This is a genomic window from Brevibacterium jeotgali (assembly GCF_900169175.1).
Lineage (GTDB): Bacteria > Actinomycetota > Actinomycetes > Actinomycetales > Brevibacteriaceae > Brevibacterium > Brevibacterium jeotgali.
This window is the reverse complement of sequence record NZ_FXZM01000014.1, coordinates 1-57,671: the sequence shown is the minus strand read 5'-3', so window position 1 is coordinate 57,671 and position 57,671 is coordinate 1. Positions and strand designations below refer to the sequence as shown.

Annotated in this window: 47 protein-coding genes (1 of these 47 running past the window's edge); 27 read left to right on the top strand and 20 right to left on the bottom strand. The window is 69.3% G+C overall.

Annotation, left to right across the window (positions count from 1 at the left end; translation table 11 throughout):
* Window positions 1-336, bottom strand: partial view of a DMT family transporter gene (locus BJEO58_RS12945; protein ID WP_101589891.1) — the 5' portion only. It extends 54 nt beyond the left edge of the window; the window shows 336 of its 390 coding nt (coding positions 1-336); the start codon lies at window positions 334-336; its stop codon lies beyond the left edge, outside the window.
* A 1-nt stretch (window position 337) separates the two neighbouring features.
* Window positions 338-673 (bottom strand): DMT family transporter, encoded by a 336-nt coding sequence (locus BJEO58_RS12940; protein WP_246076032.1) that lies wholly within the window; start codon window positions 671-673, stop codon window positions 338-340.
* A gap of 107 nt (window positions 674-780) precedes the next feature.
* Between BJEO58_RS12940 and BJEO58_RS12935 the strand changes: the two genes are divergently transcribed.
* A complete protein-coding gene (locus BJEO58_RS12935; RefSeq protein ID WP_101589890.1) occupies window positions 781-1,425 on the top strand; it encodes an MBL fold metallo-hydrolase in 645 nt (214 codons plus the stop codon).
* Between the two features lie 86 nt (window positions 1,426-1,511).
* Here BJEO58_RS12935 and BJEO58_RS12930 read toward each other — a convergent pair whose 3' ends face one another.
* Window positions 1,512-2,195, bottom strand: coding sequence for a hypothetical protein (locus BJEO58_RS12930; protein WP_144573856.1), 684 nt, complete (start codon window positions 2,193-2,195; stop codon window positions 1,512-1,514).
* A gap of 213 nt (window positions 2,196-2,408) precedes the next feature.
* Between BJEO58_RS12930 and BJEO58_RS12925 the strand changes: the two genes are divergently transcribed.
* The 7 genes from BJEO58_RS12925 (at window position 2,409) to BJEO58_RS12895 (ending at window position 14,527) form a co-directional block, all read left to right on the top strand.
* Window positions 2,409-4,256 carry an ABC transporter family substrate-binding protein gene (locus BJEO58_RS12925; RefSeq protein ID WP_101589888.1) on the top strand — a complete coding sequence of 616 codons (1,848 nt, stop codon included), beginning with the start codon at window positions 2,409-2,411 and terminating at the stop codon, window positions 4,254-4,256.
* A gap of 128 nt (window positions 4,257-4,384) precedes the next feature.
* A complete protein-coding gene (locus BJEO58_RS12920; RefSeq protein ID WP_101589887.1) occupies window positions 4,385-5,926 on the top strand; it encodes an ABC transporter permease in 1,542 nt (513 codons plus the stop codon).
* Entirely contained in the window at window positions 5,926-7,200 is a 1,275-nt protein-coding gene (locus BJEO58_RS12915; RefSeq protein WP_101589886.1) for an ABC transporter permease, read from the top strand. The genes BJEO58_RS12920 and BJEO58_RS12915 overlap by 1 nt, the downstream gene beginning before the upstream one ends.
* Entirely contained in the window at window positions 7,200-8,966 is a 1,767-nt protein-coding gene (locus tag BJEO58_RS12910; protein ID WP_101589885.1) for an ABC transporter ATP-binding protein, read from the top strand. The genes BJEO58_RS12915 and BJEO58_RS12910 overlap by 1 nt, the downstream gene beginning before the upstream one ends.
* Window positions 8,967-9,213: 247 nt before the next feature.
* A complete protein-coding gene (gene typA, locus BJEO58_RS12905; RefSeq protein ID WP_101589884.1) occupies window positions 9,214-11,124 on the top strand; it encodes a translational GTPase TypA in 1,911 nt (636 codons plus the stop codon).
* 19 nt (window positions 11,125-11,143) lie between these two features.
* Entirely contained in the window at window positions 11,144-12,691 is a 1,548-nt protein-coding gene (locus BJEO58_RS12900) for a PIG-L family deacetylase (protein ID WP_101589883.1), read from the top strand.
* 138 nt (window positions 12,692-12,829) lie between these two features.
* A complete protein-coding gene (locus tag BJEO58_RS12895) occupies window positions 12,830-14,527 on the top strand; it encodes a VanW family protein (protein WP_246076031.1) in 1,698 nt (565 codons plus the stop codon).
* 20 nt (window positions 14,528-14,547) lie between these two features.
* Here BJEO58_RS12895 and BJEO58_RS12890 read toward each other — a convergent pair whose 3' ends face one another.
* Complete coding sequence (locus tag BJEO58_RS12890; RefSeq protein WP_101589881.1) at window positions 14,548-15,597, bottom strand: GNAT family N-acetyltransferase; 1,050 nt, start codon at window positions 15,595-15,597, stop codon at window positions 14,548-14,550.
* A gap of 112 nt (window positions 15,598-15,709) precedes the next feature.
* Between BJEO58_RS12890 and fdxA the strand changes: the two genes are divergently transcribed.
* The 3 genes from fdxA (at window position 15,710) to BJEO58_RS12875 (ending at window position 18,596) form a co-directional block, all read left to right on the top strand.
* Window positions 15,710-16,033 carry a ferredoxin gene (gene fdxA / locus BJEO58_RS12885; protein ID WP_087008710.1) on the top strand — a complete coding sequence of 108 codons (324 nt, stop codon included), beginning with the start codon at window positions 15,710-15,712 and terminating at the stop codon, window positions 16,031-16,033.
* Window positions 16,034-16,043: 10 nt separating this feature from the next.
* Window positions 16,044-17,168, top strand: coding sequence for a succinyldiaminopimelate transaminase (dapC, locus tag BJEO58_RS12880; RefSeq protein WP_101589880.1), 1,125 nt, complete (start codon window positions 16,044-16,046; stop codon window positions 17,166-17,168).
* Window positions 17,169-17,309: 141 nt separating this feature from the next.
* The gene (locus BJEO58_RS12875; RefSeq protein WP_101589879.1) at window positions 17,310-18,596 is read left to right on the top strand and encodes a citrate synthase; all 1,287 of its coding nucleotides are present in this window, start codon (window positions 17,310-17,312) and stop codon (window positions 18,594-18,596) included.
* 191 nt (window positions 18,597-18,787) lie between these two features.
* Here BJEO58_RS12875 and BJEO58_RS12870 read toward each other — a convergent pair whose 3' ends face one another.
* Window positions 18,788-20,038 (bottom strand): DUF418 domain-containing protein, encoded by a 1,251-nt coding sequence (locus tag BJEO58_RS12870; RefSeq protein ID WP_246076030.1) that lies wholly within the window; start codon window positions 20,036-20,038, stop codon window positions 18,788-18,790.
* A 113-nt stretch (window positions 20,039-20,151) separates the two neighbouring features.
* Window positions 20,152-21,099, bottom strand: a complete 948-nt coding sequence (gene dapD, locus BJEO58_RS12865) for a 2,3,4,5-tetrahydropyridine-2,6-dicarboxylate N-succinyltransferase (RefSeq protein WP_101589878.1) — start codon at window positions 21,097-21,099, stop codon at window positions 20,152-20,154.
* A 44-nt stretch (window positions 21,100-21,143) separates the two neighbouring features.
* Here dapD and dapE point away from each other — a divergent pair, with 44 nt between their 5' ends.
* The 6 genes from dapE (at window position 21,144) to BJEO58_RS12835 (ending at window position 26,054) form a co-directional block, all read left to right on the top strand.
* Entirely contained in the window at window positions 21,144-22,307 is a 1,164-nt protein-coding gene (dapE, locus tag BJEO58_RS12860; RefSeq protein ID WP_101589877.1) for a succinyl-diaminopimelate desuccinylase, read from the top strand.
* Window positions 22,304-23,092 (top strand): LOG family protein, encoded by a 789-nt coding sequence (locus tag BJEO58_RS12855; protein ID WP_101589876.1) that lies wholly within the window; start codon window positions 22,304-22,306, stop codon window positions 23,090-23,092. The genes dapE and BJEO58_RS12855 overlap by 4 nt, the downstream gene beginning before the upstream one ends.
* Window positions 23,089-24,021, top strand: coding sequence for a dihydropteroate synthase (gene folP, locus BJEO58_RS12850; RefSeq protein WP_101589875.1), 933 nt, complete (start codon window positions 23,089-23,091; stop codon window positions 24,019-24,021). The genes BJEO58_RS12855 and folP overlap by 4 nt, the downstream gene beginning before the upstream one ends.
* A gap of 128 nt (window positions 24,022-24,149) precedes the next feature.
* Window positions 24,150-24,548, top strand: coding sequence for a DivIVA domain-containing protein (locus BJEO58_RS12845; RefSeq protein WP_101589874.1), 399 nt, complete (start codon window positions 24,150-24,152; stop codon window positions 24,546-24,548).
* Window positions 24,545-25,795 carry a hypothetical protein gene (locus BJEO58_RS12840; RefSeq protein WP_246076029.1) on the top strand — a complete coding sequence of 417 codons (1,251 nt, stop codon included), beginning with the start codon at window positions 24,545-24,547 and terminating at the stop codon, window positions 25,793-25,795. The genes BJEO58_RS12845 and BJEO58_RS12840 overlap by 4 nt, the downstream gene beginning before the upstream one ends.
* Before the next feature lie 88 nt (window positions 25,796-25,883).
* On the top strand, window positions 25,884-26,054 hold the full coding sequence (locus BJEO58_RS12835; RefSeq protein WP_087008589.1) for a DUF3117 domain-containing protein: 171 nt from the start codon (window positions 25,884-25,886) through the stop codon (window positions 26,052-26,054).
* A 98-nt stretch (window positions 26,055-26,152) separates the two neighbouring features.
* On the opposite strand, the gene BJEO58_RS12830 is transcribed toward BJEO58_RS12835, so the two are convergent.
* Both BJEO58_RS12830 and BJEO58_RS12825 read right to left on the bottom strand, forming a co-directional pair.
* On the bottom strand, window positions 26,153-26,785 hold the full coding sequence (locus BJEO58_RS12830) for an O-methyltransferase (RefSeq protein WP_101589910.1): 633 nt from the start codon (window positions 26,783-26,785) through the stop codon (window positions 26,153-26,155).
* Window positions 26,786-26,884: 99 nt separating this feature from the next.
* Complete coding sequence (locus tag BJEO58_RS12825; RefSeq protein ID WP_101589873.1) at window positions 26,885-27,244, bottom strand: MGMT family protein; 360 nt, start codon at window positions 27,242-27,244, stop codon at window positions 26,885-26,887.
* Between the two features lie 92 nt (window positions 27,245-27,336).
* Between BJEO58_RS12825 and BJEO58_RS12820 the strand changes: the two genes are divergently transcribed.
* Window positions 27,337-27,885 carry a twin-arginine translocase TatA/TatE family subunit gene (locus BJEO58_RS12820; protein WP_101589872.1) on the top strand — a complete coding sequence of 183 codons (549 nt, stop codon included), beginning with the start codon at window positions 27,337-27,339 and terminating at the stop codon, window positions 27,883-27,885.
* A gap of 129 nt (window positions 27,886-28,014) precedes the next feature.
* Here the strand turns inward: BJEO58_RS12820 and BJEO58_RS12815 are convergent, their stop codons facing one another.
* Genes BJEO58_RS12815 through BJEO58_RS12795 form a run of 5 tightly spaced genes read right to left on the bottom strand, consistent with a single transcriptional unit; the run spans window position 28,015 to window position 33,791 of the window.
* Complete coding sequence (locus tag BJEO58_RS12815) at window positions 28,015-29,175, bottom strand: Mrp/NBP35 family ATP-binding protein (protein WP_101589871.1); 1,161 nt, start codon at window positions 29,173-29,175, stop codon at window positions 28,015-28,017.
* A complete protein-coding gene (locus BJEO58_RS12810) occupies window positions 29,172-29,783 on the bottom strand; it encodes a DUF1003 domain-containing protein (RefSeq protein WP_101589870.1) in 612 nt (203 codons plus the stop codon). Before BJEO58_RS12810 ends, BJEO58_RS12815 begins: the two co-directional genes overlap by 4 nt.
* A complete protein-coding gene (locus BJEO58_RS12805; protein ID WP_101589869.1) occupies window positions 29,770-31,062 on the bottom strand; it encodes a magnesium transporter MgtE N-terminal domain-containing protein in 1,293 nt (430 codons plus the stop codon). The genes BJEO58_RS12810 and BJEO58_RS12805 overlap by 14 nt, the downstream gene beginning before the upstream one ends.
* A gap of 24 nt (window positions 31,063-31,086) precedes the next feature.
* Window positions 31,087-32,271, bottom strand: a complete 1,185-nt coding sequence (locus BJEO58_RS12800; RefSeq protein ID WP_101589868.1) for a P1 family peptidase — start codon at window positions 32,269-32,271, stop codon at window positions 31,087-31,089.
* Window positions 32,268-33,791, bottom strand: coding sequence for an aminopeptidase P family protein (locus BJEO58_RS12795; protein ID WP_101589867.1), 1,524 nt, complete (start codon window positions 33,789-33,791; stop codon window positions 32,268-32,270). Before BJEO58_RS12795 ends, BJEO58_RS12800 begins: the two co-directional genes overlap by 4 nt.
* 77 nt (window positions 33,792-33,868) lie before the next feature.
* Between BJEO58_RS12795 and BJEO58_RS12790 the strand changes: the two genes are divergently transcribed.
* Window positions 33,869-34,717, top strand: coding sequence for a PHP domain-containing protein (locus tag BJEO58_RS12790; RefSeq protein WP_101589866.1), 849 nt, complete (start codon window positions 33,869-33,871; stop codon window positions 34,715-34,717).
* Window positions 34,718-34,954: 237 nt separating this feature from the next.
* Here BJEO58_RS12790 and BJEO58_RS12785 read toward each other — a convergent pair whose 3' ends face one another.
* The 3 genes from BJEO58_RS12785 to BJEO58_RS12775 form a co-directional block, all read right to left on the bottom strand.
* Window positions 34,955-36,511: a DEAD/DEAH box helicase gene (locus tag BJEO58_RS12785; protein WP_101589865.1), complete on the bottom strand. Its 1,557-nt coding sequence runs from the start codon at window positions 36,509-36,511 to the stop codon at window positions 34,955-34,957.
* Between the two features lie 358 nt (window positions 36,512-36,869).
* Entirely contained in the window at window positions 36,870-37,094 is a 225-nt protein-coding gene (locus tag BJEO58_RS12780) for a DUF3107 domain-containing protein (RefSeq protein WP_101589864.1), read from the bottom strand.
* 41 nt (window positions 37,095-37,135) lie between these two features.
* A complete protein-coding gene (locus tag BJEO58_RS12775; protein ID WP_180951954.1) occupies window positions 37,136-37,792 on the bottom strand; it encodes a TetR/AcrR family transcriptional regulator in 657 nt (218 codons plus the stop codon).
* Between the two features lie 106 nt (window positions 37,793-37,898).
* Here BJEO58_RS12775 and BJEO58_RS12770 point away from each other — a divergent pair, with 106 nt between their 5' ends.
* Genes BJEO58_RS12770 through BJEO58_RS12760 form a run of 3 tightly spaced genes read left to right on the top strand, consistent with a single transcriptional unit; the run spans window position 37,899 to window position 45,778 of the window.
* Window positions 37,899-38,819: an exodeoxyribonuclease III gene (locus tag BJEO58_RS12770; protein WP_101589863.1), complete on the top strand. Its 921-nt coding sequence runs from the start codon at window positions 37,899-37,901 to the stop codon at window positions 38,817-38,819.
* 54 nt (window positions 38,820-38,873) lie between these two features.
* Window positions 38,874-42,140 (top strand): UrvD/REP family ATP-dependent DNA helicase, encoded by a 3,267-nt coding sequence (locus BJEO58_RS12765; RefSeq protein ID WP_101589862.1) that lies wholly within the window; start codon window positions 38,874-38,876, stop codon window positions 42,138-42,140.
* Window positions 42,137-45,778, top strand: coding sequence for an ATP-dependent helicase (locus tag BJEO58_RS12760; protein ID WP_144573855.1), 3,642 nt, complete (start codon window positions 42,137-42,139; stop codon window positions 45,776-45,778). Before BJEO58_RS12765 ends, BJEO58_RS12760 begins: the two co-directional genes overlap by 4 nt.
* Here BJEO58_RS12760 and BJEO58_RS12755 read toward each other — a convergent pair.
* Entirely contained in the window at window positions 45,763-47,058 is a 1,296-nt protein-coding gene (locus BJEO58_RS12755) for a phosphotransferase (RefSeq protein ID WP_101589860.1), read from the bottom strand. The genes BJEO58_RS12760 and BJEO58_RS12755 overlap by 16 nt on opposite strands.
* A gap of 80 nt (window positions 47,059-47,138) precedes the next feature.
* Between BJEO58_RS12755 and nudC the strand changes: the two genes are divergently transcribed.
* Together nudC and BJEO58_RS12745 are read left to right on the top strand one after the other, a co-directional pair.
* The gene (gene nudC, locus BJEO58_RS12750) at window positions 47,139-48,131 is read left to right on the top strand and encodes an NAD(+) diphosphatase (protein WP_101589859.1); all 993 of its coding nucleotides are present in this window, start codon (window positions 47,139-47,141) and stop codon (window positions 48,129-48,131) included.
* Complete coding sequence (locus tag BJEO58_RS12745; RefSeq protein WP_308297870.1) at window positions 48,095-50,182, top strand: ATP-dependent DNA helicase UvrD2; 2,088 nt, start codon at window positions 48,095-48,097, stop codon at window positions 50,180-50,182. The genes nudC and BJEO58_RS12745 overlap by 37 nt, the downstream gene beginning before the upstream one ends.
* Here the strand turns inward: BJEO58_RS12745 and BJEO58_RS12740 are convergent.
* Window positions 50,121-51,047 (bottom strand): hypothetical protein, encoded by a 927-nt coding sequence (locus BJEO58_RS12740; RefSeq protein WP_101589858.1) that lies wholly within the window; start codon window positions 51,045-51,047, stop codon window positions 50,121-50,123. The two genes, BJEO58_RS12745 and BJEO58_RS12740, sit on opposite strands and share 62 nt — an antisense overlap.
* Window positions 51,048-51,571: 524 nt before the next feature.
* On the opposite strand from BJEO58_RS12740, the gene BJEO58_RS12735 reads away from it, so the two are divergent.
* A complete protein-coding gene (locus tag BJEO58_RS12735; RefSeq protein WP_246076028.1) occupies window positions 51,572-52,117 on the top strand; it encodes a M48 metallopeptidase family protein in 546 nt (181 codons plus the stop codon).
* Window positions 52,118-52,130: 13 nt separating this feature from the next.
* Here BJEO58_RS12735 and BJEO58_RS12730 read toward each other — a convergent pair whose 3' ends face one another.
* Both BJEO58_RS12730 and BJEO58_RS12725 read right to left on the bottom strand, forming a co-directional pair.
* Entirely contained in the window at window positions 52,131-52,865 is a 735-nt protein-coding gene (locus BJEO58_RS12730) for an NUDIX domain-containing protein (protein WP_180951952.1), read from the bottom strand.
* Window positions 52,831-54,192 (bottom strand): zinc-dependent metalloprotease, encoded by a 1,362-nt coding sequence (locus tag BJEO58_RS12725; RefSeq protein ID WP_101589855.1) that lies wholly within the window; start codon window positions 54,190-54,192, stop codon window positions 52,831-52,833. Before BJEO58_RS12725 ends, BJEO58_RS12730 begins: the two co-directional genes overlap by 35 nt.
* A 199-nt stretch (window positions 54,193-54,391) precedes the next feature.
* Between BJEO58_RS12725 and BJEO58_RS12720 the strand changes: the two genes are divergently transcribed.
* The gene (locus BJEO58_RS12720) at window positions 54,392-55,558 is read left to right on the top strand and encodes a YlbL family protein (protein ID WP_101589854.1); all 1,167 of its coding nucleotides are present in this window, start codon (window positions 54,392-54,394) and stop codon (window positions 55,556-55,558) included.
* Between the two features lie 91 nt (window positions 55,559-55,649).
* The coding region (locus BJEO58_RS12715) for a UPF0182 family protein (protein ID WP_101589853.1) at window positions 55,650-57,671 on the top strand (2,022 nt) is incomplete at its 3' end.

Below are 57,671 nucleotides of genomic sequence, written 5' to 3'. Positions count from 1 at the left end.
CTCCGCGGCCTCCTCGCTCTCCTCGTGCTCCTTGCCCCGGCTCAGCTCCAGGCCGATGACGCCGACCATGATCAGCGTGAGGAAGAGGATCTTGGCCGGGCCGAAGGGCTCGCCCTGGATTCCCGACCAGATCGCGGTGACGGAGGCCCCCACTCCCACCCAGATGGCGTAGGCGGTCCCCATGGGGATGACCTTCATCGCCCGCTGCAGGCCCCAGACGGACCCGGTGAGACCCAGCAGGAAGACGATCGCATGGACCGGATCGAAGATGTCGGCGAGCGCATGGGCCCAGACGGCTTCGAGTGAGCCGGACAGGATGAGCAGGATCCAATGCATGTCAGCTCACCACCTGAAGGCCGACGACCCCGCTCAGCAGGATCGCCGCGAAGAGCGCGCGGACCCAGCTGAGTGACTCCTCGCGGCGGAAGATCGCGAAGGCGAGCGTCGTGACGGCGCCGATCCCCACCCAGACGGCGTACCCGCTGCCCACGGGAATGGTGCCGAGTGCGATGGAGAGGCCACCCATGGAGATGACCGTTCCCACGAGGAACAGGACGATGCGTCTGCGCATCCTCAGATGGTCGGCCGCGAGCGCGTAGGCCCACATGGTCTCGAAGGCGCCGGAGGCTATGAGCACGGCCCAGGCGACGGCGGAAGGAAGAACGAGGGACACGAGAAGCCTCCTGCGGCCGTCTTGTCGCGAGTGCGGGTACGGCTCCCTCGTCCGCCGGCGGGGTGCTCCGCCTGCACAGGACGGTAGCAAACACCTAGGGTGGTGGCATGGACATCTCGACGCGCGAGTTCTCAGGGTTCACCATTCGGTCCATCTCCGTCTCGGAGATGCAGAACAACGTCTACCTCGTCACCGCCGCAGGCTCCGACTCCCACGTGCTGGTCGACGCTGCGGATGATCTTCCCGCGATCCAGGAGCTCATCGCAGCCGCCGGCGGGGGAGAGGTCGCCGCGATCCTCACGACGCACCGGCACTGGGACCACGTCCGCGCGCTCAAGGGCGCCACCGAGGCCCTCACGGAACGCACGATCGCGGGTGCCGACGACGCAGAGGCGATCGCAGAGGAATCCGGTGCTCGCATCGGAGAGACGGTGGCCAACGAAGACGTCCTGGTCATCGGCGGTCTGTCCTTCGCCTGCATCGGACTGCGCGGCCATACCCCCGGCTCCATCGCGTTCGCGCTCACGGATGAGGACGGTCGGGACGTGATCCTCTCCGGCGACTCGCTGTTCCCCGGCGGGCCCGGCAAGACGTGGTCTGCAGAGGACTTCGACTCCCTCATGGACGACCTCGAGGAGCGCATCTTCAGCCGATTCGGTGACGAGACGCAGGTGCTGCCCGGTCATGGCGACGGGACGACGCTGGCTGCGGAGCGCCCACACCTCGCGGAGTGGCGCGCTCGCGGCTGGTGAGGCGTGCTCGTGGCTGGGAGGCCGCCGCCGAGGCTGCCGTGAGCCGCGCTCAGAGTGCCGCGCTCAGAGTCCTGTGCTGAACCAGCTCAGAGCGCTGTGCTGAACCACAGGCCCCACAGGGCCCACACCGCGGTGAGCCCGCAGAGGACGACCGGCAGGGCGCGGACCCGAGTGACGACGTCCGCGCTGCCGCCGGCTCTCGCCGGGGAGTCCGCCTGGAGCCAGATCCGCTGAGCAGCGTCGAGCCGCTCGATCTCCGAGGGCGTGCGCTCGTCGTCGGCATCGTGCGACATCCCGTCGTCGGCGCCGCGCGACAGTCGTTCGCGACGTGCGCGTCTGCCGGAGTCGGGCAGCGCCCACACGCCGATCCTCTGCCCGGAGTCCGTCTCCAGGGTGACGCCCAGACGGCGGTCGATGTCCACGATGCGCGAGAAGGGCACGTCGTAGGTCCGCAGGATGTTGACGACGAGCACCCCGTCCGGGCGCAGGGTCGCGCGGGGCCGCAGATAGCAGGCCCACGCCAGGACAGAGATGAACACCGGCAGACCCAGCATGCTCACTGCCGCGGTCGCCGGAACCTGCAGAACGATGAGGACGGCGACCACGACCGCGGCGCCGATCACGACCCATCCGATGGTTGCGGCACTGCTCGTCCGGAGGTCGACGCCGGTCCCACCGCTGCCGTCACTGCCGCTCTCACCTGGTCGTCCACTGCCCTGTCCGGGGTGTGAGGAATCCCGTCCCGAAGTGTGATCGCCGTCATGCTCCATGCGCCCGAGTGTATGGCCATACAGGCGTAGTTACGAATGAGTAACGATGGGCTGTGGGGTGTCTCTCCCTGTGTGCTGTGACACATCGGAGTCTTACAGTTCTATCAATTCATGCCCAGTGCATGATTCGCTCACGTGGCGTTGAGAAGGGGCCGCAAGGCCCCTTCGAGCCGCTCGGGCGATGACGAACCCTCATGACGATCGGGAGACGAAGTGAACAAGCGCTACTTGGGCATCGGTGCCGGCCTCGCAGCAGCGGCCATGGTGCTGTCCGCGTGCACACCACCCGGCGGCGACGGTGGAGGAGACGGCGAAGGCGAAGGCGGCGGCGAAGGCGGCAGCTCGGTCCTGAACGTCGGCTGGAACGAGGCGTTCCGGTCGATGAACACGGAGACCACCAATGGCAACGCCGTGGCCAACGCGATCGTCACGTACCTGATGAACGAGAACTTCAAGTACTACGACGACAACCTCGAGCTGCAGGACGGCAACCTCGGCACAGTCGAGCAGGTCTCCGAGGATCCGCTGCAGGTGAAGTACACGTTCGCGGATGACGCGACGTGGTCGGACGGCACTCCCGTGGACGCTGCGGACATCGTGCTGCACTGGGCCGCGAAGTCGCAGAAGTACAACACCGAATCCGCGGAGGACGTGGCGGAGGATCGCGATGACGAGGGCGAGGTCACGGAGCAGGACGAGGGCAGTGTCTTCTTCGACTCGGCGAGCCCCGGTTCGGCTCTGATCGAGGAGTTCCCGGAGATCTCCGAGGACGGCAGTGAAGTCACCTTCACCTACTCGAGGCCCTTCGCGGACTGGGAGATCGAGCTGGGCCTCGGTGCGGACGGCATCGGCCTGCCGGCGCACATCGTCGCGAAGCAGGCTCTGGGCGAAGAGGATCCCGCAGCGGCGAAGCAGGCGGTGCTGGACGCGTTCGAGGGAGAAGACTCCGAGGCGCTGTCCGAGATCGCGAACACCTGGAACACGGGCTTCAACTTCACCTCGATGCCCGAGGACGAAGACCTTCTCGTGCACACCGGTCCGTACAAGATGACGGATTTCGCAGAGGGCCAGTACCTCACGCTCGAGGCTGATGAGAACTACACCGGTCCGACCGAGGTCGGCGTCGATCAGGTGACGTACCGCATCAACGGTGATCCGATGGCCTCCGTGCAGGCGGTGGAGAACGGTGAGATGGACCTCATCCAGCCCCAGTCGACCTCGGATGTCCTGTCGGCGGCCGAAGAGCTCGAGGGCGTCACGGTCGAGACGGAGGACGGCGCGACCTACGAGCACGTCGATCTGATGTTCGACAACGGAGGTCCCTTCGATCCCGAGTCGTACGGTGGGGATGAGGAGACCGCCAAGCTGGTCCGCCAGGCGTTCCTGAAGACGGTCCCGCGCGAGCAGATCATCGACACCCTCATCACCCCGCTCAACCCTGAGGCGCAGATCCGCAACTCGTACACGATGGTCGCGGGCTCGCCCATGTACGACGGCATCGTCGAGGCCAACGGCATGGAGGAGCAGTACCCCGGCGCGGACGTCGAGGGAGCAGCAGAGCTGCTCGAGGAGGCGGGGGTCGATTCCCCGACCGTGCGGTTCCTCTACGACGACACGAACTCGCGCCGTGAGCAGCAGTTCACCCTCATCCAGGAGCAGGCTGAGGAGGCCGGCTTCGACATCGTCAACGAAGGCGACGTGAACTGGGGCTCGCGTATGGGCGACGGGACGTACGACGCGTCGCTCTTCGGCTGGCAGTCGACGACCACCGGTGTGACCGAGTCGGACGCGAACTTCCGCACCGACCAGCAGAACAACTTCGGCGGCTTCTCGAATGAGGAGGTCGACGGACTGTACGACGAGCTCCAGGTCGAGACGGATCCCGCGCAGCAGGAGGAGATCCTCGCAGAGGTCGAGGCGATCCTGGTCGAGGAGGCCTTCGGCGTGACGCTGTTCCAGCACCCGGAGCTCACGATCTACAGCGACCGTGTGCAGAACGTGTCGAGCACGACCGTGTCACCGACCATGTTCTGGAACTACTGGGATTGGCAGGTCAGCTGATCGCCTGACGGGTCCTCCCGTCAGGTTCTCGGACAGACCGATCCCGAGCGGACAGCTCCGACGGCGGGGGTGGTGCCTTCCAGCACCCCCGCCGTCGGAGTGCCCACCGAAGAGAACCGTGAAGTGAAATGATCAGATTCCTCCTCAGGCGGACTCTTTCGACCGCACTCGTCCTGCTGGTCGTCACCTTCGTCCTCTACCTGCTCCTGGACTACACGCTCGACTACTTCTTCGATCTGCGGCAGAGCACTGCGCCGAACATCGGTCAGCTGTACGAGGCTCGCGCACAGCTGCTGGACCTCGATACGCCGGCGGTGGTCAGGTACTTCCAATGGTTGGCGGGGGCATCCGGGTGCCTGGTCGGCATGTGCGATCTGGGCACTGCGTGGTACCTCGGTCAAGACGTGACGAGCCAGCTGCCCGGCGCGATCGTCAACACCATCAAGCTGGTCACGGCGGCCACGGTCTTCGCGATCGTGATCGGCGTCTTCATCGGCCTGGTGTCTGCGATCCGTCAGTACACGGGCTTCGACTACTTCATCACCTTCCTGAGCTTCCTCATGTACTCGCTGCCCGTGTTCTGGGTGGCGGTGCTGCTGAAGCAGTACGGTGCCATCGAGTTCAACAACTTCCTCGCCGATCCGACGGTGGGCTGGGGCACGATCATCACCGTGTCGCTGGTGTCCGGCCTCCTCTGGATGGGTGCGCTGGGCGGGAGCAGCCGACGGCGGATCCCCGTGTTCATCGGCGCAGCGGTGGTGACGTTCGCAGTCGTCTGGTTCATCCTCGCGACCGGCTGGCTCAACAGCCCGTCGCTCGGCATCGTCGGTGTCGGCCTCACCGGACTCGCGGCGGCCGTGGTCCTGACGTACCTGTCGACAGGGCTCGGGAATCGCAGGGCGCTGTGGACGTCGCTCACCGTCGCGGTGGTCGGCATCGGGCTGTACATGCCGCTCCAGAACCTCTTCTGGTACGTCGAGATGTCATGGCTGTGGATGCTCCTCCTGCTCGTCGTCGCCATCGGGATCGGCCTCGCCGTGGGCCTCGCCTTCCGCGGACGCGACCCGTGGGTGTCGGCACGCACCGGAGCGCTCGTGGCTGCGGTCATGAGCTTCTTCGTCTTCGTCGATCGGGTGTTCCAGGGGTGGGGCGAGTACAGCCGGCATCCGGCGATCAACGGCCGGCCGATCGCGACGATCGGTGCGGAGACACCCAACCTGGCCGGTGACTTCTGGGTGACCAACCTCGACTCGTTCACCCATCTCCTGCTGCCGTCGATCGCTCTCATCCTCATCTCCCTCGCGTCCTACACGCGGTACACGCGAGGGTCGATGCTCGAGGTGCTGGGCCAGGACTACATCCGCACGGCACGTGCCAAGGGGCTGCCGGAGCGCACGGTCGTGATGCGGCACGCACTGCGCAATGCGCTGCTCCCGCTCGCCTCCGTGGTCCCTGTGGACATCATCACGATGATCGGCGGCGCCGTCATCACGGAGACGATCTTCGGGTGGTCCGGAATGGGCAAGCTCTTCATCGATTCGATGAACCGCAATGAGCTCGACCCGATCATGGCCTACATCGTCATCACCGGACTGCTGGCAGTCGTGGCGAACCTCGTCGCAGACTTCCTCTACGCAGTCCTCGACCCACGGATCCGGGTGAATGCCTGATGAGCAACACACCACGCACCACAGGCCCCGGCGGCCAGAACGCACCGCGGGGCGGCCCGGAGACCGGGCCGACCGCAGAGACCGGACCGCCCGCAGAGACGGGGCCCGCCGCAGAGACCGGACCGATCTCGATCGAGGGCCGTGAGACGGAGGGGCTGAGCCAGGGCGCGATCGTCCGACGCAAGTTCTTCGGTCACAAGGGCGCCATGGCGGGTATGTTCGTCCTGGCCGCGATCGCCGTCTTCGCCTACTCCGCTCAGGGCTTCGGCCCGATCCCGGGATGGTGGATCCACAACCACACGAGTTCCGGCCCGATCATGAATCCCGCGGGGGCTCCCACCTGGTCGCTGGCCGACCCGTTCACCTTCGGTCAGCATCCGTTCGGCCAGGACGACATCGGTCGTGACAACTTCGCCCGGGTCATGAAGGGCGTCCAGATCTCACTCATGGTCATGGTGATCATCGGCATCGTCGCGCTGGTGCTCGGCACCGTGATCGGTGCCATCGCCGGCTACTACCGGGGCAGGCTCGACGCGTTCCTCATGCGCGTCACCGATGGCTTCATCATCCTGCCGACCATCGTGGTCGGCTCGATCCTCGGCAAGCTCGTGAGCGGACCCAACTTCTCACTGTTCGGCCTGTCGTCAGCCACCTACATGGCGCCTGCGCTCGCAGTCGTGCTGGGAGCGATCCTCTGGACGAGTCTCGCGCGACTGGTCCGCGGTGAGTTCCTCGCGCTGCGGGAGCGGGAGTTCGTCGATTCCGCACGGGTCGCGGGAGCCGGGGACTTCCGCATCATGGCCAAGCACATGCTGCCGAACACGATGGGTGTCATCATCGTGAACACCACGCTGCTCATGAGCCAGGCGATCGTGCTCGAAGCGGCACTGAGCTTCCTCGGGTTCGGCATCCGCGCGCCGCAGGTGTCCCTGGGGCAGCTCATCAACGAATACCAGTCGGCCTTCGCCTCACGTCCCTGGCTGTTCTGGTGGGCGGGCCTGTTCATCATCCTCATCGCGCTGTGCGTGAACTTCATCGGCGACGGACTGCGCGACGCGTTCGATCCGCGTATGAAGACCGTCCCGTCGCTGCGGAGGATGAACCGCGCCGACCGCCGTGCCGGCCGTGTCCCCGGCCGGCAGATGAGCGGCACGGGCCAGCAGGAGACCGGGACGACGACGGCCGAGGCGAAGCGGCCGGGCACCGATCACGAACCCGGCGCCGACGGCGACGGTGGAGACGACGGAGACGACGGAAAGGGGGCGAGTCACTGATGGAGACACCGCAGAAGGACGTGATCCTCTCCGTCCGCGACCTGGGAGTGCGCTTCTGGGTCAACGATGAATGGATGACAGCGGCCGAAGGACTGACGTACGACGTGCGCAAGGGCGAAGTGCTCGCGATCGTGGGCGAATCGGGCTCCGGCAAGTCCCAGTCGTCGATGTCGCTCATGGGACTGGTGCCCAAGAACGGCCGGGCGAGCGGATCCGCGCAGCTCGACGGACGAGAGCTCATCGGCATGCGCGACGAGCAGATGCAGAAGGTCCGTGGGAACGACATCTCCGTGATCTTCCAGGAGCCGATGACAGCGCTCAACCCCGTCTACACGGCGGGCTTCCAGATCTCCGAGACCCTGCGCGTGCACAACGTCATGGGACCGCGCGAGGCGAAGGACGAGGCCCTGCGGCTGCTGCGGCTGGTAGAGATGCCGGACCCGGAGGAGCGCTACGACTCGTTCCCGCACCAGCTGTCCGGCGGACAGCGACAGCGCGTCATGATCGCCCAGGCGCTCGCGTGCGAACCGCGTCTGCTCATCGCCGATGAGCCGACCACAGCGCTGGACGTGACGGTCCAGGCGGAGATCCTCAAGCTCATGCGGAACCTGCGGGAGAAGGTCGACGCCGGCATCATCCTCATCACGCACGACATGGGTGTGGTCGCGGACATGGCCGACCGGATCCTCGTCATGAAGCAGGGGCGCGTCGTCGAGGAGGGCAGCGCGACCCAGATCTTCACCGACCCGCAGCACGACTACACCAAGCAGCTGCTGGCCGCCGTCCCGCACCTGGGTTCGCGCTCCGAGGAGCGGGCGTTCGGATCCGGAGCTGAGAAGCGGGACGGCGTCGACGACCTCGCTGCGATCCCGCTCGAGTCGAACGACACGTACGAGCACCCGGGCGGTCGGATCCAGATCGACGATGCCGCCCTGAAGCTGGCCGGCGCCTCCATCGAATACCCTGCCGTCGGACGGAAGAAGGCGTTCCGCGCGGCCAGGTCGATCGACCTGCAGATCGCCCCGGGCGAGGTCGTGGGCCTCGTCGGGGAGTCCGGTTCGGGCAAGACGACGATCGGCCGTGCGTCGGTGGGGCTCATCCCCGTCGTCGAAGGCTCGCTGACCGTCGGCGGCGAGGAGATCGCGGGCAAGAGGGACAAGCACCTGCGCGGCGTCCGCAGGACTGTGGGATTCGTCTTCCAGGACCCGGGCTCGTCGCTCAATCCGCGGCTGCCGGTGGGGGAGTCGATCGGAGAGCCGATGTACCTCCACGAAGGCCTCAAGGGTCCCGCTCTCAGCAGCAGGGTCGAGGAGCTGCTGGATTCGGTGGAGCTGCCGAGGTCGATGCGCAACAGGTATCCGCACGAGTTCTCGGGCGGTCAGCGGCAGAGGATCGGCATCGCTCGGGCGCTCGCTCTCAAGCCGCGTCTGCTCATCGCGGATGAGCCGACCTCGGCGCTGGACGTGTCCGTGCAGGACAGGGTGCTCGCGCTCTTCCGGAACCTGCAGGAGGAGTACGGCTTCGCGTGCCTGTTCATCAGCCACGACCTCGCCGTCGTCGAAATGGTCGCGAGCCGCATCGCGGTCATGCGGCACGGCCACCTGCTGGAAGTCGGACCGTCGGCCGATGTCGTGGCGGCGCCGCGCCATCCGTACACGCAGAGGCTGCTGGCCGCCGTTCCGGTGCCGGACCCGGTCGAGCAGCGCCGCCGGCGCGAAGCGCGCGACGCGCTGCTCGTGTCCGGTTCGGAGGACCTCGTCGGCTGACGACGCAGCACACCACCGCCGAGGCCCGGGTCCGGGACCCAGATCCCAGTCCCCAGACTCCAGACCCAGACCCAGACCCAGACCCAGTCCCCACGCTCGCGCACCGATTCCGGCGCCCACGAACGTGCTCGTGAGCGCCTCTGCGCGGCCTGTTCCACGCCGCGCAGGGCACCGCAGGCGGGGTTGAGGCGCTGTGGCGCATATAATCGTCTTCGGCGCCCCCGCCACCGAACTCGAAAGCGAGCTTATGACGCTACACTCCTCCCGCCGTTCCGACCGCCGCAACGTCGCCATCGTCGCGCACGTCGACCACGGCAAGACGACTCTGGTCAACGCGATGCTCACTCAGGCCGGCGTGTTCGGCGACCACGGTGACGTCGTCGACCGCGTCATGGACTCCGGCGACCTGGAGAAGGAGAAGGGGATCACGATCCTCGCGAAGAACACCTCCATCTCCTATTCCGGCCCGTCGACGGACGAACCGATCATCATCAACGTCATCGACACCCCCGGCCACGCCGATTTCGGCGGCGAGGTGGAGCGCGGACTGTCGATGGTCGACGGCGTCGTCCTGCTCGTCGACTCGTCCGAGGGTCCGCTCCCGCAGACCCGCTTCGTGCTGCGCAAGGCACTGGCGGCCCAGAAGCCGGTCATCCTCGTCGTCAACAAGACGGACCGTGCCGATGCTCGCATCGAGCACGTGCTCGATGAGGCGCAGGACCTGCTGCTCGGACTGGCCTCCGACCTCGCGGAAGAGGTCGAGGACTTCGACGCGGACGTCGTCCTCGATGTGCCCGTCGTCTACGCCGCCGCGAAGGCAGGTCGTGCCTCGCTCGATCGCCCCGCTGACGGTTCCGCCCCGGACAACGAGGATCTCGAGCCCCTCTTCTCGACGATCCTCGAGCACATCCCCGCCCCCGCGTACAACGACGACGGCGTGCTCCAGGCCCACGTGACCAACCTCGACGCCTCCCCGTTCCTGGGCCGTCTCGCTCTGCTGCGCATCTACGGCGGCACCCTGCACAAGGGCCAGCAGGTCGCCTGGGTGCATTCGGACGGAGAGATCGCCACCGCGAAGGTCTCGGAGCTGCTGGAGACGAAGGGGCTCGAACGCGTGCCGGCGACCCATGCCTCGGCCGGCGACATCGTCGCGATCGCCGGCATCCCGGAGATCAGCATCGGTGACACGATCACGGACCTCGACGATCCTCGCCCCATGCCGGGCATCACGATCGACGACCCGGCGATCTCGATGACGATCGGCATCAACACCTCCCCGCTCGCCGGGCGGGAGAAGAACACGAAGGTCACGGCCCGCCAGGTGAAGGACCGTCTGGATCAGGAGCTGGTCGGAAACGTCTCGCTGCAGGTGCTCCCCACGGAGCGCCCCGACTCGTGGGAGGTCCAGGGCCGCGGAGAGCTCGCACTGGCGATCCTCGTCGAGCAGATGCGCCGCGAGGGCTTCGAGCTCACCGTCGGCAAGCCGCAGGTCGTCACCCGCATGGTGGACGGCAAGATGCACGAGCCGATCGAGCATATGACCATCGATGTGCCCGAAGAGCACCTGGGTGCCGTCACACAGCTCATGGCCTCCCGCAGGGGCACCATGGAGACCATGGCGAACCACGGCACCGGCTGGGTCCGGATGGAGTTCAAGGTCCCCGCGCGAGGCCTCATCGGCTTCCGCACGCGCTTCCTCACCGAAACGCGCGGCACCGGGATCGCCAACTCGCTGTCCGCGGGCACAGCACCGTGGGCGGGCTCGATCGAGTTCCGCACCTCCGGATCGCTCGTGGCAGACCGCGCAGGTGTCGTCACCCCGTTCGCGATGATCAACCTGCAGGAGCGCGGCGCGTTCTTCGTCCAGCCGACCTCCGAGGTGTACGAGGGCCAGATCGTCGGGGAGAACTCGCGCGCCGACGACATGGACGTGAACATCACGAAGGAGAAGAAGCTGACGAATATGCGTGCGGCATCGTCCGACACCTTCGAGAACCTCGTCCCGCCGCGCACGCTCACACTGGAGGAGAGCCTGGAGTTCGCGAACCAGGACGAGTGCGTCGAGGTCACCCCGGGCACCGTGCGGATCCGGAAGGTCATCCTGGACCAGAAGGAACGCCAGAAGTCTCAGTCGCGCTCGCGCAAGAACAATTCCTGAGGAGACGACCGACCACCCGATGGAAGCCACTGTCCTCTTCGTCCATGCCCATCCCGATGACGAATCGATCGCGACCGGCGGGACGATCGCCCACCTCGTGCGTGCGGGGGCCCGGGTCGTCGTGCTCACAGCGACCCGGGGCGAGGGCGGCGAGGTGATCGGCTCCGAGCTCGCCCACCTCGCCGGTGACAGGGGCGGCCTGGCCGCTCATCGCGAACGCGAGCTCGCCGCCGCGATGAGGGCCGTCGGAGTCACGGACCACTGCTTCCTCGGAAGCACCGATCCCGAGGCCCGGGCCGGCTTCCCGGTACGGCGCTTCGAGGACTCCGGGATGGTGTGGGGCGAGGACGGGCACGCCCACGCCCCGGCGTCCATGCCGGACGCCGCCCTCTGCGCCGCGGATCCGGATGAGGTGGCCCGCCGGATCGCCGCCGTCGTCGCGGAGCTGGACCCCCACCTCGTCATCACCTACGGCGCGGACGGCGGCTATGGCCACCCTGACCACCGCCGCAGCCACGACGCGAGCGTGAGGGCGCTGCGGATGGGTGGTGAGGACCGGTCCGTGCGGACCCGTCTGCTGACCCTCGCGAACCCGCCCGAAGCCGTCGCCCGCACCTTCGATCCGCAGGCACCCGGTTTCGACCTCACCGGTTTCACCCCCGCCGAGGCCCCCTCGACCATCGCGGACGGCGTCCCCGTGGCCGTGGCCCAGGACGTCGAGGACGACCTGGGCGCCAAAGCGATGGCGATGGCCGCGCACGCCACCCAGGTCACTGTCGCGGGCGAGTTCTTCGCCCTGTCGAACGGGATCGGTCAGCGCATCGGGACGACCGAGTACTTCGCGCTGTCGGACTTCGGCCGCAGCGCGGAGGCACCCGCACGAGCCCTTCCGGACGGCACGGTCGACGACGTGCTCCTGCTGGCTCCTGAACGGCCCGCCGGGCAGTCCGGCTCACGGATGCGCGTCGCGGGACCTGCGGGGGAGGACGGCGGCTTCGGCTGGGGGACAGCACCGGCCGCCACGGGTGCTGCGGCCGCAGCGGCAGCCGGAACCTCCGCAGCGGCGGCCAGTGCCGGGTCAGCGGGAACCGGTGCGGGCTCGACGGAGGCCCCCGGCGTCGCCGTGCAGGGGGAGCGGCGACGGGATCGCCGCCGCGGCGCGGACGCGAGCTGGACGGCGACACTCGGCGGCTGCCTCCATGCGCTGGTGGTGGGGATCGTAGTCGGAGTGCTGGGGTCGTTCCAGCACCTCAATGCGTTCGTCGTCACCGTCGCGGGGGCACCCGTCATCGTGCCGTGGGGGCTGGGGCTCGCGCTGCTGCTCATGATCCTCGCGCTGTGGCACGTGTCCGCGCTCTATCGCAGCACGATCGTCACCGTGGTGCTCGCCGCGGTCGTCTCCGCGTCGGCCTTCGCGTTCGCCCAGCCGCAGCTGTGGCCCGGCGCGGACCTCGTCGTGACCGGATCCCTCCGGTCGCTCGTCTGGCTCTTCGCGCCGATGGTGCTGGCGGCCGTCGTCGTGTTCATGGTCCCGTCGCGGTCCGCGAAGAAGGCATCACAGCCATAACCATCGCGTCTCAGTCTCACGGCGGACCCTGGTCGGGCGCCGGTGGTGTCCGTACTCTGTAGTACATTTCCTCGCGATCGTGGACGGAGCTGATTCCGTCGTACCACCGGGAAGGGCAGCGTGCGTCGTATGGCAGATGTGAGCACGAAGGACACGAAGAAGCCGTGGACACTCATCCTCGTGTCTGCGGCCGTCTTCGTGCTCGCAGCCGCCTACGTGGTGCTCGCCGCCTTCCAGTCCACCTCGACGCCGTCGGGGACCAGCACGATGGGGGTCGATATCGGCGGGATGTCCCGTGAGGATGCCGCCGCCGCACTCACGGAGGGGCTGGGGGATCGGCCGACGGCGCCCGTCGACGTGATCGCCGGTGATGCGACCGCGGAGTTCGACCCGGCTGCCGCGGGCATGGGCGTGGATGTCGAGGCGACGGTGGATTCGGCCGTCGGCTTCTCCCTGGATCCCCGTGTCGTGTGGCACCGGGTGTTCGGCGAGGAGGAGCTCGACCCCGTCCTCACGATCGAGGACGAGACCCTTGCGCCCATCGTCGAAGAGACCGCGGCGGATCTGTCGCGGAAGCCCATCGACGCGCAGCTCGGATACGACGAGGACGGCGCAGCGATCGTGACCCAGGGGGAGAACGGCACCGTCGTCGAAGCCGGCGTGCTGCGGTCGGCGCTGGAGGACCAGTGGCTGCGCACCGGGGACGGGGTGCTCGTCGACCCGGTCGACAAGGAGCCGCGCATCACGACGGAGGACGCCGAGCAGGTGCGCACCGACCTCGCGGAGCCCGCGGTGTCGGACGATGTCACGGTGAGCGCCCAGGAGCCGGAGGGCGACACCCATGATCTCACCGTGTCGCCGGAGATGATCGCGGCGACTCTCACATTCGACGGCGACGACGGTTCGCTCTCGCCGGTCTTCGACGGTGCGGCTCTGCGCGCAGCCGTGTTCGAGCAGAACCCGGAGGCGGGTGCCGACCCGAAGGACGCGAGCTTCGACGTGGACGGCGACGATCTGACCGTCATCCCCGCGGAATCCGGGCTGAGCGTCGACGAAGAGGACTTCGCCGACACCGTCGCGACTGCGATGACGGCGGATGACCGGAGCGGCACGATCGACATGGAAGAGGTCGAACCGGAGTTCACGACCGAGGACGCGGAGCAGGCGGACTTCTCCGACACGGTGTCGGACTTCTCGACGGCGTACGCGTCGGAACCCGCGCGGGACACGAACCTGCGGGTCTCGACGGAGGCGGTGAGCGGCACCGTGGTGCTGCCGGGAGAGCAGTTCTCCCTCAACGAGACGCTGGGTCAGCGCACCGCCGCGAGCGGCTACGAGCAGGCGGGCGTCATCGTGGACGGCCAGATGGCGGAGGACTTCGGCGGTGGGATCTCGCAGGTGTCGACGACCCTGTTCAACGCAGCGTTCTTCGCGGGCTTCGACCTGGATGAGCACCAGGCGCACTCCCGGTACATCTCCCGCTACCCGGAAGGCCGCGAGACGACGCTCGACTGGTCCTCGATCGACCTGAAGTTCACCAACAGCTCCGACACCCCGGTGATCCTCGACATGAGCCTGTCCGGCGGTGAGGTCCATGCCCGAATGCTCGGTGAGAAGGTCGTGGACGTCGAGGCCGACGCCTCCGGACGATTCGCCCAGACCTCGCCCGGCACCGTACGGGAATCGGGATCCGACTGCACCCCGCAGGCGCCGCAGCCCGGCTGGTCGATCACCATCTACCGGACGATCAAGGACGCGGCCAGCGGGACCGTCGTCTCGGAGGATGACTTCACGACGACGTACCGGCCCGTCAATCGGGTGATCTGCGAGGACTGATCTGCCCGGCCTCGGTCGCCTCAGCGGCGGGCGTACCAGGAGCGCTGTGCGACCGCTGCTCCCAAGGATTCGAAGAGCGCGATCGAGGCGACGTTGTCCGCCTCGACGTCCGCCAGGAACGAGCGCACTCCGCGGCCGGCCGCCGTCGCGATGGCGGCGCGGACGACTGCGCGACCGGCACCTCGGCGGCGGAGTGCGGGCTGGGTGATCAGGTTCGTCACGACCGCCCAGCGGCTGACCTCGACGAGCCGGCAGGAGGCGACGGGGGAGCGGGAGCCGTCAGGGTGGTGCGCCCATGCCGTGAGGAACTGCACCTGCTCAGCAGATGTCAGCAGCCGGCGATATGCCTCGTGACCCTCGTGATCGGCCGGATACCCGAGCGCGGCCAGGCAGTCCACCGACGGCGAGTCCACGACCTCGATGGTCAGGCCCGGCAGGGCGGCATCGGCCGCCCGCGTGGCACCGGCGGCCGCCTCACGCGTCGCTCCGGTGAGCAGGAGAGTCGGGGGCATGGCCTCGTAGCCGCGCTCCCGCAGCAGCGGTCCCAGCTCTGCGCACCCGGGAGCGAGTGCGGAGGAGGAGTCGGCCGAATAGATCTGGACCATGGGTCTGGCGTCGCGTGACGTGTACCAGTTCTCCACGGCGTCGAGTGCCTGCGCGATGGGCATTCCGGGCTCGTCCAGCGGCAGAGCCGAGTTCGCCCTCTTCGAGGGGACGGCGGATTCGGAGCGCAGCAGCCAGCCGGCCTGGACGAAGTCCGTGGCCCCGGCCGCTTCGGCGCGGACGTTGTCGCTGTGCAGCCAGGTGCTCTCCGGCGGAAGCCATGCTGCGGCGGAGATCCGGCGCAGGTCCACGGCGGACACGACCTCGTGGAGCAGACCGGTGCGCACGGGAGCCGGTGGGACCTCGTGGGCCAGCAGGATCGCGTCCCGCTGGACGACCGTGGATCCGCGCTTCGTCAGCACCGTGACCGTGTCGTCCGTCAGCTCCTCCACCGTCCCCAGCGCATCCGTGGCGCTCTCGCCGTCGCGATAGCGGAGGACGACGCGGATACCGGGACGCAGCTGCATGTGTGACCTCTGCTTCGTTCGGGGGATCGGAGCGATCGTACGCGGGACCTTCCCACTCTAAGGGGAGTACCCTGGGGTGCGGAGTAGATCCTCAGCCCTAGGAGACATGACAGTGACGTACGTCATCGCGCAGCCGTGTGTGGACCTCAAGGACAAGGCGTGCATTGACGAATGCCCGGTGGACTGCATCTATGAAGGCGAACGCAGCCTGTACATCCACCCGGACGAATGCGTGGATTGCGGCGCGTGCGAGCCGGTCTGCCCGGTCGAAGCGATCTACTACGAGGACGATGTCCCCGAGGAGTGGGCGGAGTACTACAACGCCAACGTCGACTTCTTCGACGACCTCGGCTCGCCGGGAGGCGCCGCGAAGCTCGGCAACACCGGCACGGACCACCCGCTGATCGCGGCCCTGCCTCCGCAGTCGCACGACTGAGCCCGCAGCCATGACCTCTTCCTTCGGACTCGCCCTGCCCGGTTACCCGTGGGACAGCCTCACGCCCTACCGGAAGACGGCTGCCGCACATCCCGGCGGCGCGTGTGATCTCTCGATCGGCACTCCCGTCGATCCGACCCCGGACGTCGTGCGTCGAGCGCTGGCCGATGCCGCTGACTGGCCCGGGTATCCGACCACCGTCGGCACCGACGCGCTGCGTGGTGCGATCTCCTCCTGGTACGCCCGCGTGTTCGGCGCCTCGGTCGACCCGGCCACGCAGATCCTGCCGCTGGTCGGATCGAAGGAGGCTGTGGCGTGGCTGCCCACCCTGCTGGGCCTGCGTCAGCTCGGACTCGATGTGGCACACCCCGCCGCCGCCTACCCGACGTACGCGATGGGCGCGACGCTCGCGCAGGTCGCCTCTCGGGTGATCGACGTCGATGACGTGCTCGCCGGCGCCCCACTGGACGGCGTGGGCCTGCTCTGGATCAATTCGCCCGGCAACCCGACCGGCAGGGTGCTCGACGTGGACACCCTGCGCGAGGTCGTGACGGTCGCGCGCGAGGCGGGCGTGATCGTCGCCTCCGACGAGTGCTATGCCCGACTCGGTTGGGAGGGCGCGGACACCGCGCCCGGCATCCTCGACCCCCGCGTCGTCGGTGACGACCACTCCGGCGTCCTGTCCGTGTATTCGCTGTCCAAGCAGTCGAACCTCGCGGGGTATCGCGGGGCGTTCCTCGCGGGCGATGCCGATCTGGTCGCGAACCTCACGACCTCCCGCAAGCACGCGGGGATGATCGTGCCCGGTCCTGTGCAGGCCGCGATGATCGCGGCACTGGACGACGAGGACCATGTGGTGGCGCAGAAGGAGCTCTACCGCGCTCGTCGCGACGCGCTGCGTCCGGCGGTCGAGGCGTTCGGTGCCCGGATCGACCACTCCGAGGCGGGCCTCTACCTCTGGGCCACGCGTGACGAGGACTGCTGGGAGACGATCGGCGCGCTGGCCGGACGGGGGATCATCGCAGGCCCCGGGGCCTTCTACGGCGATGCCGGCGCCCGCCATGTGCGCATCGCTCTCACCGCCTCGGATGAGGCGATCGGGACGGCCGCAGCCCGGCTGCGCGACGCCGTCTGAGAGCTGCTCCCCGCGGCCTCGCGGGCGCATTGTACACGGTGGGAGCGTGATTTCATCTGCCGCAGACAGTTCGGCTAGTCTGCAGGGGACTCTGAAACCATTCACAGCCACCCCTGAACTCTGAAGACGAGAGGTGCCCGCATGACGAAGGATGCAGTGCTTCGCACTGGCGACCACGAGCTGGAACTCGACCTCGTCGAATCCGCTGAGGGGAACGAGGGCCTCCGCATCGGCAGCCTCCTCAAGGAGACCGGGCAGGTGACCTATGATCCGGGCTTCGCGAACACGGCTTCGCTGTCGTCCGCCATCACCTACATCGACGGTGACGAGGGCATCCTCCGCTACCGCGGCTATGACATCGCGGATCTGACGGAGAAGTCCACGTTCGTCGAGGTGTCGTACCTGCTCATCTACGGTGAGCTGCCCACTCCAGAGCAGCTGGCTGACTTCGACGGGCGTCTGCGCGAGCACACGCTCCTGCACGAAGACATGCGCCGCTTCTTCCAGGCCTTCCCGTACGATGCGCATCCCATGCCGATGGTGTCGTCCGCGATCGCCGCGATGTCGACGTTCTACCAGGACAGTCTCTCGATCACCGATGAGGCGCAGATCGACATCTCCACCGCGCGTCTGCTCGCGAAGATGCCGACGATCGCAGCGTTCGCCCACCGCCACGCGGAGGGCGTGCCGGTCGTCTTCCCGGACAACAACCTGGGGCTCGTGGAGAACTTCCTCCGTGTGAACTTCGGGTTCCCGTCCGAGGACTACGAGGTCGACCCGCTCGCCCTCAAGGCACTGGACCAGCTGTTCATCCTGCACGCGGACCACGAGCAGAACTGCTCGACGTCCACGGTCCGCCTGGTCGGCTCGTCGCAGGCGAACCTGTACCAGTCGATCTCTGCGGGCATCCACGCTCTCGCCGGTCCACTGCACGGCGGTGCGAACTCCGCGGTGCTGGAGATGCTGGAGGAGATCCAGGCGTCGGACGACGGTCCGAAGAAGTTCATGGAGCGGGTGAAGAACAAGGAGGACGGAGTCCGCCTCATGGGCTTCGGACATCGCGTCTACAAGAACTACGACCCGCGCGCCACGATCATCAAGAAGACGGCCGACGAGGTGCTGGAGAAGCTGGGCGGCAACGACGAGATGCTGCAGCTGGCGAAGGATCTCGAGGAGATCGCACTCGCGGACGACTACTTCGTCGAGCGCAAGCTCTACCCGAACGTCGACTTCTATACCGGCCTCATCTACAAGGCTCTGGGCTTCCCGACGAATATGTTCACCGTGCTGTTCGCGGTGGGCCGTCTGCCCGGCTGGATCGCCCAGTGGCGCGAGGCCGCGAAGGACTCGGAGACGAAGATCGGGCGTCCGCGCCAGATCTACACCGGTGCACCGAAGCGTCTCTACACCCCGGTCGACGACCGCTGATCCAGCGGACGCGACTGAGGCAGCTGACACGACCGATGCAGCTGACACCCTTACACTCTCTGATCCTCACCTGAGGCAGCACGCCGAGTAAGAGCGATCCGGCCCCATCCACGTGGATGGGGCCGGATCGCTCTTACTCGTTGTCGTGGGGAGGGACTGTGAGAGAGGAGGAGGGGCGCGCACTGCGTCGTTCACCGAGCAGGATCGTCCCTGCCGTAGGTGAGCCGGCGCAGCAGGACTTCAGCGGGGCCGCGCCTGTTCTGCGCATCGAGCATGAGGGCGAGCACGAGCGACAGGAGCCACACGCCGACCGCGATCGCGAACGCGGTGGTCGTGCCGATGTGCTGCCCGAGCCCGAATCCCCAGGCGGTCAGCAGCGGGGCGAAGATGACGGACTGGAACAGGTAGAAGCTCAGTGACCGGCGTCCGATGCCGGTGACAGCACGTCCGATCACACCGGGTTCGGGCCCGATCCGCATCGCGAGCAGACCGAACAGCGCCGCATAGCCGATGCCGCCCGCGACGCCGGTGAGCGCGTTGAGGCCGCTGAAGGCCCACGCGATCATCTCCGGCATCGGTATCGCTCCCACGAAGAGGAGTGCGTCGGGCAGGGCACCCGCCGCGCCGATGACGATGCCCCACACAGCGATGCGTCCGAGCGCGCGTCGATGGGCGGCGGGTGCATCGAGCAGCCCGTGGCGCGCTGCGAGCCAGCCCAGCACGATCGCCAGCGGGAACGTGAGCATGAGCAGCGTGCCGGGAGTGGACGCGAGCCACATCCCTCCGCGGGTGAGGGCAGCGAGGAGGTAGTTGGACTGGCCGGAGAACATCTCCGTCATCCCCTGGTCGCCCATGGCCGCGCTGATCTCGTCCTTCACCTCGGGCGGCAGGAGGAGCATGAGAGCGGCCGCTGCGCCGGTGAGGAGCGCGAAGACGGCAAGGAGCCCCGCGAAGATCCAGGAGACGATCTTCAGCGTCCGGTCCGTGCGTCGGAAGAGGAGTGCGCCGATCACGATCCCGGTCAGCCCGTAGGCGCCCAGCACATCACCGTTGAAGAGCAGGAGTGCGTGCACGAAGCCGAACACGATCAGCCACAGATGTCGCCGCACGAGCATCCGACCGATCGACTCCTGCGGCAGGCCCCGTGCAGTGCGCGAACGCGCGAACTGGACCATGCCGTAGCCGAACAGGAACGCGAACATCGGATAGATGCGGCCGTCGACGAAGATGATCGACAGCGTGGCGAGAGCGGTGTCGAGCGGTCCGCCGTCCGTGGGGTGCGCGGACGTCAGCCCCGTGGGGTGACCCCAGAGGTGCCACGACACGTTCGCGATCGCGATGAGCAGCAGCATGAAGCCGCGAGCCATATCCGGTGCAAGTGCGCGCGGCATCACGGCGGCGGGGGTCGGCGGCTGCGGCGGAACGGACGGATGGGTGCTCATGGACTCTCGCAGATGTGGACGAAGAAGGTGGGTCCGGGACGGACCCACCTTCTCATGTGCTGGATGCCCTGAACCAGGCTCCGGCTCGCGTCAGCTGAGGACGAGCATCGACCTCAGTGCAGGTCGGGGTTGAGCTCGATGCCCTTGTCTGTGCGTGCATGCGCCTCGACGCCGCCGGTCCGGCCGTTGCGGCGCAGCAGCACGCCGTCCGCCCCGGACAGTTCGATCGCCTTCACGACGCGATCGCCGTCGGTCACGACGGCGACGGGGGTGCCGGCTGTGATGTAGAGCCCCGCCTCGACGATGCAGTTGTCGCCCAGGGAGATGCCGATGCCGGAGTTCGCGCCCAGCAGGGTCCCTTCTCCGACAGTGATCTTGAGCGCGTTGCCGCCGGACAGTGTGCCCATGATGGAGGCGCCGCCGCCCACGTCCGTCCCGTCGCCCACGACGACGCCCTGCGAGATGCGCCCCTCGATCATCGCGCTGCCCAGCGTGCCCGCGTTGAAGTTCACGAAGCCCTCGTGCATCACGACGGTGCCCTCGGCCAGGTGAGCACCCAGGCGCACACGGTCCGCGTCGCCGATCCGCACGCCCGACGGGACGACGAAGTCGGTCATGCGGGGGAACTTGTCGACGCCGTACACGGCGACCTGTCCGTACTTCGCGGTGAGCTTCGCACGCACGACGTCGAAGCCCTCGATCGCGCACGCGCCGGCCGACGTCCAGACCACGTTGTTGAGGGAGCCGAAGAGCCCCTCGAGGTTCTGCGTGTTCGGTGCGACGAGACGGTGCGAGAGCGCGTGCAGGCGCAGGTAGCCGTCAGCGGCATCCGCCGGCGGAACGTCCAGGTCGATGACCGTCGTGACGACGTCCGCGGTGGTCCCGCGCAGGTCATCGGCACCCGTGAGCGGTTCGAGCACGGCGGAGTCGAACGCGGCGTTCGCCGCGGCCTCGGCATCCTCCGGGGTGTCCCGGAGTACGGGGGCGGGGTACCAGACGGAGAGGACGGTGCTGTCGTGTGCTGTGCGCAGGCCCACGCCTGCTGCGAATCGTGCTGTCATGAGGCCCAGCCTACCGGTCCGAGACCCGGCGGTAGGCTGGCGGCATGACCCCTCCCGCCCACCCTGCGGCCCGTGACTCCGCTGCCCTCGGCGCAGCCCTCGACGACCCCGTCGAGCTCACCGCCCGCCTCTGCGACATCCCGTCCGTGTCCGGCGACGAAGCCCGGATCGCGGACGCCGTCGAGGCGGTCCTCAGGGAGCTCTCCGCAGGCGGGGGACCTGAGCTGGAGATCGTGCGCAACGGCGATGCCCTCATCGCGCGCACCTCCCTGGGTCTTCGCGAACGCGTCCTGGTCGCGGGTCACCTCGACACCGTCCCCGTCGAGGACAACCTGCCCACCGACCGCCGCGTCCTCGACGGCCGGGAGGTCGTCTGGGGCCGGGGAGCGTGCGATATGAAGGCGGGGGTGGCCATGCAGCTCGCCGTCGCCCGCGCACTGCGCGCGCCCACCCGCGACGTCACGTGGGTGTTCTACGACCATGAGGAGGTCGACGCCTCTCTCAACGGACTCGGTCGCCTCGCCGCAGACCACCCGCAGATGCTGGCAGCCGACCTCGCGATCCTCGGCGAACCGTCCAACGCGGGCATCGAGGGCGGCTGCAACGGCACCATCCGCGTCGAGGTGACGACCTCGGGCGTGCGTGCCCACTCCGCCCGCGCGTTCATGGGGGTGAATGCGATCCATGCCGCGGCACCGATCCTCGCGGCACTGGCCGACTACGAGGAGCGCACCGTCACCGTCGACGGCCTCGACTATCGCGAGTCCCTGTCCGCCGTGGGCATCAGCGGGGGAGTCGCCGGCAACGTCGTGCCGGACGCCTGCACCGTTGTCGTGAACCACCGCTTCGCCCCGTCGACCACGGGTGCCGAGGCCGAGGCCCGCCTGCGCGAGCTCTTCGCCGGCTTCGACGTCACCGTCGTCGACCTCTCCGAGGGAGCACGACCCGGTCTGGACAGGCCCACCGCGCAGGCGTTCGCGGACGCGGTCGGTGCTCCGGTCGCCCCGAAGCTCGGGTGGACGGACGTCGCCCGCTTCAGTGCGCTGGGCGTCCCCGCCCTCAACTTCGGGCCGGGTGATCCGCTCTTCGCCCACCGTGCGGACGAGCACGTGCCCGCCGCCGAGGTCCTGGCCGCCTCCTCCGCACTCCTCGCCTTCCTCGAGCCGACGGCCCCGGCCCCCGCGTGGGCGGACGAGGACGCACGATGAGCCGTCGCCGCGTGACGGGTCCCGTCGTGCGCGGATCGCAGGTCCCTCCGTGGACTGCGGATCAGCGACTGCTCGATCGGGATGCGAGCTCCGACTGGGCCCACAGCGACCCGTGGCGCGTGCTGCGGATCCAATCGGAGTTCGTCGAGGGCTTCGGCACCCTCGCAGAGCTGGGCCCGGCCGTGTCCCTCTTCGGCTCCGCCCGCCTGCGGGAGGGGACTGAGGAGTACGCGCTGGCCGGCGACATCGCCCGCGGCATCGTCGCGTCGGGCTGCGCGGTCATCACCGGCGGAGGCCCCGGCATCATGGAGGCGGGCAACAGGGGAGCGGTCGACGCGGACGGGGTCTCCGTGGGACTCGGCATCGAGCTGCCCTTCGAAGCCGGCCTCAACGACTCCGTGGACCTGGGCATCGAGTTCCGCTACTTCTTCGTGCGCAAGACGATGTTCGTGAAGTATGCGCGCGGCTTCGTCGTCCTGCCCGGCGGCTTCGGGACCCTGGACGAGCTCTTCGAAGCGCTCACGCTGGTGCAGACGGGCACGATCACGCGGTTCCCGATCGTGCTGGTGGGCACGGAGTTCTGGGGCGGACTCGTCGACTGGATGCGCACCACACTGGTGGGTCGAGGCGTCATCGCCCCCACGGACATGGATCTCTTCCAGCTGGTCGACACTGCGGACGAGGCGCTCGCCGCCCTCGCCCCGGGACTTCCCCGTGCCGCAGGCGCGGCCGCCGGATCGCCCACGGAGGAGGACCCACCCACCGACGGAACCGGCACTGCATGAGACACGACCAGACCCGTGCCGGCCCCGGAGGCCCGGGGGCCTCGGCGGCGCCTGATGCCGTCCTGCGGATCGGCCGCCTCACCGCCGGCCCCGGGCGGCCCGTCGTCATGGCGGTCATCAACCGATCGATCGACTCCTTCTACACGGCAGCGCCCACGACCGAGGCGGCGGTCCGCGCCGCGGCCGACGCCCACGCAGCGGGTGCCCGGATCGTCGACATCGGGGGAGTGCGCGCCGGCCGCGGACCCCGCGTGGGCGTCGAGGAGGAGATCGGACGCATCTGCCCGGTCATCGAGGCGATCCGTGAGGAGATCCCTGACCTGGTCATCTCCGCGGACACCTACAGGGCACCCGTGGCGCGGGCAGCCGTCGCGGTCGGAGCCGACATCGTCAACGACACCTGGGCCGGCGCGGACCCGGATCTGCCGTTCGTGGCCGCCGAGGCGGGGGCCGGCCTCGTCTGCTCGCACACGGGGGGCCTGGACCCCCGGACGGACGCCCACCGCAGCCGCTACGGCCTGCTGCCCGAGGACGTCGTCGACGATGCACTGGACGGCGTCCTCACACTGGCTGAGCGCGCCCGGTCCGTCGGGGTCCCGCCCGAGCGGATCCTGCTGGACCCCACCCCGGACTTCGGGAAGAACACGCGGCACTCGCTGAGCGTGCTGAAGCACATCGGGGCCTTCGCCGACCACGGCATGCCGGTGCTGCTCGCGATCTCGCGGAAGGACTTCATCGGCGAGTCCGTGGACGCGGACGTGCCCGAGCAGCGGCTGCCCGCCACGCTCGCAGCCACGGCCTACGCGGTGGAGCACGGAGTCGCCGTGATCCGCGCCCACGATGCCGTGGCCACGGTGCAGGTGGTCGATATGATCGGGGCGATCCTCGGGACGGCGCAGCCCCGCCGCAGCGTCCGCGGCCTGCGCTGAGGCCCGGCCGGAGAATGAGCGCACACCGTGGCCTGAGCGCACTCCGCTCCGGCTGCCGCGCTGGGGCCGGGCCGGAGCCTGCACCTGCGCTGTGCACTCGGCTCGTCTCCCTGTGAGAGCATGGGCGCATGCCGATGTGGATCATCCTCGGAGTGTGCGCAGCCGTCTTCGTCCTCGTCATCGCCTTCGCCGGAGCGCAGGGCGCATTCGACGGTGGGATGGACGACGAGGAGACTGACGTGCCCCCGGCACAGCGGCTCACAAACGATGCGGGGGCCGGTGACATCGCGGCGCTCCGCTTCACACCCACCCTGTGGGGATACCGTCCCGCAGAGGTCGACGACGCACTCTCACGGCTCCAGGCCCGCATCGCCGTCCAGGACGCGCGACTGGCGGCCCTGGGCGCGCAGGTGACCGGGCAGCCGCCCGAACCGGGCACCGAGCCCACGGACCGGGGTGCGGAGTCATCGACGAGGCCGTCTGCGGCGACCGGCTCCGGCGCAGCGACCTTCTTCCACGATCTGTGAGGGCGGCCTCGGGCGGGGCCCCCCGGACAGTCGACGCGGCGCCCCGCATCCTCCCGGGCGTCTTCCACCGCGGTCGACTGATCCGTGCGTCTCAGGCGATGCTCCTCCTGCCCTTCTGGCTGCAGGCGCTCTGCGTCTACCTCGTGTCGCGGATCGTGTCGCTGGGGATCATGGGCATGGTCGTGCGCACCCAGCCCGATTCGCCGTGGACGACCGGCACGGAGACCTCCCTCAACGATTTCCTGAACTTCTGGGACGGTGGCTGGTACGAGACGATCGCGGTCGAAGGCTACCCCGACGCCCTCCCGGTCTACGCGACCGGCGAGATCGCACAGAACCAGTGGGCGTTCTACCCGCTCTTCCCCATGATGGTCCGCGACATCACAATGGTCACGGGCTCGGAGTTCGCCGTCGTCGCCCCGGTCCTGTCGACCGTGTGCGGCGCTGCGGCCGCCATCGTGATCCTCGACCTGTTCCGCACGGTCACCACGCACGGGCGGGCGCTCACGGGTCTGGCGTTCGTCCTGTTCTTCCCGGCCTCACCCATCCTCAGCACCGCGTATGCGGAGTCGCTCACGCTGCTGCTGCAGGCGCTCGTGCTGCTCCTGGTGGTCCGCCGCAGGTACCTGTGGGCGGTCGCGCCGGTCTTCCTCATGGACCTGTCGAGGCCGATCGGCGTCGCGTTCGCGTTCTTCATGCTCATCCACCTCATCAGCCGCTTCCGCCGTCGCCACGAGGATCCGTATCCGCGCGCCGAGGTCGTGGCATCGTGGGCACTGGGCGTCCTGTCGTGCGTCGCGGCGCTCGTCCATCCCCTCCACGCGTGGATCCGCACCGGGTCGCTGACCGCCTACACGGACACGGAGGCCGCGTGGCACACGGGGGAGACGCACCTCGTCAGCCAATGGGTGACCGCAGGGGAGCGCTGGTTGGGGCCGCTCAGCCTGCCGACGCTCCTCGTGCTCGCGCTGTCCCTCATCGCTCTGCTGGTGTCTCCGGCGGGACGGACGATGGGGAGGACCCTCCAGCAGTTCTGCGTCGGCTACGGCCTCTACCTCCTGATCTTCTTCACGCCGCAGACGTCCACGCTCCGTCTGTTCCTGCCGCTGTTCCCGCTTGCCCTGGCGCTCGCCGCGTCGCGGTCGTGGGCCGTGCGGGGCATCGTGCTGGTCGCCTTCACCCTCCTCCAGATGATCTGGGTGGGGTGGCTCTGGCACTTCACCCCGCCGAACGATCTGCCGCCGTGACTCGCTCACATGACGGCGCTGCACCCAATCCGTCGGCTAATGGTGGATAATCGACTCAGACAACTTTTCGACGCGAAGGGATGCTCCCATGGCAGCACAGAAGCCCCGCACGGGCGACGGACCTCTTGAGGTGACGAAGGAGGGACGCAGCATGGTCCTGCGACTGCCCGTCGAGGGAGGCGGACGTCTGGTCATCGAGATCAGCCGTGACGAGGCACAGGACCTCCACGACACCCTTGCGGAGGCAATCGGGAACTGAACCCGGTCCCGACGCTCCACGGCCCTCTGACGCAGCGATGCGGACAGAGGGCCGCTGTCTTCGCCGTGCAGGGCCCCCTCATAGCCGCAGGACGCTCCTCAGAGCCGCCGGAGGACGAGCATCCCGTCGTCGATCGGCAGCAGCAGCCGGGTGAGGTCGCTGCGCTTCTGCAGGTCGTTCAGCAGCTGTCGGATCGCGCGCACCTGCGGTGAGCGGACGGCGGGGTCCGCGACGGACCCGCCCAGCATCGCCTGATCGAGGACGAGGACGCCCCCGGGCTCCAGCCGCTCCAGTGCGAGCGGGACCAGGCGGGGCGCCTGACCCGCTTCCGCATCGATGTGGACCAGGTCGTATGTGCCGTGAGCCAGCCGCGACAGCACCTCGTCGGGCCGACCCGTCATCATCCGGACGCGGTGCCCTGCGAGATCCGCGTGCACGATGAGCTCCCGAGCCACCGCCTGGGCCTCTGCGTCGGTGTCGATCGAGGTGAGGATCCCGGACCTCGGCATGCCGCGCAGCAGCGCGAGGGTCGCCGTACCGGTGCCGGTGCCGACCTCGATCGCCGCCGACGGGTTCAGGAGCCCGGTGAGGAAGGTGAGCGTCGCGCTCGACGTGGGCGGAAGCGGACGGCGCCGGTAGTCCTGGGCGATCGTGCGGGCGGCGTCATCCACGACGTCCGTGCCGTTGTACTGCTCCGCCAGGCGTGCGCTGGCGGCCCAATCGCGGGACATCGGGTCTCCTCTCCGCTGGGTGTCGTCGGTCATCGTCGACGTGTGCGGCGTCCCTCCCTGCAGCAGGTCCACGGATGTCGGGCATACGGACACCTCAGTCTAATCCGGCGCGTCGTCAGATCCCGCAGAAGGCAGATCTGCGAGCGCGTCGCGCACGCAGCCCGCGAAGTCGACAGGATCCACACGGGCCCGCGGCATATCGATGCGCTGGTCGCGTGTGAGCGGCATGTCCTCGTCCCGCCAGAGCGGCAGCGCACGGGCCGTGAGGGGTGCGGGGAGCGCTCCGCGCACATTCGGCACCCGCCACCACTCGACGGTCGCCCCGACGGAGCTGAGCACTCTCGCGACGAACCGGGGCGAGGCTCCCACGGCTCGGCCTATCTCGCCGTAGGCAGCGGCTCGACCGGGTGGGATGCATTCGACGGCGCGCAGCACCCGCTCGACCCCCAGTTCGTCCATGACCGCGATCGTCTCACAGTGGTGTGCCGGGGTGACGGAGGGCGCGTGACGTGATGGGCGCAGGGGCCTTCCGCGTTGGTAGGATCGGCCCCATGTTCGGCATCAACGGTTTCGAGATGGTCATCCTCGTCCTTGTTGCCCTCTTCGTCATCGGCCCCCGGCGCCTGCCCGAGTACGCCGCCAAGCTCCGTGACTTCGTCCGCAGCTTCCGGCGGATGGCCGAGGGCGCGAAGGAGACCGTCAAACAGGACTTCGGCGCTGATCTCGACGAATACGACTGGCGTTCGCTGGATCCCCGCCAGTACGACCCCCGCCGCATCGTGCGCGAAGCGCTGGCGGAGGAGGACCGTGCGATCCGTGAGGAGCAGTTCCGGACGGGTCGCGACAGAGGAAGCGCGGCGACTGGAGGCTCGACCGGCGCGCGGTCGGGCACGCAGAGCACGGCCGGGTCGTCATCCGGATCCGGCGCATCGGACGCTGCAGGGGCCTCGGGCGGTTCCGGTGACCCCGCCCGGTCTGCTGCGGCCACCAGCGCGGCTGAGGCCGCCGCGACGACGCTGACCCCGATGGAGCGCCACCGCGAGCAGGTGGGCCGGCGTCAGGACGGACAGGGCGCACCGTTCGATCCGGAAGCCACCTGAGACAGTCCCGACTGCTGCGGCCTCGACCGGGGCAGTCCTGACTCTTCCGGGTCAGTCCAGGCTCTTCCGGGGCAGTCCTGGCTCTTCCGGGGCAGGCCCGACTGTTCCGGTCGAGGCCGCCCCAGACCCTCAGTCGACGGGGCTGAGCCCCAGGCTCCGCCCGGCCAGTGACTGCGAGCGCACGCGCAGCCGCGAGGCGATGTCGCGCAGAGCGGCGGGCCCGGGTTCGTCGGGGCGGCTCAGGACTGCGGGCAGACCCGCATCGGCGCCCTCGCGCACAGTCGGGTCCAGCGGGATCTGTCCCAGCAGGGGGACGTGCTCCTGCCCGCCCGCGTCCGCGAGCCGCGTCGCGAGCGCGTCGGCGACCTGACGTCCGCCGCCCTCGCCGAAGACCGGGTTGTGGCTGCCGTCCGGCATGACCATCCAGGACATGTTCTCGATGACGCCGGCGATCTTCTGGCCCGTACTGGTGGCCAGCGCCCCCGCCCGTTCTGCCACCTGTGCGGCGGCCTGCTGGGGCGTCGTGACGATGAGGAGCTCCGATTCGGGCAGCAGCTGACCGACGGAGATCGCGACGTCGCCCGTGCCCGGCGGCAGGTCGAGCAGCAGGACGTCGAGGTCGCCCCAGAAGACGTCGGTGAGGAACTGCTCGAGCGCGCGGTGGAGCATGGGACCGCGCCACACGACCGCCTGTCCCGGGTCCACGAACATGCCGATGCTCATGACCGCCACGCCGTGCCCCGGCTGCGGGAGGATCATGTCCTCGAGCTTGGTCGGCCGGCCCGTCACACCCATCATGGGCGGGATGGAGAAGCCGTAGATGTCCGCGTCGAGGATCCCCACCTGGAGGCCGGAGGCGGCCAGCTGTGCGGCGAGGTTCGCCGTCACCGATGACTTGCCGACGCCGCCCTTGCCGGATGCGACCGCGATGACCCGCGTGAGGTTGTCGGGCTGCGTGAAGGGATTGACCCGTCCGTCGCCGCTGCGCAGCCGGTCCCGCAGGGCCCCGCGCTGTTCGGGCGTCATCACGCCCAGTTCGACGTCGACGGACTCCACGCCTGCGACGGTGGATGCCGCGTCCCGCACGTCCTTGCTGATCGTGCCCTTCATCGGGCAGCCGGCGATCGTGAGGAGCACCTTCACGTGGGCGGTGCCCGCGGAGTCGATCGAGGCGGACTCGACCATGTCGAGATCGACGATCGTGCGGCGCAGCTCCGGATCTATGACGGTGCCGAGTGCCTTCCACAAAGGGTCCTGGGCTGTCTCCTGAGGTGAGTCCTGGTCCGTCATCTGTCGATCACGTCTTCCTTCCCGAGGCCGTCGGTTCCGAGGCCGTCGTCGGTGCGGCTGCTCCTGCTGTTCGCGTCGTCAGCACGCTTCTCGTCGTGAGCGCGCTCGTCAGCGCGCTCGTCTGCGCGGGCCTCTTCCATCTCCTCCAGGAGGGAACGCAGTTCGGACCGGATGAAGTCCCGGGTCGCGACATCGCGCATCGCGATCCGCAGACTCGCCACCTCACGGGCGAGGAACTCCGTGTCCGCGAGGTTCCTCTCCGCCCGCTGGCGGTCCGCCTCGAACTCGACGCGGTCGCGGTCGGCGGACCGGTTGTCCGCCAGCAGCAGCAGGGGAGCGGCGTAGGAGGCCTGCAGCGACAGGATCAGGGTGAGCAGCGTGAAGTTCAGGTTCCGCGGATCGAACTGCAGGTGTTCGGGTGCCATGGAGTTCCACGCCAGCCACGCAGCACAGATGAGCGTCATCCACACGAGGAACATCGGGGTGCCCATGAAGCGGGCGATGCCCTCGGCGACCCGTCCGAACGTGTCCGGCGGCATGCCGACCTGGGGGAGGCGCCTGCGCGAGCTGCGAGGCGTGTCGAGTCCGGGGCGGTCAGTCCGTGCCATCTGCAGAGTCCCCCTTGGGCTCGTCGCGCTGGTCGCGCCAGTCGTCGGGCAGCAGCGCGTCGAGCACGTCGTCGACGGTCACGACGCCCACGAGGTTCTCGTCCTCGTCCGTGATCGGCACGGAGACGAGGTTGTAGGCCGCGAGCAGTGCGGCGACCTCGCCGGTCGGCGCCTCCGGAGACAGCGGCTCGACCTCCGTGTCGAGCAGTGCACCCACGGATTCGTGGGGCGGGTGCCGGAGCATCTCCTGGATGTGGACCAGACCCAGGTACTTGCCCGTCGGGGGTTCGAGGGGCTGCCTGCACACGAACACGGCGGCTGCGAGTGCTGCGGGCAGCTCCGATCGTCGGACGTGCGCCAGCGCCTCGGCGACAGAGGCCTCCGGGGACAGGATGACCGGCTCCGTCGTCATGAGGCCACCGGCCGTGTCGTCGTCATAGGCGAGTAGGGTGCGGACGTCTTCGGCCTCGTCGGAGTCCATCGCCTGGAGCAGCCGTTCGGCCTGCTCGTCCGGCAGCTCGCCCAGGAGGTCCGCGGCGTCATCAGGCTGCATCGTCTCCAGCAGGAGAGCGGACCGCTCCAGGCCCACGCCCTCCAGCACCTCGATCGCCTCGTCCTCCGGGAGCTCCTCCAGCACGTCTGCGAGCCGTTCGTCGGAGAGTTCGCGCACGACGTCCATCCGTCGCCTCGTGTCCAGTTCGCGCAGGACGTCCGCGAGGTCGGCGGGCTTCGTCTCCTGGTAGGCGGCGATCAGCTGGGTGGCGTGCTGGTCGTCGGTCGGATCGATGGGGAACTCGACGTCGATCCAATCGACCTGCAGGGTCTCCCCGCGGCGCCGGAGCACGTCGAGCGGAGTGCGCTGCCCCTTGTGGCGGCGGACGAAGAGACGGGAGATCTCCCAGTCGCGGCTGCGCTGCTGCTCGATGCCGATGTCCTCGATGATGACCGGCGACCGGTCCGAGCGCAGCATCAGCGGCTGATCGAGCAGGTCGCCCATGACGAGCGTCTCCGACGCGCGCTTGACGAACCGTCGCATGTTCACGAGTCCCGTCGTGATGACGGCTCCGACGTCGATGCTGGTGACCCGGCCGATCGGAACGAAGACGCGTCTCCGGCCGGGCACCTCGACGACGAATCCGATGACCTTGGGCGGCTGACGCAGCGTGGACCGGTAGACGACGACCGCGTCGCGCACCTTGCCCACCTGATCACCCAGCGGATCGAGGACGTTCGTCCCCGCCAGCCGCGCGATGAAGATCCGTTCCGTCCCGACGCTCATGGCTTCATCGTACGTGTTCGCGTGTCATGTCCCGGTGGTGCGCAGGACCTCCCAGGCGGTCGCCAGATCCGGGGCCAGCTCGCGCAGTGCGGCGGGTCGGGGCGCCTGCTGCGCAGGGTCGGTCTCAGCGGCATCCGGACCGCTCGCCGTCGCGTCGCGGAGGTGGGGCCGGGCCGTGAGGGCGGCATCGAGGATCGCCAGGGACAGGGCGTCCGCCGCGGCGCAGTTGAGGCCCACGATCGAGGTCGCATCGATGTCCGCATCCGCACCGCCCGTCGCCATCGCGAAGACGGTGTCCCCGTCGAACAGGGTGTGCGAGGGGTGGATGGCACGGGCGAGGCCGGCCTGTGCCGACTGCGCCAGGCGGGTCGCCTGCGCCGCGTCGAGCCGCGCATCGGTGACGATGGCTGCGATCGTCGTGTTCCGCTGGGGCGTGACGGCGTTCGCCGCCGTCGCATCGAGTGTGAGTGCCCGGTCGATCCAGTCCGACGGCACATCGGGCAGCTCAGCGCCCGTCCGGGCGAGCACGCCGGAGGCGTGGAGCCTGCCGGACGGCTCGATGACGTCACCCATCGGATTCGCGATGACGATGGCTGCGACGAGGTGCCCCGAGGGTGTCCGCAGACAGACGGAGCCCAGCCCGCCGCGCAGCAGCCCCCGCCCGATGAAGGCCCCGGTCCCGCCTCCGACGCTGCCCCGGACCGGGGCCTCGGCGACGGCGGACCCCCCGTCCGGGCAGGCGCGGCGGTATGCGGCCAGCCCCATCTCCGCGTCCGGGTGCAGGAGGGTCCCGTCGCCGCGGCCCAGATCGTAGACGGCTGCAGCCGGCACGATCGGCACGTACGCCCCGGGGAGCATCGGGGCGGGGAACCCGCGGCCGTCGGCGGCGAGCCCCCGCTGGACGCCGAGGACCGAGGCCAGTCCCCACGCGCTGCCGCCGGTGAGCACGACGGCGTCCGCGCCGGGGGAATGGGTGCCGGGTGCCAGCACGTCGGTCTCGTGCCCGGCCGGTCCACCGCCGCGCACGTCGACGCCGGTGACCGTGCCCTGCGGCGGGACGATGACGGTCGTCCCGCTCAGCCAGCCGTCATCGGTGCGCTGTGCGCCGCCCACCCGGACGCCCGGCACCGTCGCGACGGACCCGCCGGGGACGAGGCTGCCGAACGGCTCGCGGAACGGAGCGGACAGGGGAGATTCGGAGGCGGTCATCGGTCGGTGCGCGCCGGGGCCAGCGACTGGACCCAGTCCTCGACCTCTGTGCGCGTGCGGGGGAAGCCCGCGGACAGGTTCTCCACACCGGTCTCCGTCACGAGGACGTCGTCCTCGATGCGGATCCCGATCCCGCGGAACTCCTCCGGCACGAGCAGGTCGGCCTCCTTGAAGTAGAGGCCCGGCTCGATCGTGAAGACCATCCCCGGCTCGATCCGCGCGCCCAGGTACATCTCACGCCGGGCCTGCGCGCAGTCGTGCACGTCGAGGCCCAGATGGTGGCTGGTCCCGTGGACCATCCAGCGCCGGTGGTGCTGCCCGGATTCGCTGAGCGAGTCCTCGACGCTGACCGGCAGCAGTCCGAAGTCGTGCAGGCGCTTCGCGATGACCTCCATCGCTGCGGCGTGGACGTCTGCGAACTGGACGAGGCGGTCGACGTGCTCGGCGGCCTTCGCGAACGCGGCGTCGGCGGCTTCGAGCACCGCGTCGTAGATCTTCGCCTGGACCTCGGTGAAGCGCCCGTCGACCGGGAGGGTGCGTGTGATGTCCGCGGTGTAGAGCGAGTCAGCCTCCGCGCCTCCGTCCAGCAGCACCAGATCGCCGGACCGCACGACGCCGTCGTTGCGGATCCAGTGGAGGGTGCAGGCGTGATCGCCGGATGCGGCGATCGTGTCGTAGCCGACACCGTAGCCGTCCAAGCGCGCGGCGGCCTCGAAGCTCGTCTCGATGACCCGCTCACCGCGAGGATGGTCGACGGCGGCCGGCAGAGAGGCCACCGCGCGATCGAAGCCCCGGCGCGTGATGTCGACCGCGTGGCGCAGCTGGTCGACCTCGTGCGCGTCCTTGACCAGGCGCAGCTCGGAGAGGAACTCGAGCAGCTCATCATCACCGGACTCTGCGGCCTCCTGGTCGGCTCCCACCTGGTCGCGCGCCTGGGCGACCGCCTGCTCGACGGTGGTGTCGGAGCCGCGCAGCAGGCGGACGGACAGGGAGCCCAGGTCCTTCGTGACTGCGTCGAGGGCGGTCGTCGAGTCCGCGGTCGCGATCCCGGTGCGGACGCGCATCGTGTCCAGGTCGTCGCGTGCACCGACCCAGTACTCGCCGTAGCGGGCGTCGGAGAAGAACTCCTCCGTGTCCGCACCCGCGCGGGGACGGAACCAGAGGGTGACGTCATGGTCGCCGGCGTCCGCCGGTTCGAAGACGAGCAGCGCGTCCGGCTCCGAATCCGCCTCCAGGCCGGTCAGATGGATGAACGCCGAGTGCGCACGGAACCGGTAGTCGGTGTCGTTCGAGCGGACCTTGAGCGGTCCTGCCGGCACGACGATCCGCTCTCCCGGGAACCGCTGCGACACGGCGTCCCGCCGTGCAGGTGTCCAGGCGGCCGCCGGCAGCGGCGCTGCCGACTCCAGCGGAGCGCTGTCCCAGCCGGAGGCGACGAAATCGCGGAAGGCAGTCGAAGCGGGGCGCTGGGAGCGGTTGTTGACGCGGTCGGACATGTCCTCGGACGAATCGGCACTCATGGGCCCATCCTAACGACGGACCTCTGCGGGCCCGGGGCCGGCGGTGATTCCGCGCGCGGGGTCTCTACGATGGGGTCATGCGCGCTGACCTCCATACCCACACCCGCTTCTCCGACGGGACGCAGAGCCCCACTGAGCTCGTCGCGGAGGCCTCGAGTGTCGGTCTGGACGTCCTCGGCCTCACCGATCACGACACCACGGCCGGCTGGAGCGAAGCGGCGCACGCCGCCGCGCACCACGGGATCGGGCTGCTGCGCGGCATGGAGGTGTCCTGCCGGTGGGAGGGCATCAGCGTGCACATCCTCTGCTACCTGCACGATCCCGTGGGGGCGGAGATCACCGCAGCGATCGATCAGGCGCGCGACGACCGGATCGTCCGCAGCCGGCTCATGGTCGATCGCCTGGCGCAGGACTTCGCGATCACCTGGGAGGACGTGCTCGAGCTGGCAGGCGCGGACGCGACCATCGGCCGCCCCCACATCGCAGACGCCCTGGTGCGCTCCGGCGTCGTGGCCGATCGCACGGAGGCCTTCGGCAGGCTGCTGTCCGGCAGCGGGCCCTACTACGTCGCGCTGCCGGTCATCTCGCCGGTCGAGGCGATCGGCATGATCCACGACGCAGGCGGTGCTGCGGTGTTCGCCCACCCGCTGGCATCGGCGCGCGGTCGGGTCGTACCCGACGCAGGGCTGCGGGAGATCATCGCAGCGGGACTGGACGGACTGGAGATCGAGCATCGCGACAACCCGCCCGAGGGTCGCGCACGGCTGCGGGCGCTGGCCGACCAGCACGGACTGCTCACGACAGGGTCGAGCGACTACCACGGAGCGGGCAAGCCCAACCGGCTGGGCGAGAACATGACGGCGCGCGACCAGCTCGCAGCCCTTGTGGCGCGCACGAGCGGCACGGAGCCGATCGGGCTCGCGTGAGAGGGCTCGACGGTCCGGCTGCGACGGAGCTCTGACCCGAGTGCGGATGAGGCACGAGCCTTCAGCGACTGCAGAGTCGGCAGCGGCTGCAGAGTCTGCAGAGCCAGGAACGCACTGATCCCGGCGTCCGTCCGTCCCCCGCACAGATGCGGGTGGACGGCGGAGGTCGGGATCAGTGCGTGTCAGGCGGCAGCGCAGGTCACTCCGTGAGGGACCTGCGCTCGTGGCCTGCGGGCCTCAGTCCTGTGTGGACACCGGTGTCGGCTGCTGGCTGCGGCCGGACCCGCCGCGACGGCGGCGGCGACGACGGCGTGTGCCGTTCGAGGACGAGCCGTCGCCCTCGCCGGCGTCGGCAGCGGGTGAGGAGGCGGGTTCGGAGGACTGTGCGGGGGCCGCTGCATCCTGTCCGCCGCGCGTGCGCCTGCGCGACCGGCCGCCGGACGACTCACCGTCGGAGCGGCGTCGGCTGGAATCGCGACCGTTCTCACTGCGACGCTCCGAGCTGCGGCCTCCGCGGCCCTCGGAACGGCGTGAGTCGGTGGACTCTTCTCCTGCGGTCGGCCGGCGCCGGGTCAGGCGCCCCTTCGTGCCCGCGGGGATGTCGAGGTCCTCGAAGAAGTGCGGCGACGTCGAATACGTCTCGACGGGGCTCTCGAAGCCGAGGTTCAGCGTACGGCTGATGAGGCTCCAGCGCGGCACGTCATCCCAGTCGACGAACGTGACCGCGATGCCGGTTCGGCCCGCGCGCCCGGTACGGCCGACGCGGTGGACGTAGATCTTCTCGTCCTCGGGGCACTGGTAGTTGATGACGTGCGTGATGTCATCGATGTCGATGCCGCGGGCGGCGACGTCGGTGGCGACCAGCACGCTGATGCGACCTTCGCGGAATGCTGCGAGGGCCTTCTCCCGCATCTGCTGGTTGAGATCGCCGTGGAGCGCCCGGGCGTCGAAGCCGCGGTCGCGCAGCTCCTCGCCCAGACGATCGGCCGTGCGCTTCGTGCGGGCGAAGATCAGGGTCTTCCCGCGACCCTCCGCCTGCAGGATCCGTGCGACCATCTCCGACTTGTCCATCGCGTGGGCGCGGTAGGCGAACTGGCGCGTGGTCGCATTCAGCTGCGATTCGTCGGACGGATCGTGGGCGCGGATGTGCGTGGGGCGCGACATGTACCGGCGTGCCAGTGCGATGACGGCTCCGGGCATCGTCGCGGAGAAGAGCATGGTCTGGCGGGTGGTCGGCAGTGCGGCGACGATGCGCTCGACGTCGGGCAGGAAGCCGAGGTCCAGCATCTCGTCCGCCTCGTCGAAGACGGCCGTGCGGATGCTGTCGAGCCGCAGCACGCGGCGACCGTAGAGGTCGAGGAGGCGGCCCGGTGTGCCGACGACGACGTCGACGCCGTTGGCCAGGCTCTCGATCTGCGGCTCGAAGGCCTTGCCGCCGAAGATGGTGACGACTTCGAGTCCGGGACGCCTGCGGCTCGCGACGACGAGGTCGCCGGCCACCTGGGTGGCGAGCTCACGGGTGGGGACGACGACGATCGCCTGCGGGGCGCGTCCCTGGGGTGCGGGAGCGCCCTCCTCGCCGGGCGCCTTCGTGCGCTGGAGCAGCGGAAGACCGAAGCCCAGCGTCTTGCCGGTGCCGGTCTTCGCCTGGCCGATGATGTCCGCGCCGCTCAGGGCGACGGGCAGGGTCATGGCCTGGATGGGGAAGGGGTGGTCGATGCCTGCGTCTGACAGGGCCTCGACAATGGGGTCTGAGACGCCGAAATCGGCGAAAGTCTGCTGAGAGTCGGTCACTGGTTCTCCTCACGGCGCTCCGTGCGGAGCACCTCCGGTACATGTGCGCCTCCGGCGGGCCGAAGCCGTTGTTCGGCTCCAGACGCACCGCGGGGCGGGACCGCTTCGCCGCGCACATCCGCGTGATGGACGTGCGTTCCGCGAGCGGAGGGCAGCGGGTCCGGCGCACCGTGTCGATGCGGCGATCGTGTGCGCATCGGCCGACAGGCGAACTCTCGCCGTTGGTCGGTGTGGGCGACCGCGCGCAGACCACTCGTGTGTGCTCGCGACGGACATGCCGTTCGGGCCGCTGGGCTGCCCGGTATCGATGATACACGCAGGCGGCCCAACGGCCCGATGAGGAGAGGGAGGAGGTGCGTCAGACGACGCCGAATCCCACGCGGCGCGCCTTCTCCTCGCCGACCTCGATGTATGCGAGGGCGTCGCTCGGGACGATGACCCGGCGGCCCTTGTCATCGTCGAAGGTGAGCGGTCCGCCGTCTGCCAGAGACTTCGTCACCGCTGCGGTGACGTCGTCGCGGGACTGGTCCGACTCGAGGACGATCTCGCGGTTGGTCTGGCGCATGCCGATCTTGATCTCCACTGTGCACTCCTGGTGGCGAGTTGGGTTGGTTCGGCCCCAGCCTAGTCGCGCGCTCGTCCGTGTGCGGGGCGGTCCGCTGACGGCTGATTCTCGTCCGGGACCTCCGCCGCGTAGGGCAGGCCGCCGAAGCCGGTCCACAGCACGTCGCTGATCACCTCTGCGATGTGGTCGCGGTCGAGGTCCGGGTCCTCGGAGAGCGCGACGGCCGCCCCCTCGCCCATCTGCATGACGGATCGGCCGACCACCAGTGCTTCGTTCCACGAGAGCTCGGTGCTGCGCTGCACGATCTCACCGATCATGTGCGACATCTTCAGCCGTACCGAGTGCACGACCCGCAGTGCCTGCGGCTCGTAGGAGTCCGCGCGGAAGAGGACGGAGAACTCGTGGGGATGATCGTCGACGAAAGCGAACAGGGCCCGCACGGTCGCCTGCATCCGGTACTTGTTCGAGGCCGGCAGTGCGATCGCTGCCGACAGCCGCTCCGTGAGCGAATCCGCCGCCTGCTGGAGGACGACGAGGTAGAGGTCGAGCTTCGATTCGAAGTGCTGGTAGAGCACCGGCTTGGAGACGGCTGCGGCCTCCGCCATCTCGTCCATCGAAGCGGCGTTGTAGCCGCGTGCGGCGAACCGCTCCATGGCGGTCTCCACCAGCTGCCGCCGGCGCTCAGCACGGGGGAGTCGACGAGTCGCGGATGACATGCGTGACAGTGTATGTGAGGTCGGCCGGTCACCGGACGGGTGGGTGCGGCGCGCCGGGAGGCGGCGAACGGGAGGTGCGGTCGGTCCGGCGCATAGGCTCAGATGCATGCTCCGCATCGCCACGGCCAACATCAACGGCATCCGTGCCACACGGCGTCGAGGCTTCGGCGAGTGGATGGCCACGCGCGGGTGCGACGTCGTCGCACTGCAGGAGGTGAGGGCTCAGGCGGAGAAGATCCCCGCGGGAGCGTTCGGGGACTTCCACGCCGCGCTCGACACGGGCTCCCTTCCCGGCCGCAGCGGAGTCGCGGTGCTCACGAGACACCCCGCCGAGGCGGTCCGGACCTGGGGCGCGACGGCGCTCGTGCGTGCGCCGGGGGACGCACACGTCGAGCCGGTGGCCGCTCCGGACCACGTCCCCCGTGCGCGCGGTCTCGCGAGATTCGCCGACGAAGGCCGGTACGTCGAGGTCGACCTCGCCGACGTCCCCCTCACCGTGGCGAGCCTCTACCTGCCCAAAGGGGGCCTGCCGGCAGAGCTGCAGCGCCCCGAACGGATGCGTGGGGCGCCGGACGGAGGAGCTCGCTACGAGCGGAAGATGGGCTTCATGTCGGCCTTCTCCCGCTATCTGACCCGGACCCGCCGTGCAGCGGCGGCCGCCGGGCGCGAGTTCCTGCTCATGGGTGATCTCAACATCGCGCAGACGCATCACGACGTCGCCGCCTGGCGGCGCAGCCGGCAGGCCGACGGCTTCCTCCCGGAGGAGCGGGACTGGATCGGGCGGCAGCTCTCCCCGCGGACACTCGTCGACGTCGTCCGCAGCCTCCACCCCGGTGAGGAGGGACCGTACTCGTGGTGGTCCTGGGCGGGGCAGTCGTTCGCGAAGGACGCCGGATGGCGCATCGACTACCACCTCGCCACACCCCGCCTCGCACGTGCGGCCGTGCGGGCGGAGGTCGACCGGGAGTTCCGCGGCGAGCGACTGTCGGACCATTCGCCGGTCGTCGTCGACTACGACCGGTGGTGACGCTCATCCAGGTGCAGTGCCGGCTGTGTCCCCGCCTCGTGGTCCAATGAGGGCATGCGCGCAACACAGGACGAGGGATCGAACCATGTCGCCCGGTCAGTGGCCGCAGCCCTGGCCGCCGGACGGTCCGCCGGCGTCGTGGGCACGCCCGGCTCCGGCCTCACTCGGACCCTGGTGGAGGCCCACGGGCGGCTGCACGACGAGCATGGCCTGGCGCCCGATGACGTCCTGGTGCTCACCCCCAACCGCGCGCATGCGGATGCACTGCGCAACAGGCTCACCGCGGGTGCTCAGGCCGTGCGCACGGGCGGTGCGGGCGCACGGAGCGTCCAGTCGTACGCGTTCGGCATCGTCGCCGCAGACAGCGCCGTCAGGCTGGGGGAGCCCATGCGCTTCCTGTCGGGAGCCGACCAGGACGCAGTGCTCGCCTCGCTGCTGACGGGCTACGCGGAGGGCCGGTCCCCGGATCCCGGCTGGCCGCAGAGCTTCACCCGCGAGATGACCGGGACGGTCTCCTTCCGCGATCAGCTGCGCGATGCGCTGGACCGGATCCTGGAGCGCGGGATCGAACCCACGGACATCGATGCGGCCGCACAGCGTCGGGATCGGACGGAATGGGCGGCACTCGCGCGGATCGTCCAGGACTATCGTGATGTCACGCGCGCCTTCAGCGGCTACGGCGGCATCGACACCTCGAGCGTCCTCGCGACCACTGCGGCCATCCTCGCCGAGGAGCGCGCCGAGGGCACCACAGCAGGGGGGATCTGGTCGTTCTCCGGCGAATCCGTCCCGCGCTGCGTGCTCCTCGACGCGGCACAGGACGTGCCGGACGCGGTGAACGACCTGCTGCAGGGGCTGAGGGCATTGGGCTGCGGTGTCGCGGTCTTCGGCAGCCCCGACTCCTCCACGCAGGGGTTCCGCGGCGCCGGGGGAGGACTGCTCAGCTCGTGGGCCTCGACGGTCCGGGCCGAGCACGGGGGCGATGGATTCTTCGCGCTGCCCGCACGTGCGGGTGGTGCTCGCGGCGCCGGAGCGATCCGGGACCTCTGCGTGTCACTCTCCCGGCGCATCTCCGCCCACCTCCCGCTGGGCCACGTCCCGCCGCCGGGGCAGAGCGATGACCACGACGGGGACTCCGCCGTCAGGGTCCTCGAACATCGGTCGGCGGCCGAACGCACGCGGCACGCGGCCTCGATCATCCGCGCGTGGCATCACGATGACGGGGTCCCCTTCTCCGACATCGCGGTCGTAGCCCGTACCGGAGGGACAGCGGTCGCGCTGAGAGCAGAGCTCGGAGCGCTCGGACTGCCCGTCGAATCGACGGACCTCCCGCTGTCCGCTGATCCCGCCACCCTCCCGCTCCTGGAACTCCTCACCGCAGACCTGGACGACCCCGCGGCGCGTTCGGCTCTGCTGGGGAGGCTGCTCGGCGGTGTCTACGGAAACGTCGACGCGCTCGCCCTGCGCGGCCTGCAGCGGCAGGCGGTGCGGGCGCTGGTCGGCGACGAGGACCAGCCGGCGGACGACCCTCTGCTCAGCTGGATCGACGCAGCGGACGACGACGCGCTCCCACCGCCGCTGGCACGGGCGGCGAAGCTGCTGGAGCTGGGGGTCGCACTGCGCGGCGCCGGCCCGCACGAAGCTCTCTGGGCCCTGTGGGAGGCGACCGGGGTCGCAGAGGTGTGGCGCGGGGCGGTCCTCAACGACCCGCGGTCGCCCCTGCGCGAACGTCTCGATGCGGTCGTGCGCCTCTTCGCCCTCGCGACGAAGACGGAGGACACCGTGGGGCTGGGTGCCTCGGCGTTCGCCGTGCGCGTCCTCGATCAGGTCTATGCCCAGGACTCGATCGGCCGCCGTGACTCCCTCGACCTCCTGACGGTCGACTCGCCTGCGGGCACCGCGCACCGCTCGTACGCGCGCGTCATCGTCGTCGACGTCGATGAAGGGGGGTGGCCCAATCCGCGCATCCGCCGGAATGCCTTCCACCCGGAGGACCTCATCGACGAGCTCGCGGACACGGACGCGGCGTCAGTGGTCGACGCTCCGGGGGAGGACATGCGGCGCAGACGCATGAAGACCATCCGCGACGAGGCGAGTCTCTTCCTCTCTGCGGCCAGCAGGGCTCGCGACGAACTCGTCGTGTGTGCGCTGGACGACGGAGAGACGAGTCCCAGCGCGCTCCACCACCTCTGCCGGGAGTTCGCCACCGATGCGGCGACCGGAGCAGCAGACGAGGAGGCGTCCCCAGGACCGCACCTCGACGGACGGCCTGCTGACTGGAGGAATTCTGACCTGCCCCCGCGACTGCGCGACGTCGTGGGCCTCGCCCGTCAACAGATGCTGCTCGCCGACGAGCCGGAGGAATGGGCACGGCTGGTCGCCGCACTCGCGGAGGCCGGGCTGCGCGAAGCAGACCCGCAGACCTGGAGCACGTGGTTCTCGGTATCCTCCGACGCTCCGGCGCACAGCCCGGACGAACCCGTGCGCATCCGTCCCTCACAGGTCGAGCGCTTCGCCACGTGTCCACTCCAGTGGTTCCTCGTGGAGTGCGGAGGTCGGACGATGGATACGACCGCAGCGGCGCTGGGCACGGTCATCCACGGGATCGCCGAACACCATGCGGAGCCGGACCGGGCTGCGATGCTGCAGGAGTACGAAGAGACGTTCGACGAAGAGCAGATCCGTTCGGAGTGGGAGCGGGAGCAGCAGAGGGAGGACGTCGAGGCGATGATCGACATCCTCTGCGACTACCTCGCGCTGAGCCGCGACGAGCTGGCCGCACTGACTGCGGCCGGCAAGAGCACCGCGGTCCTCAGGGAGGTGGCCGTCACCGCTTCGGGGGCGGACGACGCGGTCGGCGCACCGTGGACCGTGACAGGACGGATCGACCGCCTCGAGGTGCTGGGGGACAGCGTGCGGATCGTCGACTTCAAGACCGGGAAGACGGTGCCGACGGCGAAGGAGATCCTCGACGACCCCCAGCTGCTCGTCTATCAGTATGCGGTGAGTGAGGGCGCGCTCCTGGTCGACGGGGCCGTCGACGTCGACGCGTCGTCCCTGCCGTCCGCAGGAGCCCAGATCGTGAAGCTGAAGGGCTCGGCGAGCAGGGTCAAGGGTGTTCCTCGCTACCTGCGCGAGCAGCCGGCGATGGAGACGGGCGATGAAGCCCACGAAACGGCGGGTGAGCTCATCGGTCGCGCGGCGGAGGGCATGCGCCGACCGGCCTTCACCGCGGTGACGGGTCCGCACTGCACCTACTGTCCCGTCAGGACCTCGTGTCCCGCGATCGCGACCACGACACCGGAGGTGATCGACCAGTGACCCAGGAGCAGAGTCCCGAACCACAGGTCCGCCAGTACTCAGCACGCGCACTCGCACAGCTGCTGGAGGTCGATCCGCCCACGGACGAGCAGTGCCGGATCATCGAATCCCCCCACGACGGATCCGCTGCGGTCATCGCGGGGGCCGGATCGGGCAAGACCGCGGTCATCTCGCTGCGCGTCGTGTGGCTCGTCGCGAACGGCCTCGTCCCCGCCGAACGCATCCTGGGCCTGACGTTCACGCGGAAAGCCGTGGGAGAGCTCAACCACCGCGTCCGCGACTACCTCGCCCGCTACCGCCGGACGCTCCGACAGCCCGCCGTCGGTGGGGCGGCGACTGCCGCGGCGCCCTCGCACCGCGCGGCGGTGCCTGCGGTGGCGGCTGCGCACGCATCGGACGGCGAAGCCCTGCCCGGGCTCGACCTCCCGACCGTGTCGACGTACAACTCCTATGCCGCGGCCCTTGTGGGCGACCACGGGATGGGCATCGGTCTGGAGGGCGACGAGGGCGTGATCGACGCCGCTGCCCGGCAGTCGCTCATCGACGGGGTCCTCGATGCCGCCACGCGCGATGACGTGCTGGGCAATCCCCGCTCCTCGATGAGCTCCTGGGTCTCCGGGCTGCTGTCGGAGATGGGCGACCACCTCGTCGGCTTCGACGCGATCGAGCAGCACCTGGACGACTGCCTCGATGCCCTCTGCACGTCGGACTACCTGCGGGGGGTCGCGAAGAAGATCATGAGCAGGAGATCCGGCATCTACCTGGACAAGGCCGCGAAGACCGCATTCGCGGAGGAGGCCCGGGCGCTGGCGGACGAGTACGACGGTGCGGACCGGGGCGCACGCGCGGAGATCCGCAGCAGGATGCGTGCAGTCCTCGATGTCCATGACGACGGACCGACTCCGAAGCTCCTCGCCAAACGACGGCTCGTCGAACTCGCCCGCAGGTACGCGGATGCCAAGCAGCAGACGGGCGGCCTCGAGTTCTCCGACCAGGTGGCGCTCGCCCACCGGATCATGACGGACAGCCCGCAGTCCCTGGCGGCGGAGCAGTCGCGCTGGGACATCGTCCTGCTGGACGAGTTCCAGGACACGTCCTACGCACAGTTCCTCATGCTCCAGCGGATCTTCGGCCAGCACGCGGTGATGGCGGTGGGAGACCCCCGGCAGGCGATCTACGGCTGGCGCGGCGCCAGCGCGGACAATATCGAATCGTTCCCGGGCGCCTTCCGCGGGCCGCACGATCGCCCGGCGCACAAGTACGGCCTCACCGTCTCGTGGCGCAACGACGCGGCCATCCTCACCGCCGCGAACAGGATCGCGGCAGGGCTCCCCACTCCGGACGAGCAGGTGGGGCTGCGCGCTCGACCCGGCGCGGGGGACGGAGCGGTCGGCGTCTCGCTCACGCACAGTGCACTGACGGATCCCGACCGCCCGGACGAGCCCACCCAGCTGCAGGAGCTCGTGGCGTGGATGATCCGGGTGCGCGAAGAGCTCTTCGCGCGGCATGCGGAGCGCGAGGCCGCTCGCCGTGACGCGGCGGCGAAGGCCGGACGGCGGCCCGAGCGTGCGGCACCCCTGCCCACCTTCGCAGTCCTGTGCCGTGCGCGGTCGGGATTCGGCCCGATCGCGGCGGCACTCCAGGCTGAAGACCTCCCGGTCGACGTGGTCGGATCCCGCGGGCTCCTGGACGATCCGTTCGTCGCGGATGCCCTCGCCGTTCTCGAGGCACTCGTCGAGCCGGATGCGGGCGACGTCCTCATGCGGCTGCTGTCCGGCCGGACCATCCGGCTGGGAGCTGCGGACCTCACCGCATTCTCCGACTTCGTCCGCGCCTGTGCGGTGGAGGTGCCGGACCCCGAGGCGCAGGACGGCACCCGCGTCGAACGGGTGAGTGTGGTCGAGGGGCTCGATGAACTCCTCAACGTCGACCCGGACGGGTCGTCTGCGACTCCGGAGCAGCTGCGCGGGATCCGCTCTCTCACAGGCGAAGGACGCAGGCGACTCATGTCTCTGGCGCGGACTCTGCGGCGGCTGAGGCACAGTGACCTCGCGCTGCCGGGGCTGGTGCGGGCCGTCATCCGTGAATCCGGGGTCGATACAGAGGTGGCCGCTCTCGCTCCCGACTACGCCGACCTCCACACGCGCGCACTGGACGGATTCCTGTCTCTGGTGTCGCGATTCGCGGGCGAGCAGCCGACCGGGGGGCCGGCAGACTTCCTCCGGTGGGCCCGCCTCCTGGAGCAGGCCGACGAGCTCGACGACGTCCCGGTGGACCCGGTGCCGGGCGCGATCACGATCATGACGGTCCACGCCTCCAAGGGGCTCGAATTCGACGCAGTGGCCGTGCCGTTCATGCACGAGGACGGTCTGCCGAGCAAGCGCAAGCCCCAGGACGGGTGGTTGTCGCAGGGCGGGCTTCCCTATGCGCTGCGCGGCGACCGATCAGGTCTGCCGTCCTTCGACCTGCGGACCATGGACCTGGAGGGTCCGAAGGACTTCGTCGAGCGGCTGAAGGCGGGGGGCCCGCTCGCGACCCAGCTCGACGACCATCATCGTGCGGCGGAGCGCAGACTCGCGTACGTCGCCCTCACACGGGCACGCGCCCACCTCTTCGTCTCCGCGTCGCGCTTCACGGTCACGCGGAAGACGCCCGTCGACGCCTGGCCGTTCCTCGACGAGGTCGCGCAGGAGCTGGCAGTTCAGCTGCCGGAGCTGCCCGAGGCGGACGAACTCGACGTGAACCGCGGGGAACAGGCCCGCTGGCCGACCCTCGAGCCCGCCGAGGTCGTCGAACGGCGGGCGGGGCTCCTCCGCGCGGTCTCCTCTGCGAAGGCGGAGCGGCCCACCCCCGCCGACGTCGCAGAGACCGCTCAGGATCCCTTCGTGCGTGCCCTCGCGCGGCGGGCGACCCACTTGCTGGACGAGGCGGCTGGGACGAACGTGGAACGGACCCTGCCGGCTCGGGTGTCCACGACCGCACTGGTCGGGCTCCGCGCAGATGAGGAGGAGTGGTGGAAGGGCATGCGACGCCCTATGCCCGAACCGCCCAGCACGAGTGCGGACCTGGGCACGGCCTTCCACGCATGGGTCGAACAGCACTACGGGCAGGCCGCGCTGCTCGAGATCGAGCCGGAGTCCTCCGCAGTCCGCGCGGTCCCCGCGCTGCGGGAGCGCCTCGTGACTCTGCGGGAGACCTTCCTCGCGTCACCGTATGCGGACAGGGCGCCGGAGGCCGTCGAGCTGTCCTTCGAGCTGGTGCTCGCCAAGCACGTCCGCGGACAGGGCGGACCGCGAAGCGATCGGGGCGTCGAGGGTGGAGCCGGGGGAGGCCCGTCCACGCTCCACGTCCCGGGCAAGATCGACGCGGTGTTCCGTGAGGACGACGGTGGACTCCTGGTGGTCGACTGGAAGACCGGGAGGCTGCCCAGGGACCCGGCGCGGCTCGACGCGATGGCCGTGCAGCTGGCGATGTACCGATTGGCGCTCCTGCGCATGCCGCGATACTCCGAGGTGCCCCGCATCGACGCGGAGTTCTACTTCGTGGGATCGGATGAGAGCTGGCGCCCGGCGTCGCTGCCCGATGAGGACGAGATCCTCACGTGGATGATCGGGACGGAGCGTCACCCGTCTCGGTGATCGGTGCCCGGCTGGTCGGACCCGCGGATGCCTCTGAGGTGGAGCTCCGAGGTGTCCAGGCGCTCGGTGGCGATGCCGTCCTCGTCGACGCCGGCTTCGATGCGCGCACTGGGCCGGAACGTGTCTGTTCCCTCAGGCCTCTGAGCTTCGTCAGGTGTCTCTGCCTCGTCAGGTGTTTCTGCCTTGTCGGGTGTCTCTGCCTCGTCCTCCGACGGTTCGTCAGCGGGGGAACCGTCCGGGGACACGGGAGCTTCGCCAGCGGTAGCAGCGGGGGCAGCGGCAGCGGCGGGGGCCTCGGCCTCGGACGCAGCAGGTTCCGGATCGCCGGCGGCGAGCGCCGAGGGGGACCCCTCGTGCGAGGCGTCGGCGTCGTCAGTGACGTCCGCGAGCGCCTCGAGGAGCTGGGCGGCGTCCTCGATGGCGTCATCGTCCTGCGCGGCGACCGCGGCCAGCAGCCATTCGAGCACTGTGATCTCCGAGTGGAAGCCCACCCTGCGGCGCAGGCTCGGATCCTCCGCGCCCCGGCGGGACCGGTACGTGCGGAAGAACCTCTCGAAGTCCTCCGGACTCAGCATGGCGGACACCGCCGCCAGGTCTGCGGCCGGATCTCCCACCCGCAGGCGGGCCAGATCGCTCATCCCGACGACCGCCTCCTCGTCCACCCAGAGGGCGTCAGGTCCCACATTCCCGTGGATCGGCACGGGGAGGAAGCGCCAGGCGGAGACGTTCTCCAGCGTCGTCTCCCAGCGGCTCAGGAGCGGCGACGGGACGCGCCCGGTCGATGCGGCGGAATCGAGATCGGCCAGGAGCCTCTCACGGGTCTCCGCCGATTCCTCGACGACGAGCCCTGCGTCGGCGATGGGTCCCGGGTCGGCCGAGTGGACCGCTGCGATCGCGTCCGCGAGGGACTCGACGAGCCGCGGGCGCTCCTCGAACATCGATGTGGCCAGAGGCAGACCCGGCATGGGGGAGGAGACCATCACGGTGACGGTGCCCTCCCTCTCCACCAGCGCCCCGTCGACGGTGCGCGATGCGACGACGTACGGGATTCTCGGGGCTGATTCCGGCAGCAGCGGCTGAAGGACCGCAGAGGCGACGCGTTCGGCCTGCGACGCGGCCTCGCGCTCAGGGTTCGCGATGGACGCGACGTATTCCCGATCTCCGTCCGAGACGAGCACGCGGTCCGCATCGGAGCCGACCAGGCGCGTCCAGGAGCTCGGTTCGTAGGCGTCGAGCATCGTGGCGACGACGGCTGTGATCCTCATCCCTGCGGTGTCCACGTCCCCCAACCTACCCGGTGCGGCTCCGCTGGGGGCTGACGGGAGCGGGTGTGTCCGCGCTCTTGGGTATCGTGACGAGCATGAAGCCACTGCCCCTGCTGCCCCCCGCCAGCCTGTCGAGGACCGCCATCGACCGGAACCACCGCCTGCGGTCAGCGGGCATCGATGCGGTGTGGCAGACGGGCCGGGCGCACGCCGTCGTGGGGCACCGGGGCAGCGTCCTGGTGTCGCGGGGAGGTCTGCACCTGCTGACCCGGGACCAGGTGCCCGATGAGGCGTTCCTGTTCTATCTGGGCACGGACGGCGACGGCCGCCACTTCGTGGGGGCCGGGCTCCTGGACGACGGTCGCAGCGCAGTCGACACGATGCTCAGCGCTGATCAGGCACGGGACGCGGAACCGTGGCTGACCGATCCGCTCAGCGGCATCCACTCGACGGAGCCCGTGTGGGCGAACCTGCGGGACGTCGGCGAAGCCCTCGACGACCGGGACGTGGCACTCGCGACGTCACTCATCGCCCTGAGCAACTGGCACATGACGCACACCCATTCGCCGCGCAGCGGTGCCTCGACGGAGATGGCGCAGTCCGGATGGGTGCGCAGGGACCCGGAAGCGGGCAGCGAGCACTTCCCCCGCACGGACCCCGCCGTGATCATGGCCGTCGTGCACACGGACGCGACAGGGGAGGAGCACCTCCTGCTGGGGTCCAACGCGATGTGGCCGGCGGATCGCTTCTCCCTGCTGGCGGGCTTCGTCGAACCGGGAGAGACCCTGGAGTCCGCCGTCATCCGTGAGGTCGACGAGGAAGCCGGGATCGCCGTCCACTCTCCCCGCTATGTCGGCTCCCAGCCGTGGCCCTTCCCCGCTTCGCTCATGCTCGGCTTCACCGCGGAGGCGGACACTCTGACGGCCGCGCCGGACGATGACGAGATCACAGCGCTGCGCTGGTTCACCCGGCCCCAGCTGCGTGCCGCGATGGAATCCGGTGAGGTGACGGTGCCCACGACGGTCTCGATCGCAGGACAGATCCTCTTCGGGTGGCTCGACGGCGGAACGGTGCCGGCGCCGCGATGACGGCCGACCACACCCTGCTCACCGGGCTGGATCCCGAACAGCGCGAGGTCGCCGAGCACACGGACGGGCCGCTGATGGTGCTCGCCGGGGCGGGAACGGGCAAGACCCGTGCCATCACTCACCGCATCGCCTACCAGGCGGCGATCGGGGCATCCGACCCTCGCCAGGTCCTCGCCCTCACCTTCACGACGAAGGCGGCAGGGGAGATGCGGTCGCGCCTGCGGACCCTGGGCGTCCCCGGCGTGCAGGCGAGGACGTTCCACTCCGCCGCGCTGCGACAGCTGCGCTACTTCTGGCCGCGGATGTCCGACGGGCCGTTCCCCGACCTCCTTCCGCAGAAGTCCACGGTCGTCGGGCACGCCATGCAGGCGGTGGGCATCTCCCCGGAGCGCGAGACCGTCCGGGACGTGGCTGCGGAGATCGAACACGCCGCGGTCAGCATGCTGGGCGTCGACGACTACGCGGAGAGGGTGGGGAGCCGTTCGCTCCCGGACGGCGTGGACATCGACGCGATGACGCGCATCATGCACCGGTACTCCGAACTGAAGACGGAGCGCAGGGTGCTCGACTTCGAGGACGTCCTGCTCGTCCTCGCCGGAGCCCTGGGGACGTACGAGGACGTCGCCGCCCAGGTGCACAGCCAGTACCGCAGCTTCGTCGTCGACGAGTTCCAGGACGTGAGCCCTCTGCAGTACGACCTGCTCATGCGGTGGTTGGGCAGGCGGGAATCGCTGTGCGTCGTGGGTGATCCCGCTCAGACGATCTACACCTTCGCCGGGGCGACGGACCGCTTCCTGCGACGCCTGCCGGTGGAGTTCCCCGAAGCGCGCGAGGTCCGACTGGTCCGGAACTACCGGTCGGCCGAACCGATCGTCGGCATGGCGAACTCAGTCCTGCGGCGCACCGGCCGCTCACCGATCCAGCTGATCGGCACCGGGCGGGCGGGGCCGCATCCGAACTTCACGGAGTTCTCAGACGACGGGGCAGAGGCGGAGGCCGTCGCCTCGCAGATCGCCGGTGAGATCAACGCGGGACGCCGTGCATCGGACATCGCCATCCTGTTCCGCACGAACTCGCAGTCCCGGGCCTTCGAAGAGGCGCTGTCGTCGCGGGGCGTCTCCTACCTCCTGCGGGGTGGGGAACGATTCTTCGCCCGTCGCGAGGTGAAGGAGGCGATCGCGGTGATGCGGGCGGCCTCGAACCGCGGCGGGACGGACCGGCTGGACGTGCAGGTGAAGGACATCCTGTCGTCCATCGGGTGGTCGCCGACGGCCCCGCAGGGACAGGGATCGGTCCGGGAGCGCTGGGAATCGCTGTCGGCACTCGTGACCCTGGCGGAGGACAGCCAGACGGAATCGGAGCTGCCCCTCCCGCTCACCGCCTTCATCGCAGACCTGGAGGACCGTGCGGACCACCAGTTCGCACCCACCATCGAAGGCGTGACGCTCGCCTCCGTCCACGCGGCGAAGGGCCTCGAGTGGGAGAGCGTGCACCTGGTCGGAGTGTCCGAGGGCCTCATGCCGATCGGCTACGCGGGCACTGCGGACGCGATCGACGAGGAGCGGCGCCTCTTCTACGTCGCGGTGACCCGCGCACGGACCGCGCTGTCGGTCAGCTGGTCGAAGGGCCGTCGTGGTGGTGCCGGCGTCGGCAGGAGGCCCTCACGCTTCGTCGGCGAGGTGCAGGCGGGCAAGCCTGCGCGACCGGACGCGCCCGCTCCGAAGGCTCCGGTGTCGGCACCTGTGCGCTGCCGGGTGTGCGGCACGCTGCTCACGTCCCGCGCGGACAAGAACCGGGGGCGCTGTGCGCAATGCCCGGCCGCGGTCGACGAGCACGTCCTCGAAGCACTCATCCACTGGCGCGGGACGAAGTCCGCGGAACTGCGGATGCCGGTGTTCCTGGTCCTCAGCATGCCGACGGTGCGGGAGATCGCGGAGCGCGTGCCGGAGAGCCTCGATGATCTGGGGCGTGTGAGCGGCGTGGGCCCGATCAAGCTCGAGCAGTTCGGACACGAGCTTCTCGGACTGGTCCGGGAGCACCGTTCGGGCTGAGCGGGATCCGGCAGTCGCAGTCCGGATGGAAGGCCACCGCCTCCTGTGCCCGCCGTCCGGTGCGGGCATCGATGCGCACGACGGGTCCGAACTCCGCCAGGCCCACTGCGGCCGCCCTCAGCATCCTCGCCGTCTCCGTTGCCGCTGCGCGGATCAGCAGGGGGTCGACGAGCGCGTGCCGTGACCGGGCCGCGAGCTGCCGCCAGCCCTCGAACCACCCGTCGTCCTCGTCCCGCGTGTGCAGCACGGCGCACGTCGCGCACGGTGTGACCCCCGGACGTATCGGCACGATGTCCGCACGCTGGTCGCCGACCCGCACGAGCAGGTGGTCCGCGTCCTCCGCGAAGAGTCGTGATGAGTCGCCGATGTTCGCCGTGAGGCGACTGATGAGCACCGTCATCCGGTGCTCGGCGCCCGCTTCGATCGCCTGATCTGCTGACTCGACGACGATCGTGTCGAATCCGGCCTCGGTGAGGGCCTCGGACACGATCCGGGGATCATGGCCGAGCACGATCACGGGGCGGCTCCTGATCGCGCTGGCGGCAGCCACGGGTCCCACCCCGTGCAGCGCCGCGTAGGACTCCGCGAAGTCGCGGACGATGGAACCGCCCGAGGCCGCCTCCGGTGGACTGAGGACGCCCGCCTCCGTGAGGAGGTCGAGGAGTGAGAGGGCGCGCGTGCGGGTCAGGCCGGCACGGTCTGCGGCATCCAGGTATTCGGCGGAATCGCATCCGCGGCACAGTCGGTCGATCAGGTCGAGGTCATCCTCGGTGAGCCCATCGATGAGGACGGGATCGTCGACGCCGAACTGGACGCTCGACGGGGTTCTGCGCACCAGCGGGACGCTTCGGTGGAACTGCAGCATGCGGGCCTCCTCACGCTCACCCTAGGGAGGCGAGGGACGCTGCGGAAGGTCGGGGCGCGACGTGTGGAAAACCCTGTGGACACAAAGCACCGGAAGGTGGGCACCACAGGAGGAGCCGCCATGACGGGGGTTCCTGCGATGCGCCTTCCGGTGCGATGCCCTCCAGCCTCTCGCGAAGCCCGTGAGCCTTCCCCTAGCCCACGAACCTCGGGTTTTCCGGAGGTATGACACACAAACCTAAGAGGCGCGTGCGACCCCGTCAACACAGGCGAGCACACATGCGGCGCCCAGGCTGTGGATAACGTGTTGACGACACGCGCAGCCCTGTGAGGATCACTGTGGATGACACGCAGATTGCTATGAGGGACGCCGCGGTCTCGTGCGGTTCGAGCTGTGGACGTCGAGCGGCGCGAAGATTCCTCGAAACTTTTTTTCGTCGTCGGTCGGGATCCGACCGTCGGACGGGACCTGCGATGCGGGGGAGGCGACGGCGCATGTCCGTGGTCATGGCTACTGTGGCCGATATGGATGTGACAGAGGTGCTTGCGGCGATCGACGACGGCACGATCATCGTGCGGCGCTCTGCGCGGCGGCGGAAGACGATCTCGCTGAAGCGGGAGGGTGATCGATGGCTGCTCGCGGTGCCGCAGAGGTTCCAGCCGGAGCGCAACGTCGAATCCATCGCGTCGCTCATCGCGCGGATGGAGCGCCGCGCGGTCCGCACATCGCCAGGGGACGACGATCTCCTGGAACGGGCCCTCGACCTCAACACCCGCTACTTCGATGACGGGATCGAACCGGCGTCGGTCGTGTGGGTCAGCAACCAGAACACGCGGTTCGCGTCGACGACGAGTGCGCGCAGGACGATCCAGGTGTCCTCGCGCCTCGCAGCAGTCCCGGGGTGGGTCCTCGACGCCGTCCTCGTGCATGAACTGGCGCACCTGCGACGGCCGGACCACTCACCGGCCTTCCATGCGCTCACAGCGCGCTACCCGCACACCACGAAGGCAGACGTGTTCCTGGAGGGCTTCAGCTACGGCGAAGGATCCCGGAAGCACTCGCAGGACTGAGGCGGGGAGCGACTCAGCGGCCCAGGACGTCCATGCGCTGCAGGAATGTGCTCAGGTCGGCGCGGAGATCCTGAGCAGCGTCGTGCGGCAGCGCATCCACGGACCACCATGCGACCTCGCTGACGCCCGCATCAGTCGCGATGAGCGGGTGGCGGTGATCCGCAGCGGCGGCGTAGAGGACGTCCAGGTGCGATGCGCACGCCTGCGTTCCGACCGTGAAGGTCCGCACGGCGAGGGGCGATCGGGAGAACCACACCTGGGGCGATGCCGCATCGACACCCGCCTCCTCGTGCAGCTCCCGCATCGCAGCGGCACGCAGGTCGACATCCTCTGCCTCGAGGTGTCCGCCGAACTGCCTCCACTGGCCGGATCGCGTGTGGAGGCCGAGTGCGACGTATCGCCGCCCCGATCCCGGCTCCGCCGACGACGCCGTCTCCGCTGTCGATGCCAGCGGTGTCGGAGCCGACAGTGTCGGGGCGGCCCGGGACAGCAGCAGGCAGCTCGCTGTCACATGGTGGGGCCCACCGCCCCGTGTCGGGGCGAGCGAGCCGTCCCGCAGCCCGGAGCGGGCCTTAGCCGCGAGTCGGGTCTCCGCCGGGGGGAGGGCGGAGGAGGACAGCGCATCGAAGTTCAGGCCCTCGCCCAGCCGAGCGGGAAGCCGGCCCGCCGACGGTCCGCCGTTCAGAGGGTCGTCGCCGGAGTCGGTGAGTGCCTCACTCAGTGCTGCCGCCCTGGTCGTCGGCTTCACGGAGGATGCGCTCCAGCGCCTCGTCCAGCGACGAATCGGACGCCCAGTCGGTGCGGCGCCGCTCCTCGTAGCCCAGCGGGTCATCGAGGTCCTGGGTCGTCGGGAGGACGTCCGGGTGGCGGAAGACGCCGTCGCGGGCCTCAGCGCCCGACTTCTGCTCGAGGAAGGTGAACAGGGCCGCTGCGTCGCGCATGCGGCGAGGACGCAGCGAGAAGCCGATGTGCGCCGTGAAGGACGCCTCCGCCTCCGACTCCGAGGCGGCACGGCTGCGCAGCGCCTCCCGGATCGCGTCGCGGTCCTCGAGCGCCTCGCACGCGCTGTAGACGACGACGTCGGACCAGCCGGCGATGACGGAGAGCAGGTTCTCCAGTGCGGTGAGGGCCTCCCGCTGAGACTCCGTGGTCTGCGGTGCGAGGAGGCCGGAGCGCAGCTCCTCGCTCATCCGCTGCATCTCCGACGGATCACCGCTCGAGGCGGCGTCCTGGATGCGGCTGAGGTCGACCTCCACACCGGCGGCGTACTTGGCGAGCGCGGTCTCGACGTGACCGCGAAGCCACGGGTTCCTGGCGAACAGCCACAGGTGTGCGAGTTCGCGCGCCGCGAGCCAGATGCGCAGCTGGGAGGCCTCCACATCCATCTCCGCAGCCGCACCCGGAAGGTTCGCCTCGACGAGCACGGGGGAGTGGCCGAACAGCGGCAGGCCGAACTCCGTGCCGCTCAGGACTGCGCCGGACAGAGCGGCGACGGCCTCGCCGATCTGCATGGCGAACATCGACTGACCCATCGACGTGATCATCTGACCCGCACCGGACATCAGCTGCGCCATCTCCGGCGGCATCTGCTCCGTGAGGCCCTCGACCATCGACTCCGACATGTTGCGGCGGACGGGATCCGCGAGCCGGTACCACTCGTCGAGCGAGCCCTTGGCCCACGCCGCACGGTTGAGCGCCTGCGGCTCTGACACGTCGGCGGAGGGGTCCGTCACCCGCTCCAGCCACAGCTCGGCCAGGCGGAACGCATCGGTGGAGTTCTTCGCCAGCTCAGACGTGACCGCAGGGTCGGGGGTGGGCACGTTCTGGTCGATGACGCGCTGAGTGGCCGCACGCGGATCGCCTCCGGACAGCATGCCCTGGAGCTGGCCCATCATCCCCTGGAGCATGGCGGGGTCGAACGGCATGCCGCCCTGCTCACCGCCGGAGCCGAAGGGGGATCCCTGCCCGCCCTTTCCGCCGGGGCCGAACACCATGCCGAACATCTGCTCGAACGGGTTCTGGTCGCCGTCGCCGCTCTCGTCGTCCGGTGTCCGATCGTCGTTCTTGTCGCTCATGGCAGTCCCTGTCCGTCGTTCGTAGAAATGCTGTGTTCACCCTAACGTTCCCACCCCGTCGGAAACTTCCCCGAACAGTGGTTGCGCACGGTGTTCTCAGTCGACTCCGCGCGGTCGCGGAGAGGTGGCGACCGATTTCAGCGGGGCGGACCGCTCCACTACACTGATCTGGACTCAAAAGACTCTGGAGGTCCTTCACGTGAGCGCATCTCCGCCCGCACCGGGGCCGCTTCCCGCCGACGACTCAGTCGGCGGAACATCGTCCCCGGAGGCTGTCGGTGCCTCTCCGCGGAAGGGACTCCGACTCTTCGCCTCGCCGGGAGTCTCCGGACTCCTCCTCTACGCGCTCGTGTTCGCCCTCGCGCTGACTCCGGTCCCATACCTTCTGCAGACACCGGGCCCGGTCGTCAACACCCTGGAGCCCTATGAGGGCGTCGACCTGGTGTCGATCTCCGGCACGCAGACGTACGAAGCCGCAGGGACGCTCGACATGCTCACCGTGGCCGTGTCGGGAGGCCCGGGGCGCGACATCTTCACGGTCCAGGCGTTCTTCTCCCTGCTCAACGGAGTCGAGACGGTCGTGCCCTCGGAGGCGTACTACCCGCTCGACACGACCCGCGACCAGGTGTCGGACCGGAACAGCGCAGACATGATGTCGTCGCAGGACCAGGCGACCGCTGCCGCGCTGGGCGAACTCGACATCGACTACGACACCGTCATCGGTGTGAGCGAGATCGTTCGCGGAGCGCCGGCCGAAGGAGTCCTGCAGCCCGGCGATCACGTGCTCGCCGTCGACGGGACCCCCGTCGACGGCTCCGACGACGGGATGCAATCCGTGCGCGAGGCCGTCGTCGCCGCGGACAGCGAGGTGCAGCTGACCATCGAGCGCGGCGGGCAGACCGAAGACGTCGCCGTCGAGCCTGCTGCACCGGTCGAGTCGGACGGTCAGAAGTCGATCGGGGTCGTCATGTCCCCGACCTACAGCTTTCCCTTCGACGTCGAGTTCGCCGTGGAGGGGATCGGCGGCCCGTCCGCCGGGACCATCTTCGCCCTCACGATCATCGATATGCTCACGGAGGGCGATCTCACCGGCGACCAGGCCATCGCGGGGACGGGCGCGATCGACGCGTCCGGCACCGTGTCACCCATCGGTGGGGCACGGCAGAAGGTGGCCGCTGCCGCGGCCTCGGGCGCGGACTACTTCCTCGCCCCCGCAGACAACTGCACTGAAGTCCTCGGCTCACGCGGAGTCGAGGATCTGACCGTCGTGCGCATCGATGACCTGAGCACTGCGCACGAAGCGGTCACCGACATCGCAGAGGGCAGCATCGACTCGCTGCCGACGTGCGCGGGATCCGGATCGTGATCGCACTGAGGCCACGACCCGGCTCCACCGCACGGACCAACACGGATCGGCTGGACTCCACCAGCCGGCTGACAGAAACGAAAGGGCGACTGTGAGCTTCTCAGCCAGACCCCCGCAGGCACCTACGAGCACCGGGAGCAGACGACCGTCACCCCTGCTCCTCACCATCATCGCGGTGCTTGCGCTCGTCGCGCTGTTCGTGGTGTTCGCACAGATCTACACCGAGGTGCTGTGGTTCCAGCAGCTCGAGCGCTTCGACGTCTTCGCGACGGAATGGGTCACGAAGGGTGTGCTCTTCGCGATCGGCTTCGTCCTCATGGCGGTGCCGCTCTGGTTCATGCTCTTCTACGCCCACAGGTCCCGCCCGGCCATCACCCCCTCGAATCCGCGGGAGGAGAACCTCGACCGCTACCGGGAGGCAGTGGAGCCGCTGCGTCGGACACTCACCTACGCCATCCCCGCTGTGATCGGTCTGCTGGGCGGCGTCGCGCTGAGCGCGGCATGGCAGGACGCCCTCATGCTGCTGAACTCGGTGCCGTTCGGCGTATCGGATCCGCAGTTCCAGCAGGACGTGGGCGTGTACGTCTTCACGCTGCCGATGGTCAACATCCTGGTCGACTTCCTCGGCATGATCGCTCTTCTCGCCTTCATCGCGAGCCTCGTCTCCCACTACCTGTTCGGTGGTGTGCGCCCGCGTGAGACCCGCGGCTTCGACATCACGAAGAGCGCTCGGATCCAGCTGGCCAGTGTGCTCGCGGCCCTCATCCTGATCCAGGCGGTGCGCCTCTTCCTGTGGCGCTTCAGCAGGCTCACGGACGACTCCGGCCTGGTCACCGGCGCCACGTACACGGACGTGAATGCGGCACTCCCGGCGATGCTCATCGTGTCGATCGCCGCGCTCCTCGTCGCGGCGCTCGTCTTCTCCACGGCGTACTTCAAGACCTTCCGCCTCACCGCGATCTCGCTGGGAATGCTCCTGGTGCTGGGCGGCGTGGCCGTGGTCGGATTCCCCGCTGCCATGCAGCAGTTCCAGGTCAATCCCTCGCAGCAGAGCCTCGAGTCGGACTACATCCAGCGCCACCTGGAGGCGACCCGTGACGCGTACGGCATCAACGACGTCGACGTGATCCCCTACACCCCGTCCACCCAGGGCGAGCCCGGCGCGCTCCGCCAGGATGCCGCGACCGCTGCGAGCGTGCGACTGCTCGATCCGAACCTCGTGTCCGACACCTTCCGCCAGCTGCAGCAGAGCCGGTCGTACTATGCGTTCCCCGAACAGCTGGACGTCGACCGCTACGACATCGACGGCAAGAGCGAGGACACCGTCATCGCACTGCGCGAGCTGAACCCGGACGCGCAGTCCGACAGCACCTGGGTCAACCAGGCGACGGTCTTCACCCATGGGATCGGAGCCGTCGCCGCGTACGGCAGCCAGCGGGGGCCCGACGGCGAGCCCGCGTTCTTCGAGGAGGGCATCCCGCCGAGCGGTGTGCTGTCGGACCAGAACGAGTACGAACCGCGCATCTACTTCGGTGAGCGCTCCACCCAGTACTCGATCGTCGGAGCGCCGGAAGGCGCAGACCCGGTCGAACTCGACTACCCGGCCGATGAAGAGGGTGGATCCGGACAGGTGAACTACACCTTCACCGGTGACGGCGGACCCAGCGTGGGCGACTTCTTCAGTCGACTGCTGTACTCGATCAAGTTCCAGGACGAGCAGATCGTGCTGGCCGACACGGTCAATGAAGAATCGCAGATCCTCTACGACCGGACGCCGCGCGAGCGCGTGCAGAAGCTCGCTCCGTTCCTCGAGGTCGACGGCGACCCGTATCCGGCGATCGTCGACGGTCGGATCAAGTGGATCCTCGACGGGTACACCACATCCGACCAGTATCCGTACTCGCGCCCCTCCGTCCTGCAGGAGGCGACGACCGACTCGACGACGGCGAACACCAATGCGGTCGTGGCACTGCCGGACCAGCAGGTGAACTACATCAGCAACTCCGTGAAGGTCACGGTCGATGCGTATGACGGTTCCGTGGACATGTACGAATGGGACCAGGAGGATCCGGTCCTCGAGGCGTGGATGAATGTCTTCCCGGACCTCATCAAG

Excerpts from the sequence above, each read along its gene's own strand:
- BJEO58_RS12935 (WP_101589890.1), top strand. The coding sequence starts at position 781 with ATGGACATCTCGACGCGCGAGTTCTCAGGGTTCACCATTCGGTCCATC.
- BJEO58_RS12930 (WP_144573856.1), bottom strand. The coding sequence starts at position 2,195 with ATGGAGCATGACGGCGATCACACTTCGGGACGGGATTCCTCACACCCC.
- BJEO58_RS12920 (WP_101589887.1), top strand. The coding sequence starts at position 4,385 with ATGATCAGATTCCTCCTCAGGCGGACTCTTTCGACCGCACTCGTCCTG.
- BJEO58_RS12915 (WP_101589886.1), top strand. The coding sequence starts at position 5,926 with ATGAGCAACACACCACGCACCACAGGCCCCGGCGGCCAGAACGCACCG.
- BJEO58_RS12910 (WP_101589885.1), top strand. The coding sequence starts at position 7,200 with ATGGAGACACCGCAGAAGGACGTGATCCTCTCCGTCCGCGACCTGGGA.
- typA (WP_101589884.1), top strand. The coding sequence starts at position 9,214 with ATGACGCTACACTCCTCCCGCCGTTCCGACCGCCGCAACGTCGCCATC.
- BJEO58_RS12900 (WP_101589883.1), top strand. The coding sequence starts at position 11,144 with ATGGAAGCCACTGTCCTCTTCGTCCATGCCCATCCCGATGACGAATCG.
- BJEO58_RS12890 (WP_101589881.1), bottom strand. The coding sequence starts at position 15,597 with ATGCAGCTGCGTCCCGGTATCCGCGTCGTCCTCCGCTATCGCGACGGC.
- dapC (WP_101589880.1), top strand. The coding sequence starts at position 16,044 with ATGACCTCTTCCTTCGGACTCGCCCTGCCCGGTTACCCGTGGGACAGC.
- BJEO58_RS12875 (WP_101589879.1), top strand. The coding sequence starts at position 17,310 with ATGACGAAGGATGCAGTGCTTCGCACTGGCGACCACGAGCTGGAACTC.
- BJEO58_RS12870 (WP_246076030.1), bottom strand. The coding sequence starts at position 20,038 with ATGAGCACCCATCCGTCCGTTCCGCCGCAGCCGCCGACCCCCGCCGCC.
- dapD (WP_101589878.1), bottom strand. The coding sequence starts at position 21,099 with ATGACAGCACGATTCGCAGCAGGCGTGGGCCTGCGCACAGCACACGAC.
- dapE (WP_101589877.1), top strand. The coding sequence starts at position 21,144 with ATGACCCCTCCCGCCCACCCTGCGGCCCGTGACTCCGCTGCCCTCGGC.
- BJEO58_RS12855 (WP_101589876.1), top strand. The coding sequence starts at position 22,304 with ATGAGCCGTCGCCGCGTGACGGGTCCCGTCGTGCGCGGATCGCAGGTC.
- folP (WP_101589875.1), top strand. The coding sequence starts at position 23,089 with ATGAGACACGACCAGACCCGTGCCGGCCCCGGAGGCCCGGGGGCCTCG.
- BJEO58_RS12845 (WP_101589874.1), top strand. The coding sequence starts at position 24,150 with ATGCCGATGTGGATCATCCTCGGAGTGTGCGCAGCCGTCTTCGTCCTC.
- BJEO58_RS12835 (WP_087008589.1), top strand. The coding sequence starts at position 25,884 with ATGGCAGCACAGAAGCCCCGCACGGGCGACGGACCTCTTGAGGTGACG.
- BJEO58_RS12830 (WP_101589910.1), bottom strand. The coding sequence starts at position 26,785 with ATGTCCCGCGATTGGGCCGCCAGCGCACGCCTGGCGGAGCAGTACAAC.
- BJEO58_RS12825 (WP_101589873.1), bottom strand. The coding sequence starts at position 27,244 with ATGGACGAACTGGGGGTCGAGCGGGTGCTGCGCGCCGTCGAATGCATC.
- BJEO58_RS12820 (WP_101589872.1), top strand. The coding sequence starts at position 27,337 with ATGTTCGGCATCAACGGTTTCGAGATGGTCATCCTCGTCCTTGTTGCC.
- BJEO58_RS12815 (WP_101589871.1), bottom strand. The coding sequence starts at position 29,175 with ATGACGGACCAGGACTCACCTCAGGAGACAGCCCAGGACCCTTTGTGG.
- BJEO58_RS12810 (WP_101589870.1), bottom strand. The coding sequence starts at position 29,783 with ATGGCACGGACTGACCGCCCCGGACTCGACACGCCTCGCAGCTCGCGC.
- BJEO58_RS12805 (WP_101589869.1), bottom strand. The coding sequence starts at position 31,062 with ATGAGCGTCGGGACGGAACGGATCTTCATCGCGCGGCTGGCGGGGACG.
- BJEO58_RS12800 (WP_101589868.1), bottom strand. The coding sequence starts at position 32,271 with ATGACCGCCTCCGAATCTCCCCTGTCCGCTCCGTTCCGCGAGCCGTTC.
- BJEO58_RS12795 (WP_101589867.1), bottom strand. The coding sequence starts at position 33,791 with ATGAGTGCCGATTCGTCCGAGGACATGTCCGACCGCGTCAACAACCGC.
- BJEO58_RS12790 (WP_101589866.1), top strand. The coding sequence starts at position 33,869 with ATGCGCGCTGACCTCCATACCCACACCCGCTTCTCCGACGGGACGCAG.
- BJEO58_RS12775 (WP_180951954.1), bottom strand. The coding sequence starts at position 37,792 with ATGTCATCCGCGACTCGTCGACTCCCCCGTGCTGAGCGCCGGCGGCAG.
- BJEO58_RS12770 (WP_101589863.1), top strand. The coding sequence starts at position 37,899 with ATGCTCCGCATCGCCACGGCCAACATCAACGGCATCCGTGCCACACGG.
- BJEO58_RS12765 (WP_101589862.1), top strand. The coding sequence starts at position 38,874 with ATGCGCGCAACACAGGACGAGGGATCGAACCATGTCGCCCGGTCAGTG.
- nudC (WP_101589859.1), top strand. The coding sequence starts at position 47,139 with ATGAAGCCACTGCCCCTGCTGCCCCCCGCCAGCCTGTCGAGGACCGCC.
- BJEO58_RS12740 (WP_101589858.1), bottom strand. The coding sequence starts at position 51,047 with ATGCTGCAGTTCCACCGAAGCGTCCCGCTGGTGCGCAGAACCCCGTCG.
- BJEO58_RS12735 (WP_246076028.1), top strand. The coding sequence starts at position 51,572 with ATGGATGTGACAGAGGTGCTTGCGGCGATCGACGACGGCACGATCATC.
- BJEO58_RS12725 (WP_101589855.1), bottom strand. The coding sequence starts at position 54,192 with ATGAGCGACAAGAACGACGATCGGACACCGGACGACGAGAGCGGCGAC.